This window comes from Bradyrhizobium australiense (assembly GCF_013114825.1).
GTDB classification, from domain to species: domain Bacteria; phylum Pseudomonadota; class Alphaproteobacteria; order Rhizobiales; family Xanthobacteraceae; genus Bradyrhizobium; species Bradyrhizobium australiense.
The window spans coordinates 225,372-280,057 of record NZ_JAAVLX010000008.1 but is presented as its reverse complement, the minus strand read 5'-3'; the positions used below and the strand labels follow the sequence as shown (position 1 = coordinate 280,057).

60 protein-coding genes and 1 tRNA gene (2 of these 61 cut by a window edge) are annotated in these 54,686 nt (G+C 62.8%); 39 read left to right on the top strand and 22 right to left on the bottom strand.

Translation table 11 applies throughout. The features are described from left to right. Together HCN58_RS25455 and HCN58_RS25450 are read right to left on the bottom strand one after the other, a co-directional pair. On the bottom strand, positions 1–1,497 hold the 5' portion of the coding sequence (locus HCN58_RS25455; RefSeq protein ID WP_171582116.1) for a PAS domain-containing hybrid sensor histidine kinase/response regulator family protein. The gene continues 27 nt to the left of window position 1, outside the view; 1,497 of the gene's 1,524 nt are visible here — the first part of the coding sequence; the start codon lies at positions 1,495–1,497; its stop codon lies off the left edge, out of view. A gap of 81 nt (positions 1,498–1,578) precedes the next feature. After that, entirely contained in the window at positions 1,579–2,433 is an 855-nt protein-coding gene (locus HCN58_RS25450) for a LysR family transcriptional regulator (RefSeq protein ID WP_171582115.1), read from the bottom strand. A gap of 112 nt (positions 2,434–2,545) precedes the next feature. Between HCN58_RS25450 and HCN58_RS25445 the strand changes: the two genes are divergently transcribed. Continuing rightward, entirely contained in the window at positions 2,546–2,974 is a 429-nt protein-coding gene (locus HCN58_RS25445; protein ID WP_171582114.1) for a tautomerase family protein, read from the top strand. A 50-nt stretch (positions 2,975–3,024) separates the two neighbouring features. Here HCN58_RS25445 and HCN58_RS25440 read toward each other — a convergent pair whose 3' ends face one another. Next, on the bottom strand, positions 3,025–3,441 hold the full coding sequence (locus tag HCN58_RS25440; RefSeq protein WP_171582113.1) for a tautomerase family protein: 417 nt from the start codon (positions 3,439–3,441) through the stop codon (positions 3,025–3,027). Positions 3,442–3,547: 106 nt separating this feature from the next. On the opposite strand from HCN58_RS25440, the gene HCN58_RS25435 reads away from it, so the two are divergent. Next, positions 3,548–4,429, top strand: a complete 882-nt coding sequence (locus HCN58_RS25435; protein ID WP_171582112.1) for a LysR family transcriptional regulator — start codon at positions 3,548–3,550, stop codon at positions 4,427–4,429. Between the two features lie 115 nt (positions 4,430–4,544). Here the strand turns inward: HCN58_RS25435 and HCN58_RS25430 are convergent, their stop codons facing one another. Together HCN58_RS25430 and lipB are read right to left on the bottom strand one after the other, a co-directional pair. Beyond that, positions 4,545–4,841, bottom strand: a complete 297-nt coding sequence (locus HCN58_RS25430) for a hypothetical protein (RefSeq protein ID WP_210266136.1) — start codon at positions 4,839–4,841, stop codon at positions 4,545–4,547. Positions 4,842–4,951: 110 nt separating this feature from the next. Next, positions 4,952–5,680, bottom strand: coding sequence for a lipoyl(octanoyl) transferase LipB (gene lipB / locus HCN58_RS25425; protein WP_171582111.1), 729 nt, complete (start codon positions 5,678–5,680; stop codon positions 4,952–4,954). 63 nt (positions 5,681–5,743) lie between these two features. Here lipB and HCN58_RS36070 point away from each other — a divergent pair, with 63 nt between their 5' ends. Together HCN58_RS36070 and HCN58_RS25415 are read left to right on the top strand one after the other, a co-directional pair. Beyond that, positions 5,744–5,986, top strand: coding sequence for a FliM/FliN family flagellar motor switch protein (locus HCN58_RS36070; RefSeq protein ID WP_027583831.1), 243 nt, complete (start codon positions 5,744–5,746; stop codon positions 5,984–5,986). 97 nt (positions 5,987–6,083) lie between these two features. Continuing rightward, positions 6,084–6,168 (top strand) — tRNA-Leu (locus tag HCN58_RS25415). Positions 6,169–6,527: 359 nt separating this feature from the next. On the opposite strand, the gene HCN58_RS25410 is transcribed toward HCN58_RS25415, so the two are convergent. After that, a complete protein-coding gene (locus tag HCN58_RS25410) occupies positions 6,528–6,941 on the bottom strand; it encodes a YybH family protein (protein WP_171582110.1) in 414 nt (137 codons plus the stop codon). Positions 6,942–7,580: 639 nt separating this feature from the next. Between HCN58_RS25410 and HCN58_RS25405 the strand changes: the two genes are divergently transcribed. After that, a complete protein-coding gene (locus HCN58_RS25405; protein ID WP_171581865.1) occupies positions 7,581–7,790 on the top strand; it encodes a hypothetical protein in 210 nt (69 codons plus the stop codon). Between the two features lie 240 nt (positions 7,791–8,030). Here HCN58_RS25405 and HCN58_RS36065 read toward each other — a convergent pair whose 3' ends face one another. Then, positions 8,031–8,819 (bottom strand): hypothetical protein, encoded by a 789-nt coding sequence (locus HCN58_RS36065; RefSeq protein WP_235983859.1) that lies wholly within the window; start codon positions 8,817–8,819, stop codon positions 8,031–8,033. A gap of 311 nt (positions 8,820–9,130) precedes the next feature. Between HCN58_RS36065 and HCN58_RS25395 the strand changes: the two genes are divergently transcribed. Both HCN58_RS25395 and HCN58_RS25390 read left to right on the top strand, forming a co-directional pair. After that, entirely contained in the window at positions 9,131–9,556 is a 426-nt protein-coding gene (locus HCN58_RS25395) for a hypothetical protein (protein WP_171582109.1), read from the top strand. Positions 9,557–10,028: 472 nt separating this feature from the next. Then, positions 10,029–10,403, top strand: a complete 375-nt coding sequence (locus tag HCN58_RS25390; protein ID WP_171582108.1) for a hypothetical protein — start codon at positions 10,029–10,031, stop codon at positions 10,401–10,403. A gap of 167 nt (positions 10,404–10,570) precedes the next feature. On the opposite strand, the gene HCN58_RS25385 is transcribed toward HCN58_RS25390, so the two are convergent. Next, the gene (locus tag HCN58_RS25385; RefSeq protein ID WP_171582107.1) at positions 10,571–11,917 is read right to left on the bottom strand and encodes a polysaccharide deacetylase family protein; all 1,347 of its coding nucleotides are present in this window, start codon (positions 11,915–11,917) and stop codon (positions 10,571–10,573) included. Between the two features lie 134 nt (positions 11,918–12,051). Continuing rightward, complete coding sequence (locus HCN58_RS25380; protein ID WP_235983883.1) at positions 12,052–12,798, bottom strand: polysaccharide deacetylase family protein; 747 nt, start codon at positions 12,796–12,798, stop codon at positions 12,052–12,054. 154 nt (positions 12,799–12,952) lie between these two features. Between HCN58_RS25380 and mgtE the strand changes: the two genes are divergently transcribed. The 4 genes from mgtE to tolA all read left to right on the top strand — a co-directional run bounded on the left by mgtE (position 12,953) and on the right by tolA (position 16,638). Further along, entirely contained in the window at positions 12,953–14,389 is a 1,437-nt protein-coding gene (gene mgtE / locus HCN58_RS25375; protein WP_171582105.1) for a magnesium transporter, read from the top strand. 64 nt (positions 14,390–14,453) lie between these two features. Next, positions 14,454–14,813 carry a helix-turn-helix domain-containing protein gene (locus tag HCN58_RS25370; protein ID WP_171582194.1) on the top strand — a complete coding sequence of 120 codons (360 nt, stop codon included), beginning with the start codon at positions 14,454–14,456 and terminating at the stop codon, positions 14,811–14,813. A gap of 110 nt (positions 14,814–14,923) precedes the next feature. Then, complete coding sequence (locus tag HCN58_RS25365; RefSeq protein WP_171582104.1) at positions 14,924–15,742, top strand: aldo/keto reductase; 819 nt, start codon at positions 14,924–14,926, stop codon at positions 15,740–15,742. Between the two features lie 59 nt (positions 15,743–15,801). Further along, the gene (gene tolA, locus HCN58_RS25360; protein WP_171582193.1) at positions 15,802–16,638 is read left to right on the top strand and encodes a cell envelope integrity protein TolA; all 837 of its coding nucleotides are present in this window, start codon (positions 15,802–15,804) and stop codon (positions 16,636–16,638) included. 450 nt (positions 16,639–17,088) lie between these two features. Here tolA and HCN58_RS25355 read toward each other — a convergent pair whose 3' ends face one another. Continuing rightward, positions 17,089–17,766 (bottom strand): DUF599 domain-containing protein, encoded by a 678-nt coding sequence (locus HCN58_RS25355; protein WP_171582103.1) that lies wholly within the window; start codon positions 17,764–17,766, stop codon positions 17,089–17,091. A gap of 101 nt (positions 17,767–17,867) precedes the next feature. On the opposite strand from HCN58_RS25355, the gene HCN58_RS25350 reads away from it, so the two are divergent. The 4 genes from HCN58_RS25350 (at position 17,868) to HCN58_RS25335 (ending at position 20,621) form a co-directional block, all read left to right on the top strand. Continuing rightward, complete coding sequence (locus tag HCN58_RS25350; RefSeq protein ID WP_171582102.1) at positions 17,868–18,524, top strand: glutathione S-transferase family protein; 657 nt, start codon at positions 17,868–17,870, stop codon at positions 18,522–18,524. Positions 18,525–18,810: 286 nt separating this feature from the next. After that, on the top strand, positions 18,811–19,014 hold the full coding sequence (locus HCN58_RS25345) for a hypothetical protein (RefSeq protein WP_108517906.1): 204 nt from the start codon (positions 18,811–18,813) through the stop codon (positions 19,012–19,014). Between the two features lie 151 nt (positions 19,015–19,165). Next, a complete protein-coding gene (locus tag HCN58_RS25340; protein ID WP_171582101.1) occupies positions 19,166–20,140 on the top strand; it encodes a hypothetical protein in 975 nt (324 codons plus the stop codon). 40 nt (positions 20,141–20,180) lie between these two features. Further along, positions 20,181–20,621 (top strand): DUF1489 family protein, encoded by a 441-nt coding sequence (locus HCN58_RS25335; protein ID WP_171582100.1) that lies wholly within the window; start codon positions 20,181–20,183, stop codon positions 20,619–20,621. A 19-nt stretch (positions 20,622–20,640) separates the two neighbouring features. Here the strand turns inward: HCN58_RS25335 and panC are convergent, their stop codons facing one another. Beyond that, positions 20,641–21,492 (bottom strand): pantoate--beta-alanine ligase, encoded by an 852-nt coding sequence (panC, locus tag HCN58_RS25330; RefSeq protein WP_171582099.1) that lies wholly within the window; start codon positions 21,490–21,492, stop codon positions 20,641–20,643. Between the two features lie 338 nt (positions 21,493–21,830). On the opposite strand from panC, the gene HCN58_RS25325 reads away from it, so the two are divergent. After that, positions 21,831–22,766 carry a division plane positioning ATPase MipZ gene (locus tag HCN58_RS25325; protein ID WP_171582098.1) on the top strand — a complete coding sequence of 312 codons (936 nt, stop codon included), beginning with the start codon at positions 21,831–21,833 and terminating at the stop codon, positions 22,764–22,766. Positions 22,767–22,809: 43 nt separating this feature from the next. Here HCN58_RS25325 and HCN58_RS25320 read toward each other — a convergent pair whose 3' ends face one another. Continuing rightward, entirely contained in the window at positions 22,810–23,892 is a 1,083-nt protein-coding gene (locus HCN58_RS25320) for a zinc-binding dehydrogenase (RefSeq protein WP_171582097.1), read from the bottom strand. 109 nt (positions 23,893–24,001) lie between these two features. Here HCN58_RS25320 and HCN58_RS25315 point away from each other — a divergent pair, with 109 nt between their 5' ends. The 4 genes from HCN58_RS25315 to HCN58_RS25300 all read left to right on the top strand — a co-directional run bounded on the left by HCN58_RS25315 (position 24,002) and on the right by HCN58_RS25300 (position 27,658). Then, positions 24,002–24,787 carry a helix-turn-helix transcriptional regulator gene (locus tag HCN58_RS25315; protein WP_171582096.1) on the top strand — a complete coding sequence of 262 codons (786 nt, stop codon included), beginning with the start codon at positions 24,002–24,004 and terminating at the stop codon, positions 24,785–24,787. 319 nt (positions 24,788–25,106) lie between these two features. Then, on the top strand, positions 25,107–26,006 hold the full coding sequence (locus tag HCN58_RS25310) for an alpha/beta fold hydrolase (protein WP_171582095.1): 900 nt from the start codon (positions 25,107–25,109) through the stop codon (positions 26,004–26,006). 97 nt (positions 26,007–26,103) lie between these two features. Beyond that, the gene (locus HCN58_RS25305; RefSeq protein WP_171582094.1) at positions 26,104–26,868 is read left to right on the top strand and encodes a vWA domain-containing protein; all 765 of its coding nucleotides are present in this window, start codon (positions 26,104–26,106) and stop codon (positions 26,866–26,868) included. A 67-nt stretch (positions 26,869–26,935) separates the two neighbouring features. Beyond that, the gene (locus HCN58_RS25300) at positions 26,936–27,658 is read left to right on the top strand and encodes a DnaJ domain-containing protein (protein ID WP_171582093.1); all 723 of its coding nucleotides are present in this window, start codon (positions 26,936–26,938) and stop codon (positions 27,656–27,658) included. A gap of 259 nt (positions 27,659–27,917) precedes the next feature. Here HCN58_RS25300 and HCN58_RS25295 read toward each other — a convergent pair whose 3' ends face one another. Beyond that, on the bottom strand, positions 27,918–29,774 hold the full coding sequence (locus HCN58_RS25295) for a serine hydrolase (protein ID WP_171582092.1): 1,857 nt from the start codon (positions 29,772–29,774) through the stop codon (positions 27,918–27,920). Positions 29,775–30,172: 398 nt separating this feature from the next. Here HCN58_RS25295 and HCN58_RS25290 point away from each other — a divergent pair, with 398 nt between their 5' ends. The 3 genes from HCN58_RS25290 (at position 30,173) to clpA (ending at position 34,674) form a co-directional block, all read left to right on the top strand. Continuing rightward, entirely contained in the window at positions 30,173–30,511 is a 339-nt protein-coding gene (locus HCN58_RS25290) for a phasin family protein (RefSeq protein WP_171582091.1), read from the top strand. A 1,154-nt stretch (positions 30,512–31,665) separates the two neighbouring features. Continuing rightward, positions 31,666–31,998 carry an ATP-dependent Clp protease adapter ClpS gene (gene clpS, locus HCN58_RS25280; protein WP_028345585.1) on the top strand — a complete coding sequence of 111 codons (333 nt, stop codon included), beginning with the start codon at positions 31,666–31,668 and terminating at the stop codon, positions 31,996–31,998. A 264-nt stretch (positions 31,999–32,262) separates the two neighbouring features. Then, positions 32,263–34,674: an ATP-dependent Clp protease ATP-binding subunit ClpA gene (gene clpA / locus HCN58_RS25275; RefSeq protein WP_171582089.1), complete on the top strand. Its 2,412-nt coding sequence runs from the start codon at positions 32,263–32,265 to the stop codon at positions 34,672–34,674. Positions 34,675–34,734: 60 nt separating this feature from the next. Here clpA and HCN58_RS25270 read toward each other — a convergent pair whose 3' ends face one another. Next, positions 34,735–34,920 carry a DUF1737 domain-containing protein gene (locus tag HCN58_RS25270; RefSeq protein ID WP_171582088.1) on the bottom strand — a complete coding sequence of 62 codons (186 nt, stop codon included), beginning with the start codon at positions 34,918–34,920 and terminating at the stop codon, positions 34,735–34,737. A gap of 84 nt (positions 34,921–35,004) precedes the next feature. Continuing rightward, positions 35,005–35,361, bottom strand: coding sequence for a PilZ domain-containing protein (locus HCN58_RS25265; RefSeq protein ID WP_171582087.1), 357 nt, complete (start codon positions 35,359–35,361; stop codon positions 35,005–35,007). Between the two features lie 394 nt (positions 35,362–35,755). Between HCN58_RS25265 and HCN58_RS25260 the strand changes: the two genes are divergently transcribed. The 6 genes from HCN58_RS25260 (at position 35,756) to tsaA (ending at position 39,681) form a co-directional block, all read left to right on the top strand. Then, a complete protein-coding gene (locus tag HCN58_RS25260; RefSeq protein WP_235983881.1) occupies positions 35,756–36,538 on the top strand; it encodes a lytic transglycosylase domain-containing protein in 783 nt (260 codons plus the stop codon). Next, the gene (locus HCN58_RS25255; RefSeq protein ID WP_171582085.1) at positions 36,538–36,801 is read left to right on the top strand and encodes a hypothetical protein; all 264 of its coding nucleotides are present in this window, start codon (positions 36,538–36,540) and stop codon (positions 36,799–36,801) included. Before HCN58_RS25260 ends, HCN58_RS25255 begins: the two co-directional genes overlap by 1 nt. A gap of 271 nt (positions 36,802–37,072) precedes the next feature. Next, positions 37,073–37,816 carry an AzlC family ABC transporter permease gene (locus tag HCN58_RS25250; RefSeq protein ID WP_171582084.1) on the top strand — a complete coding sequence of 248 codons (744 nt, stop codon included), beginning with the start codon at positions 37,073–37,075 and terminating at the stop codon, positions 37,814–37,816. Continuing rightward, positions 37,813–38,157, top strand: coding sequence for a branched-chain amino acid transport AzlD family protein (locus HCN58_RS25245; protein WP_171582083.1), 345 nt, complete (start codon positions 37,813–37,815; stop codon positions 38,155–38,157). Before HCN58_RS25250 ends, HCN58_RS25245 begins: the two co-directional genes overlap by 4 nt. A gap of 57 nt (positions 38,158–38,214) precedes the next feature. Next, positions 38,215–39,186 (top strand): Bug family tripartite tricarboxylate transporter substrate binding protein, encoded by a 972-nt coding sequence (locus HCN58_RS25240; protein WP_171582082.1) that lies wholly within the window; start codon positions 38,215–38,217, stop codon positions 39,184–39,186. Positions 39,187–39,189: 3 nt separating this feature from the next. Continuing rightward, a complete protein-coding gene (gene tsaA, locus HCN58_RS25235) occupies positions 39,190–39,681 on the top strand; it encodes a tRNA (N6-threonylcarbamoyladenosine(37)-N6)-methyltransferase TrmO (RefSeq protein ID WP_171582081.1) in 492 nt (163 codons plus the stop codon). A 142-nt stretch (positions 39,682–39,823) separates the two neighbouring features. On the opposite strand, the gene HCN58_RS25230 is transcribed toward tsaA, so the two are convergent. The 4 genes from HCN58_RS25230 to HCN58_RS25215 all read right to left on the bottom strand — a co-directional run bounded on the left by HCN58_RS25230 (position 39,824) and on the right by HCN58_RS25215 (position 42,878). Further along, positions 39,824–40,246 (bottom strand): HIT domain-containing protein, encoded by a 423-nt coding sequence (locus HCN58_RS25230; RefSeq protein WP_171582080.1) that lies wholly within the window; start codon positions 40,244–40,246, stop codon positions 39,824–39,826. 53 nt (positions 40,247–40,299) lie between these two features. Next, positions 40,300–41,538 carry a GNAT family N-acetyltransferase gene (locus HCN58_RS25225; protein ID WP_171582079.1) on the bottom strand — a complete coding sequence of 413 codons (1,239 nt, stop codon included), beginning with the start codon at positions 41,536–41,538 and terminating at the stop codon, positions 40,300–40,302. Between the two features lie 107 nt (positions 41,539–41,645). Then, positions 41,646–42,398 carry a glycerophosphodiester phosphodiesterase family protein gene (locus HCN58_RS25220; protein WP_171582078.1) on the bottom strand — a complete coding sequence of 251 codons (753 nt, stop codon included), beginning with the start codon at positions 42,396–42,398 and terminating at the stop codon, positions 41,646–41,648. 12 nt (positions 42,399–42,410) lie between these two features. Beyond that, complete coding sequence (locus HCN58_RS25215; protein ID WP_171582077.1) at positions 42,411–42,878, bottom strand: RidA family protein; 468 nt, start codon at positions 42,876–42,878, stop codon at positions 42,411–42,413. A 253-nt stretch (positions 42,879–43,131) separates the two neighbouring features. On the opposite strand from HCN58_RS25215, the gene HCN58_RS25210 reads away from it, so the two are divergent. From HCN58_RS25210 to HCN58_RS25175, 7 genes are all read left to right on the top strand, one after another. Then, positions 43,132–43,998 (top strand): cell envelope integrity EipB family protein, encoded by an 867-nt coding sequence (locus HCN58_RS25210; RefSeq protein ID WP_171582076.1) that lies wholly within the window; start codon positions 43,132–43,134, stop codon positions 43,996–43,998. Positions 43,999–44,462: 464 nt separating this feature from the next. Beyond that, on the top strand, positions 44,463–45,548 hold the full coding sequence (gene pdhA, locus HCN58_RS25200; RefSeq protein ID WP_171582192.1) for a pyruvate dehydrogenase (acetyl-transferring) E1 component subunit alpha: 1,086 nt from the start codon (positions 44,463–44,465) through the stop codon (positions 45,546–45,548). Next, positions 45,541–46,521: an alpha-ketoacid dehydrogenase subunit beta gene (locus tag HCN58_RS25195; RefSeq protein ID WP_171582074.1), complete on the top strand. Its 981-nt coding sequence runs from the start codon at positions 45,541–45,543 to the stop codon at positions 46,519–46,521. Before pdhA ends, HCN58_RS25195 begins: the two co-directional genes overlap by 8 nt. A 19-nt stretch (positions 46,522–46,540) precedes the next feature. Further along, the gene (locus tag HCN58_RS25190; protein ID WP_171582073.1) at positions 46,541–47,641 is read left to right on the top strand and encodes a dihydrolipoamide acetyltransferase family protein; all 1,101 of its coding nucleotides are present in this window, start codon (positions 46,541–46,543) and stop codon (positions 47,639–47,641) included. Between the two features lie 85 nt (positions 47,642–47,726). Further along, the gene (locus tag HCN58_RS25185; protein ID WP_171582072.1) at positions 47,727–49,130 is read left to right on the top strand and encodes an NfeD family protein; all 1,404 of its coding nucleotides are present in this window, start codon (positions 47,727–47,729) and stop codon (positions 49,128–49,130) included. Further along, on the top strand, positions 49,130–49,894 hold the full coding sequence (locus HCN58_RS25180) for a slipin family protein (protein WP_171582071.1): 765 nt from the start codon (positions 49,130–49,132) through the stop codon (positions 49,892–49,894). Before HCN58_RS25185 ends, HCN58_RS25180 begins: the two co-directional genes overlap by 1 nt. A gap of 125 nt (positions 49,895–50,019) precedes the next feature. Then, positions 50,020–50,313, top strand: coding sequence for a GYD domain-containing protein (locus HCN58_RS25175; RefSeq protein ID WP_171582070.1), 294 nt, complete (start codon positions 50,020–50,022; stop codon positions 50,311–50,313). A gap of 77 nt (positions 50,314–50,390) precedes the next feature. Here HCN58_RS25175 and HCN58_RS25170 read toward each other — a convergent pair whose 3' ends face one another. Beyond that, entirely contained in the window at positions 50,391–50,738 is a 348-nt protein-coding gene (locus HCN58_RS25170; protein ID WP_171582069.1) for a hypothetical protein, read from the bottom strand. Positions 50,739–51,060: 322 nt separating this feature from the next. Here HCN58_RS25170 and HCN58_RS25165 point away from each other — a divergent pair, with 322 nt between their 5' ends. Then, entirely contained in the window at positions 51,061–51,462 is a 402-nt protein-coding gene (locus HCN58_RS25165) for a RidA family protein (RefSeq protein WP_171582068.1), read from the top strand. A 150-nt stretch (positions 51,463–51,612) separates the two neighbouring features. On the opposite strand, the gene HCN58_RS25160 is transcribed toward HCN58_RS25165, so the two are convergent. Together HCN58_RS25160 and HCN58_RS25155 are read right to left on the bottom strand one after the other, a co-directional pair. Beyond that, entirely contained in the window at positions 51,613–52,911 is a 1,299-nt protein-coding gene (locus tag HCN58_RS25160; RefSeq protein ID WP_171582067.1) for a DNA polymerase IV, read from the bottom strand. After that, positions 52,908–53,207, bottom strand: coding sequence for a DUF3572 domain-containing protein (locus HCN58_RS25155; protein WP_171582066.1), 300 nt, complete (start codon positions 53,205–53,207; stop codon positions 52,908–52,910). Before HCN58_RS25155 ends, HCN58_RS25160 begins: the two co-directional genes overlap by 4 nt. Before the next feature lie 229 nt (positions 53,208–53,436). Here HCN58_RS25155 and HCN58_RS25150 point away from each other — a divergent pair, with 229 nt between their 5' ends. Beyond that, on the top strand, positions 53,437–53,802 hold the full coding sequence (locus HCN58_RS25150) for a response regulator (protein WP_027538546.1): 366 nt from the start codon (positions 53,437–53,439) through the stop codon (positions 53,800–53,802). Positions 53,803–53,813: 11 nt separating this feature from the next. Then, on the top strand, positions 53,814–54,686 hold the 5' portion of the coding sequence (locus HCN58_RS25145) for a PleD family two-component system response regulator (protein WP_171582065.1). It continues 501 nt past the right edge of the window; only the first 873 of its 1,374 coding nucleotides appear in the window; it begins with the start codon at positions 53,814–53,816; its stop codon lies beyond the right edge, outside the window.

The following is a 54,686-nucleotide window of genomic DNA, read 5'->3' as shown; positions in this document are numbered from 1 at the left end:
GCTGAGTTCGTGGATTTCGTAGGGCTTGCGCAGAATCGGAAAGTCGCCGCGCACGCTCAGCGCCGCATCGCTGTAGCCGCTGGTCAGGAGGATCGGCAATCCTGGCCTGACGGTCTTCAGGTGGCGCGCCAGACCGAGGCCGTCCATTTTGCCGGGCTTCACGATGTCGGAGAATACGAGGTCTATTCCGTCGAGTTCGATTTCGCGCAACGCGGCTTCGGCATTTGCCACCCTGCGCACGGTGTAGCCGAGCTGTTCGAGCAGGCTGGTGCTGACGGCTGCAACATCAGGATTGTCCTCCACCAGCAGCACGGTGCCACTTCCGCCGGTTTCGATCGCGTCGATATCCTCGGCAGCGTCAGCGGCCTCCTGTCGCGGCAGCAGGATCGCGATTTTCGTGCCCTTGCCGAGCTCGCTCGCCACCTTGACCGTTCCGCCGGCCTGGTGGGCGAAGCCATGAACCTGCGATAGTCCGAGACCAGTGCCCTTGCCGATCGGCTTGGTGGTGAAGAAGGGATCGAAGATCTTGCCGAGGATATCGGGCGCGATACCCGTGCCCGTGTCAGCCACCGAGATCGCGACGAACTCGCCGTCTCCGGTCTCGCCGCCGGACGTATCGTTGTGCGCCGAGATCGTGATAACGCCGCCGGCGGTCATGGCATCGCGCGCGTTGATGACGAGATTGACCAGCGCCGTTTCGAACTCCGCAACGTCCACCATGACCGGCCAAATACCGGAGGCGACGTCGAATTGCAGTCTCACCGCGCTGCCTACGCCGCTGTCGAGCACCTCACGCATCGCATCGATCCGTTCAGCGACGTTGACGGCCTGCGGATTGACGCTCTGCCGCCGCGCGAACGTCAGCAATTGGCTGGTGAGGGAGGCGCCGCGTTTGGCCGCCCCTTCGATCGCCGATAGCGCCCGCTGGCATTTGGGATCGTTGCCGACGGTCTTCTTCAGCGTGTGAAGACTGCCGCTGATGATCATCAGGAGATTGTTGAAATCGTGTGCGACGCCGCCGGTGAGTTGGCCGAGCGCATCGAGCTTCTGCGATTCGGCGAGCTGCCGGTGCATCTGTTCCAGCTTGAGCTGAGCTTCGCGGCGCTCGGTTATGTCGCGGGTGATCTTGGCGAAGCCGACGAGCTTGCCGTTCTCGTAAATGGGATCGATAACGACGCTGGCCCAGAAGAAGGTGCCGTCCTTGCGGACGCGCCAGCCTTCCTCCTCGTAGCGGCCCTGTTCCCGGGCCGTACGCAAGGCGCGCAGCGGCTTGCCGTTCGCTCGGTCGACGTCGGTGTAAAAGCGGGAGAAATGCTGCCCGATGATTTCGTCGGGCGAGTAGCCCTTGATCCGCTGGCCGCCAATATTCCAGCTCGTGACCACGCCGGTCGGATCCAGCATGTAAAGCGCGTAATCGGCAACGCCTTCGACCAGGAGTCGGAAATTGCGTTCGCTTTCGAATAGATCCCTTTGCGGTTGCTGATCTTTTTTGAACATTCGACCTGCCCATTTGACGGCGCAAACGCTTGTCCTGCGAATTGGTTCCACGGGTGTTGGACTTTTTAACGAAATGGTGGGTTACCGCGCTGCGGCGACACTTCTGAACGTCGCCGCCAGTATCCGCAGCGCTGTCAGCTTGGCGGGGTCGCTGACCTTCGAATGCAGTATTACTCGGGACGGAGGAAGCCGCGGCAGCTTTTGTGCCGGTCCGATGTCGACCAGACCGGCTGGCGCAATCCGCCGGGCCAGTGGCGCTACCGCGAGGCCAGCCAATGCCGCGGCGGCCACGGCGGTGACGCCGCCGCCGACAAACCTCTCGCTCCATGCGATGCCGGCCTTGTCGAGGGCACGGACAGCGAGCGCGCGTACGCCGCAGGGCGGGGCCAGCGTCGCCAATGGCAGCGTCTCGCCGCGGCGCCAGACCAGACCTTTGGCGGCAAACCAGCCGAAGCCGTCTTCAGTCAGATTCTCGCCGCCGCGGCGGCTGCCTTCCTGGCGGACCATCACGGCATCGAATTCACCGGCATCGTAGCCGTCGAGCATCTGGCGCGAAAAGCCGATGGTTACGGAAAGCGTCAGTTGCGACGACACTGCATGCAACCGTTCGAGCAGCGGCACCAGTTCGGGTCCCGCGGCGTGATCAGAAATCCCGAGCGATAATTGCGGGCGCACGGGCTTGTCGCCCGATAGCGCTCGGCCATGCGCCTCGATCAGCGCGCGGGCGTGGGGCAGGAACGCGATGCCCTCTGCGGTCAGTGCGACCGCCCGCGGCGAGCGCTCGACCAGCCGCCGGCCGACCACGCTCTCCAGCCGCTGCAGCTTCATGCTGACGGCGGCCTGCGTCGTGCCGAGCGCTTCGGCGGCGCGGGTAAAACCTTGCAGTTCAGCGACCAGCAGGAACGCCTGCACCGTATCGATATCGAGCGTACTCATGGTATCATCAATGATCGTTATCATTGCTATGAATAAAGATAAGGTACCAAAATGGTGGTCGTGGGTCTAGATAAAGGAAGCGCAACGCCAGCGCCCCTCAAGGAGAACGACCATGCCTCTCATCACCGTCACCTATTCCAGCGTCCGCAAGGCGCCATCGCTGAAGGCCGAGATTGCGTCCGCTGTCAGCGATCTCACTGCGCGAATCCTGCGCAAGGATCCGAAGGTTACTGCCGTCATCGTGAAGTCGGTCGATGCCGCCGACTGGTTCGCCGGCGGCAAATCGCTCGCTGAGCAGAGTCTCGCCAGCTTCTGGCTCGACGTTCACGTCAGCGAGGGCACCAACACCAAGGACGAGAAGGCGGCCTATCTCGCCGCGCTATTCCAGCGCATGGGCGAATTGCTCGGGCCGCTGCATGAAGAGAGCTACGCCCATGTCGACGAAGTGAAGGGCGATGCTTACGGCTTCGGCGGCCTCACCCAGGAGCGCCGCTATATCGCCGGCCAGCTCGACGTCGCGCCGCGGAAGGCTACGGCGTGAAGATCGCCTGACGCGCGGACGGCGCGGCGGTGCCGTCCGCTCGGCTGCGGCTAGCCCGCGGGCCCAGGGCTGGTTGCCATCGGCGCATGGTGGTCGCCATATGCGAGCCCGCGTCCGAGCGACCAGTCCACCGGCGTATTCTCGGAGAGCGCGATCATGATGTCGTCTGCGGAAAATCCGGCGCCGGCGGCCCGATCCACAATCCGCCGAAACAGCCTTTTCTTCTGATCGACGGTGCGCCCCGCGAGAAACAAAATCTCGATGATCGACGCATCTACCGTGCGCGCGACATCCGGGAAGGTCGGATCGATGAACATCATTTCGTGCGCGTAGGTCGAAACGAGCTGAAACCGGTCCTTGGGGGGCACGCCGCAGGTCTCGACGAGACCCTCGTGCACGGCGTCGGCGAGGGCGCGAATTCTGGCCGGCGCAAGATGGGCGGGAACGGAGATGCGGGCGAGGGGCATGGGAAGACCTCCAAATTTCCGAGGGACTCCGTCCTATTCGTGCTAAGAGTGGAGATAAATTCTCTCTTTTGAGAAACACTCATACTGAAATCTCACGAATATGCTGATGCACCCGATGTCAGACCTCGCGGTTTTCGCCCGAACGGTCGATCTGGGGAGTTTCGCGGCTGTTGGCGCCGAACTCGAGCTGACCGCCTCGGGCGTCTCCCGGATCGTGACGAGACTGGAGCGCCGCATCGGCGCCAAGCTGCTGCATCGGACGACGCGGCGGCTGGTGCTGACGCAGGAGGGCGAGACGTTCCTCCTTCATGCAAGGAGCATCCTGGCTGCAGTGGAGGCTGCCGAAGCCGATGTCGCCTCCGTTCATGGACGTCCGCGCGGCAATCTGCGGATCAACAGCGGCACGGCGTTCGCAAGACACCGGCTTGCGCGACTGCTGCCGCAGTTTATGGATCAGTTTCCGGAAATTGCGGTCGAGCTTTCGGTGAGCGATCACCGCATCGATCCGATCGCCGACCAGGTCGATGTCACGATCCGGGTCGGGCCGCTTGGCGACAGCGAGCTGATCGCGGTTCGCCTCGGTGAAGTCAGGCGCATCATCGCCGGAAGCCCGCGATATCTGGAGCGTCATGGCATCCCCGAACAGGCCGCCGATCTCGCCCGACACAATTGCCTGCAGCTCAGCGGCTTCTCGCGCCTCGCGCAATGGCCGATGTTCGAGCACGGCAAGCGGATGATGGTGCCGGTGAAAGGATCGATCCGCTCGGACAGCGCCGATTTCCTTCTCGACCTCGCGCTGGCCGGCGCCGGTCTCGTGCGGTTCGGCGATTTTCTGGGGGAGGCGGCGGTGAAAGATGGCAGGCTGGTGCCGGTGCTGGCGCACTGCCACGATCCCGATCCGCAACCGATCACGGCCCTGATCCTGCCAGGCCGGCAGACCATGCCGCGGGTTCGGGCTTTCGTCGATTTCCTCAAGGCGAGCGTTTGATGGCGGTCAGAAGGTCGTTTCAGCGTGCACTCGCGCTCGTGGCGCTGAACACATCTTCGAACGCGGCGGAGCGCGACGTTGGCATCGCGGCTCGTCCGCCGAGCGGCTCTCCTCTTCACACGATCAGCACATCCAGCACGGCCGCGGTCGCAGCGACAAGCGAGGCCACAATCACGGCGGTTCGCCAACGCAGTTGCTGCCGCGCCGCGCGGCGATCGTGGAATGCCAGCCAGTCGCGAACGAATCCGGCGGGAATGTTTATCGTGCCGCTAAGCCGGTTCGGATGATGAAGTTCGTGATCTGCGAACATGGCGCGCACGTTCGCCACGCCCAGTCGGTCAAGTGCGCAATTCCATTCCCAGGCGTGCGTGCCGTTGGTCCATCGGTTTTCGAAGGGAAGCCTGTGCGACATTATCGCGACCTCCACTGTTCACCGCATGCCTCTGGATATGTGGCCCCGCTCGTCGTGGCGGAAGACCTCAAGGAAGAGCCGCGATAGTCACCGGCATCCGATCGAGAATTTCAGGCCGTCGCCGCAGGCAAGTGCGCTATGGTCGCTCCGAACACCTCCTGGAATGCCCGCCGGAGTGCGATGTCGACGTCCTCTACCGTCACGGGCAGGCCGAGGTCCACGAGTGAAGTCACTCCGTAACGCGGATCGGCGACGCCACAGGGGACGATGGCGGAAAAATGCGAAAGCTCCGGCTCGACATTGATGGCGATGCCGTGGAACGATACCCAACGCCGTAACCGCACGCCGATCGCGGCGATCTTGTCTTCGTGGCCGACACCCTTGTCCGGCCGCCTGACCCAGACGCCGACACGATCCTCGCGGCGTTCGCCGCGCACATTGAAGGCATCCAGCGTACGGATGATCCATTCTTCGAGGCCGGCAACATAGGCACGCACGTCCGGCCGCCGCCGCTTGAGGTCGAGCATCACATATGCCACCCGCTGGCCGGGACCGTGATAGGTGAGCTGTCCGCCGCGGCCGCTGGTGAACAACGGGAAGCGCGGGTCGAGCAGGTCGCCTTCCTTGCCGCTAGTACCCGACGTGTAGAGCGGGGGGTGCTCCAGGAGCCAGACCAGTTCGGTAGCCTTCCGCTCGGCGATCTCCGCCGCGCGGGCCTCCATTGCAGCCACGGCCTCGGGATAGGGTACCGGTTCCGCCGAAATCCGCCATTCAACCCCGCCGCCGCCTTGGGCTTGCGCGAAGGTCGTCAAATCGAGGCTTTGGCGGTCATTAACCATTGGCTAACCATAACGTGGTCAGGTGGGAACCACACCAATTTAGTCCCCTTTGGCGGTTCAGAAGTGGCCACCCTCGATAAAGTCAGCGTCGATCTCATGGTGGTGCTCGGCACCACGACCATGCCCATCCACCAGGTAATGCGGCTTTCCCGCGGCGCCATTATCGAACTGGACGCTACCGAGGCGGACGAGGTCAAGATCCTCGCCAATAACTTGCCCATTGCCTCCGGGGTGGTGCTGGTCGATCGCAACCGCATCGCGGTCGAAGTCAAGCAAATGCTGCCGAAATCGCCTGATGTCAGGTAGTTATCGGAGCGCAAAACTGCCTTGTCCCTGCATCCCTGATTTGTTACATCGCAGCCGTTGATCCGGCGGGCTGCAATCCTTCCAGCCGGCATCCCAAGCGCTCGTGGCGGAATTGGTAGACGCGCTGCCTTGAGGTGGCAGTGAGTAACATCGTGGGGGTTCGAGTCCCTCCGAGCGCACCAAAAGCATAAGTCATTGATGCGAAATTATTTTCGCTATTTTTATTCCCACATTGTTACTCGCAGCGAATGTTAGTGCTTTGTTTCGTCCAAATCGTCCCTGTTTGATCTTGCGCCGTCTTGATCCAGCGCCTGCTCTTGTGGTCGTTGCATCTTTATTTGAACCAAAGCCCCGCGACGGAAAGCCACCACCTGCTCACGAGGGGGCAGTGGTGTAGCCCAGCATAGAAATCGGCGGGCTCGTACTCTCTCATCCGTGAGCGCTACGCAGTCTCCCCAGTAGCGTTCCATCCGACGATATGCCGGCATGGCGCCGTCGGGCCCGACTGCGTGCTATCACACCGAAAGCATGTCCGATTTGACTAGTCGTTCGCGGGTACCGAGTGATGCTCGTGGGCGATGCGCCAGTCGCCGTCGACCTTGCGCAGGCCCACGGTCAACCGAAATAGGAAACCCTCCTTGTCCGCTGGGTTGCTGGACGAATTGGGACCGCAGCGCATGATCGCGACCGCGAAGGCGACGTCCTGGCCCGCGGTCACGGCGAGCTCTTGAATATCGAAGGCCGTTCCGCGCTTGTGATAGGGGAAGAACAGGTCCCAGGTCTGTTCGTACGCCTCGATCCCCTTGCATTGCAGGGGCGGCGGCAAGTCGAACATCACCATGTCCGGCTCGTGATGAGCGAGAATGGCGGGAACATCGTGCTGGCGGACCGCGTCCGCCCAGGTCTCGAGGAGAGCCTTGATCCGGGTCTCTTCGGGGTCGGCGTGTTCAGACATGGCTTTGGCTCCTTTGTATACTCAGAGGACGAACGGCGGGCCATCAATCCGACATGGGTGCGCGGTCGTGCGACTTGAACGTGGGAGCGAAGAAGGACGGCCTGATGGACCGCTTCTATCGGCGAGGCGCGGCGTCTTTGAATTTCCTAGATCCGCTGAGGAAAAGCCTTCTAGGGAGGATATCAGCATCGAAGTGCATCGTTGGGCCTGGTGTGCAGCTTATGGTTTAGTGCACTCGGATAAGCCATTGAAACCGCAACAAATGCGACCGCCCTCCGAGCGCGCCAGCCTTAAAATCAGCTTTTTTCCTTCGGCTCTGCGGTCCAGGGCAGATCTTCGGGCCGAAGAGGCTTCTTTGAACCAGATGTCATGTCCTCCCCCAGCTCTGCGCTAAATGATGGCAGCTCTGGCCTAGGCTCCGCGCGCGGAATCGTTCCCCCAGCGTCCTCGGCGTCCTTTGGGCGCATTTGGCGCAGCAAGAATAGGAACGAAGGCGTCGCCCGAAGATTTCCGGTGCTTCCACAAGTACAGCGGAGGACGACATGAAAGTATCAGCGATCGCGTTGGCATTGTTCTTTGCGCTCGGCTCGACGTTGGCCGTCGCGCAAGGTGGCGGTGCTGGGGGCAGCGGAGGGGGTGGTGCCGGAGGTGCTGGCGCTGGCGCAGGTGCGGGTGCAGGCGCGGGTGGCACGGGTAGCGGGGGCGCCGCTGCCGGCGGTACCGGCGGTACTGGCGATGGGTCTGGCGCGGGCGGAGCTTCCGCAAGCGGAACGGGTACGGGCGGAGCGGCAGGCACATCCGGTAGCGCCGCTGGCGGAGGCGGGCCAAACACGCCAGACGACGAAATGAAGCGAAAGATGAGAAGGTAGGCTCGCCACCAAAAAACGTCTGATATATCGAGGACGGCATGGTGGCTGTCTCGGACGCCAGATCCGTGAGGATCTCACCAGACATTCTCCGGCTTCGCGACCTCAGCGATTCGCCCCGCTGAGGCCGTTTCTCGCTTTGAGCGGCAACATCAGGTTGGGTTTTGGCTGGGCGGCCCGCATCCCGTCATGGGGTAGCGGAATTCTTCGAAGGAGAAACCCATCACGGCTTGGCCGGGCTCGATCGAGATTTGAGCGGAATTTGGAAGATCTTGTATCGCGCGAGTTCAGGAAAGCTATCCGCGGCGCTGGCAGAGACTAACCCAACGACCGCGGCCGAAACCTCTTTGCTCACCAGCCGATTGATCGCCGTGGTTTGACCTTTGCTCAGTTGAACTTCGAGCGCGCCCGCCGCCATCATCGCGGTCCTGACGCGGCCGATCGACAACTCGGAATATCTGTCGTCAATCGCAATTATCTTGCCGGTCAGCTCGGAGATCGACTTGACGTCGGGACCTGCCACGAGGACGGCCACCAGAGCGTCCAGCGACGCATCCAACGTCGGAACCGACATTCGCTCCGCGACGGCAGAGGCGGCCGCCACCTGCTCTTCTGTCGTTCGAATCGGCGCAGCGTCGGTCGTTGGATGCGGATCGGTGACGTCTGCTCGTGGCGCCCGGGAAGCAACGGCATTGCCTGTCGTCTGCCGGTTCGCCTGCGGAGAAGGAGCCGGTATGGGAATGGCAGGTTTCGCCGCGACCTTGATTGGCTTGGGTGTTCGACGGACCGCGTGGTGCGCGTGAGATCGGGGTGGCCCGTCGCCGCGCAAGGCGACGGCGGACACTGGTTTCGTTGTCGCAGGATCGTTCTCATACGAGTCAGGTTCAATCGGCACATGAACCGCGGTCAGGCAAGCTAACGGGTTCAGGCCAACGCATGATGGCTGCGTTGATTGTTGGCTACTGCAACCGATCAAGGTCGTAGCCAGCGCGCAAACAAGAAGCGTCCTCAATCGATCCTCCTGAAGAGGTTGAGTGCGACCCGCAATTCTTGCGGCTTGAAGGATGTTGCGCTGGATCGTCAATCAATGATGCAAAACTGTTAAATGCTCATTAAGCGTAGGCCGCGCGCAACCAGATGCGCCGGCATGGTTAATGCGAGAACCTGTGCCGGTTCGAGAGCGGATAGAAGCGCCTCGGGCGCGATCCCACGGCGTTGTCATACGCTCGCCTTTTCGTTGCTTTCTTCCATGCAGGATTCCGCCACGAATCGGTCGCCATGCTCACGCGCTGGGGCTGTTCATCGGGTGATGGAGAATGACCGATGGCGAGTATCGAACGACTTCACAAGACTGCACCGCTGGATTTAGCCAAGCTTGAAGAAGATGTCGTAGGAAGCCTTCCTGCGATCAGGGCGGCCCCATCGGGGCCGATGCCTGATTACGTCGAGCATGAAGAGGGCGTCACGCGCGTCGGCGCGCTCACGGCCGAGGCCGTGGTACGTGACTATGAAGCCGCTGCCAAGGAAATCGAAGCCATGGGAGCAGAGCTGATCAACGCGGCGAGGAAATGCGAGGCAATGACCGCCGAAGTGCATAACGCTATTGCCTTCATGCGCGATACCGCAGCGTCCTATCGTGAGGAAGCCAAAAAGATCTTCAAGCGCATCGAAGAATGCGCAATCTTTACCGAGCACGTTCGGAAGACCTGCGAGGCCGTCAAACTCAAGATGATCGAAGGCAAGCCATAAGCTGCCTTTAGATATCCGGAACATCGACCAGGTTTGTCGTCCCGACGGGAAGACTTGTTTTTTGAACAGCGTGTGTGAATTGCGGTACACGGCTGGTGCCACGAATCAGCTTATTTTGAAGTCTCCTCCCTAAACTGTACCCGTCGCAAATGGCGGGTCCCCTTTGTGGGTATCGGGCAGTCGGGGTCGCCCGACATCGGCGCTGCGATGGCCGCACGCCTGATCAGGCAGGTCTGCGCTCGCACTACAAGTTGCGGTTTGGCTTGCGCAATCGGCTGGTCAGGCGGGTGCGTGTCCGCAATGACACGCCGCCGCAATCCTTTGGGGGTGGGGTGCGGGTTGATTCCCTGTCGTCCCATCGTTCGCGTAAACTGCGCAAGCCCGGCGGCCGGTGATTCCGGTTCCGCGCGCTTCGCCGCGGTTCGGCGCTTCCAAGAAGCTCGACGCTACCAAGACCACCCGGAGCATCTTCATGCTGTTTCTTAGCTACGCCTATCGATTCCTCTCCAACTTCGTGTTCCTGGCGCTGGTCTATTTTGCTCTGAATTTCCTCGAAAAGTACCAGCATCGCGTGGTCGTCGCGGTTCTCGTGCTGGTCTATGCCGGCATGCATGCGGCATCCGCGCTGCGATCGTTTCACTTCTTCCAGCGCATCGAGCGGCTGGAACTGGAGGCACGCCGCTTGGTGGCGGCGCTGGGCGAGGGGCCGAATTCGACGTCCACACGCAAGCAGGTGATCACTGAAGTCAGCGGGCTTCGCCAAGCCGGCGAGATCAAGGCCTATATCGACCTGCTGTTTCTCGCCATCGTCATCCTGCTCTGCATCGCCAAGATAGTTGCCAGTTGAGCCTTTGTCGCAATTGCGGGTGAGCGGCGCCCGCCTCGGGAAAACGAATTCAAAACAAATGATTAGAGCGTTTTCCAGCGAAGTAGATACCGGTTCGCGTTACGGAAACGCGTCAAGACAAGAATCTAGCGCGCGGTCCTGATCCAATCGGGCAGGACCGCGGCCGATCAGCGCTTTTTCAAGCCAGCAACACGAACTGATCGCGCATTCCGCTTGGCTTGCGCCGCCGGCTTCGGCGCCGTCCCGCTGGCGTGCTCCGGCGCCTCGGCGGTCTGTCCGGCTGACGCTGGTAGCTCGGCGGTCGCCGCGCGGTGGTGGCGACGGGATTTCCCGGCGAGCCTTGCCGAGGAGACTTCCGTTGACCGAATTTGCGCAATCGGCGTCGCGCGGCGCGCGGCGGAGGCCAGCATGGTGACGCGCATCGATTCCGGGATCTTGAAAATACTCTGCGCCGGAATCGGCAGCGCGGCCAGCGTGCCGACCGGCGGCAAACTGGTCTGGCGCGGCCACAGCGTTGCCGGAGGCAGGGGTACGCCGCGCCCGCGCCGCGAAGCGCGCGCGCCAAGATCGGCCGTGTGCCAGTCGAGATCGGACAAAGCCGGGACGGGGAGCGCGGCGGGGCCGGCAACAGCGAATTTCGAGACCTTCGGCCAGCGCGAAATCGCCATCATTTCCGATGCCGGACGCAACTGCCATTGCTGCGGCTCGGTCGGCGTCGCCGGTCGCTCCGGTGTCGCCGGCACCACATGGACGATGCGATAGCCGCGCGCCTTCAGTTCGCTCAGGATTCTCGGCAGCGCCGCGACCGTGCGTGGCTGAATGTCGTGCAGCAGCAGGATGCCTTTTCCCTTCGCCTCCAGCCGCTGGATCGCGAGGTCGTAGACGCGGCCGGCGGAGACGTTGCGCCAGTCATCGGCCGGGAAATCGGCGCTCCAGAGCTGGAGTCCCTTGGACGCGGCGAATTCCTCTATCCCATCATTCCGGCGAAGGCCAGGAATGCGGAGGAACGGCGCGGGCGCGGTGCCGTCGGCCAGCGCCGCGGTCACCGATGCGATGCCCTGTTCGATTTCCTGCCTGGCGCGGTCGAGCGGCAGGCGATCCATGCCGCCCGGATGGTTCTGGGTGTGGGTGGCGACCGTGTGGCCGGCATCGCGCACCTTGCGCACGCCTTCCGGATTGGCGTTGGCCTGGCTCCCGACCAGGAAGAAGGTCGCCTTCGCGCAATGGGCGGCGAGAATGTCGAGAATCTGGTTGCTGTATTTCGGCAGTGGACCGTCGTCGAAGGTCAGCACCACCTCATGATCTTCGAGCGCCAGCGTCTTGCCATACTGCATCGTGCCGATAATGGGATAGGCGCGCGGGTCGACCACAAGCGTCCGTGACGTGCCGATGGCGTCGGGATGACCTTGGCATTCGGCGGCAGAAGCTGTCTGTACGGTGAGGCAGGCCAGCGCTCCCATGCACAAAGCGGCCCATGGCCGCTTTCGGCTACCTTCGAATACGCTAGCAATCATTGAACACCGGCTTCATTCCAGTCCTTGGTCCTGATGACCAGCACCAAGGTTCAATCTTTCTTCAAGCAGACCATGCTTACACGAGACGCGATGAATGGTGCTTTGATCGACTGAACTTCATGCCGATTTTGGCTTTAATGTGCCTTGCCGGACACGGTTTTGGCATCTGCCGGAATGACGTGAACCACGCGGTAGTGATTGTCGCGCAGGTAGCGCAGGAAGGCCGGCAGCATCGCGGCGGTCTGCGCCTTCGGATCGTGCAGCAGGATGATGCCCTTGCGGGCAATTTGCAGCCGGTCGGTCAGCAGTTTCAGTTGCTGTGCCGCCGTCATCGGATTCCAGTCGCTGGCCCAGAGATCGGCCCCGAACACAGCGATGCCGCGCTTTTGCAGGATCTCCAGCGTGGAGGGCTGCGCTTCAAAGTAGGGGAAGCGGAAGAATGGCATGCTTGGGGTCGTCGTGGCCGCACCGTGCAGTGCCATTTCGACGGCCGCGATGCCCTTGTCGATCTCGTCGATGGCCGCATCAGCCTTCTTGTATTTCAGATTGGGATGGCTCCATGTGTGATGGGCAACGGTATGACCCTGAGCTGCCATTCTTCTCACAAGTTCGGGGTGCTCGGAGGCGTGCCTTCCGATCACGAAAAAAGTCGCGCGCACGCATTCCTGCGCCAGGGCCGCCAGTATCTTCTGGTCCGTCGGCGGCCACGGTCCGTCGTCGAAGGTCAGCACCACCTCGCGATCTTCCAGCGGAAGCGTCTGTGGAAAGCTCTTGAGGCCCACGCGCGGATAGGTAGCCGCGTCCACCGCGAGAACGCGTGAGGTGCCGAGCGCGTCCTTGCGAGGACATTCGGCAGCGGTCGCCGCCGCAGCCAAGGTCATCAATATCGCGCCCGCCGGGCACAGCCCCGCGCCGAATTTCCGGGTCATTGGCCGCTGCTGATATTTGGCATTGCGCATGGCGCAGCCGATTGGGTAATGCGTGCAGCGTAGCTCAGACGAGTTCGCTCATTCTGTCAAACCGGCGAGGCGCGGCATGGCCGAGAATATCGACGTTGCCCAAGCCGCCGAAGCGCGACCGGCCGAAGGATCGGTGCTCGACCCTCTCCTGATGCGGGACGAGGAGGGGCAGCTCCGACACGAGTTTGTCGAAGAGATCACACGCGCGATCCATGCTGCCGACCGGCCGCTATTGTGCGAGGTGGTGGCGGAACTGCACGAGGCCGATCTCGGCGATTTGATCGCGGCGCTCGAGCCCGAGGACCGCGTCACCCTGGTCGAGATCACCGGCACCGATTTCGACTTCTCGGCGCTCAACGAGGTCGACGACGCCGTCCGCGAGGAGATCCTCGAGGAGCTCGAGCCGGAGACAGTTGCCGAGGGCGTTCGCGAACTGGAATCCGACGACGCCGTCCAGTTGCTCCAGGGCCTCAACGAGGAGGACCAGGAAGAGATCCTCGAAAAGCTGCCGCCGCCCGAACGCGTCGCAATCGAGCGCGTGCTGCTCTACCCGGAAAATTCCGCCGGCCGCCGGATGCAGACCGCGTTTATCGCGGTGCCGCCGGACTGGACCGTTGGGCAGGCGATCGACTACATGCGCGACACGCCCGATCTGCCTGACCGCTTCTACGAGATCTACGCGGTCGATTCCGAACAGCACTGGCAGGGCGCGGTTTCGCTCGACACGTTATTGCGGGCGCGCCGGCCGGTGCCGCTCGCCGACCTGATCGAGGAAGACCGCCGCCGCGTCTCGGTGCTGGACGACCAGGAAGAGGTCGCGCGGATGTTCGGCAAGTATAATCTGGTCGCGGCTCCGGTCGTCGACACCACCAACCGGCTGGTCGGCGTCATCACCATCGACGACGTCGTCGATGTCATCGAGGAAGAGGCCGACGAAGACCTGAAGGCGCTCGGCGGCGTCACCAGCGACGAAGAATTGTCCGACAATGTATGGACCATCGCGCGCGGCCGCTTCAACTGGCTCCTGGTCAATCTGGCGACCGCGTTTCTGGCATCCTCCGTGCTCGGCCTGTTTGAGGGGCAGCTCGAGAAGATGGTGGCGCTTGCCGTGCTCGCGCCGATCGTGGCGAGCCAGGGCGGCAATGCCGCGACCCAGACCATGACGGTGGCGGTGCGGGCGCTGGCGACCCGCGAACTCGGTTCCAACAACGCGTTCCGCGTTGTGATCCGCGAGGCGATGGTCGGCCTCGTCAACGGGCTCGCCTTTGCCATTATCACCGGCGTTGCCGCGGTGGCGTGGTTCAAAATCCCTGGCCTGGGCGTCGTGATCGGGCTTGCCATCATCTGCAACCTGGTCGCCGGTGCGCTTGGCGGCATCTTGATCCCGATGGTACTGGAACGGGTGCGCGCCGATCCGGCGGTGGCGTCGGGAACTTTCGTCACCACGATCACCGACGTGGTCGGCTTCTTCTCGTTTCTTGGCATCGCCACGCTGTGGTTCGGGCTGAAATAGCGCCTCATTTATCGTTAATCGGACCTTAAGGCGCTTGGCTGATGATGTTGGCCACGAGGTCAACATGCAGCGCTTGCGGCTGAAAGCGGACGGACGGATCGTCGAACTGCGGGACGGGCAGGAGTTTCCGCTCGCGCCCACGATCTCCGGACTCGCGCCGGCGCTGTCTTCAACTGCGACCGTCGTGCCTGACGCAATAACTGGCGAAACCGCCGCGCTGCCCGCCGTGCGTGACCTTCGTCGTCGCGCTTGCCTGACCCAGATCGAATTCGCGGCTCGGCTCGGCGTGCCCGTCGAAACCATTCGGAATTGGGAGCAGGGCAAGCGTGTGCCGCGCGGGCCGGCGCGGGCGCTTCTAGCCGTGATCGCCCATTCGCCGGAAACGGTTTTCGCGGCGCTGGCCACGGAACCCTCGCCAGCCTAGCTCTTGGTTTGGCGCGTTCACGCGAAACTGAATTCGCTTCGCTCGAAGCGCAACTGTTGGCACGGGTGTTTGCGCAGCCCATAATGGGGGCTGGTCCGCGGATACAACCAATGCTGTTTGTCGAAGCCAATGGTGCAAAAATTCCGGCGATCGGGCTGGGCACCTGGGAATTGCGCGGGCGCACCTGCGCGCGCATCGTCGAGCAGGCGCTGCGGCTCGGCTATCGCCACATCGACACCGCTCAGATGTACGACAACGAACGTGAGGTCGGCGAGGGGCTGCGGGCTGCGGGCGTGAAGCGCGATCAAGTTTTCCTCACCACCAAGGTGTGGCCCTCGCATTTCGCGCCCCACGATTTGGAACGTTCTGCCAAGGAAAGCTTGGTGCGGCTGCGCCTGACCGAGGTCGATCTGTTGCTGCTGCACTGGCCGAACCCGCAGGTGCCGCTCGTGGAGACGCTGGGCGCACTATCACGGGTCAGGCAGCAGGGGCTCGCGCGGCATATCGGCGTATCCAATTTCACCGTGGCTTTGATCGAGGAGGCGGTGGCGGCGTGCCCGGAGCCGCTGGTGTGCGACCAGGTCGAGTACCATCCCTATCTCGACCAGACCAAAGTGAAGGAGGCTTGCGCCCGGCACGGCATGGCACTGGTGGCTTACAGTCCGGTCGTCAGGGGGCGCATCAAAAGTGACCGCGCGTTGCAGCGGATCGGCGACCGCTATCGCAAGACGGCGGCGCAAATCTGCCTGCGCTGGCTGGTGCAGCAGGGCGTGGCAGCGATCCCGCGAACCTCCAGACTCGAGCGGCTCTCAGAGAACATCGAGATCTTCGATTTCGAGCTGTCGGACGAGGACATGCAGGAGATTTCCGCCATGGGCAGCGCCGCCGGCCGGCTCACGGATTTCGGTTTCGCGCCGAAATGGGATTGAGAAGCCACGCCGCCGAACGCTATGGTGGCGGCAGGGAATACGAACATCGTTGCGATGCGATGGAGCTGCGGCGGATCATACCCTCTGAAATCACGGCGTCGGCGATCGCGCATGTGTCGCTGCTGACGCTCGTGCTGCTGTTTTCGGAGGTGCATCCGTTCGGCATAGTGACCGCCGAGCAGGTCCCGGTCGAGATCGTCACGCCGCAGCAAGTTCCCGAACAGCTAAAGCCGGCCGAACAGCAAGCCGCCGAGACCAGGCCGGAACCGGCGCCAACGCCGCACCCTGATTTTTCCCTTCTGAATAAGCCTGCCGCTGCCAGTCCACCTCCGCCGTCAGCGCAGCTAGAGCCGCCACCGCGGGAGCAGGCTGCGCTCGCGACGCCACGCGCGGCCGAGCCGCAGCCCCCACTACCGCCGCCATCACAACCGGCGGCGCCGGCCTATACTCCGCCCGAGCCGGATATCTCGATCAAATATCAGGTGTTGCTCGGGTTGCCGCCCGACCTCTCGCCGCTGCCGTCGGCTGCCGCGTCAGGCCCTAACAAGAGCGACGACAATTTTGACGCCCCCGCGACCGAAGCCGCCGAGATCTCGAGCACCGTGATCGCGGAATTCCGGCGGCACCTCAAGACCTGCTCGAAATTGCCGGCATCGCTGTCGGGCGCCGATGATGTCAAGGTCAAGCTGCGCGTCTTGATGACGCCGGACGGCCGGCTCGCCGCGGAACCGATCCTGATCGAGGCCAGCGCCTCCATGAAGGGACCATTGCTGATGCAGGGCGCCATCCGCGCACTCTCGGCCTGCCAGCCCTATGCCATGTTGCCGGTAGACCGCTACGGCGAATGGAAGGTGCTCGACCTCAGCTTTACGCCGCATGATTTTTCCGCGTCCTAGCGCGTGAGCTCACGGTGCGACAGGGAAGGGCTGAAGGTCGCGCTCCTGAGGCCAAATGGAACTTCGGCCGGACGAAACGGATGATAAGGACGTGATGGCCCGAGAGCACTGGCCCGACTTTGAGAAACAATCGACCTAAAGGAGAAGTCGGGTCCGCAACGTTGGCCAGTCTCGCGGCCCATTCATTGGCGGGAGACGCGCATGATACTCATATGGCTTGGTGTGCTCCTTGTTCTCGGCGGGGTGTTGCAGATGGCGTATCAGCCAATCTGGCATGGCCGCCTAAGCGGTAGAAAGCGACTTCGCGCCGGGCGATCCAGCGACACTTTGGAACCAGAAAGACCAGCTGGCGGCTTTGGCTTCAAATCGAATTGGCCCGGCCTTGCGCTGCTCGCGCTTGGTGCTGCTTTCTTGCTTGCCGGGTCCACCATCTGAATTTTGAAACCGCTCCTAGCCTCCCATCGCCCGCCAGGCGTTCGACGCAAACTGCCGCCGCCAAGTTACGACGACGACGAGCGCGGTCGTGATCAGCAATACCCAGGGGCTGACGAACCATCCGAGATAGCCGAGCGCGAAGAAGAATGCGCGCTGGCCGCGGTTGAAATGCCGCCCCGCCGCCTCGAACAAGCGCGTCGTGCGCATCACATGGGCTTCTGCTTCCGCCGTGTCGCGCTGCGACGAGGGCGGCATCGCGCCGAGCAGGATCGCGACATAGTTGAACAGGCGATACGACCAGGCGAACTTGAAGAAGGCGTAGATGAAGATCAGGATCAGCCCGACGCATTTGACTTCCCATAGGGCAGGCGAGGGGGTGAGGTCGACCGGCAGTTCACGAAGCACGGCCAGCGCATCATTGGTTGCGCGCAGCAGCGCCAGCGCGCCGCCGATCGCGATCAGGCTGGTGGAGGCGAAGAAGGCGGTGCCGTTTTGCAGCGAGGCCATGATCTGCATGTCGACCATGCGCGCCTCGCGATCGAGCATGTTGCGCACCCAGACCTCGCGATAGGCATTCATGCGCGCCGACAGGCTGTCACGGCCGTAAGCCGTGTGCTCGAGCGTGAAGCCATAGGCCAGCCATTCGACGACGAAGAACGCGACGGCGGCGATATCGACCCAATAGGCGCCCATGTGGCGGCATCCCCGATGTGGCTTGCGGCTTCTGATCTACAGGTTGGACGTGTGCGGTGCACTATGGCAAGATGCCGGTCCCAACAGGATTTCCCCCGCAAATGTTGAAACTGGTCATCGGCAACAAGAACTATTCGTCATGGTCGATGCGGCCATGGCTGGCGCTGCGCGCCAATGAAATACCCTTTGAGGAAGTGTTCATCCCGCTCTACACCAACGACAAAGCGGACAAGGACCGGATCCTGAGCTTTTCGGATTCGGGCAAGGTGCCGGCGCTGATCGACGGTGGCGTCACGGTGTGGGATTCGCTTGCGATCATCGAGTATCTCGCCGAGAAATACCCGCAAGTGAGGCTATGGCCGGAGGACCGCGCCCGCCGGGCCCATGCGCGTTCGATTTCGGCGGAAATGCATTCGGGCTTCATGCCGCTGCGCAATGAATGCGGCATGAACCTGCACCGTCCGGTCGGCGCGGTCGATCTGTCGGACGATGCGCGCGCCAACGTGGCGCGCATTCAGGAGATATGGTCCGATTGCCATCGCAACTACGGCCAGGACGGGCCGTTCCTGTTCGGCGCGTTCAGCGGCGCGGACGCCATGTTTGCGCCGGTGGTGCATCGTTTTCGCACCTATGCGATCGAGGTGAAAGGTGAGGCGCGGCATTATTTCGATGCGATGATGTCGTTGCCGGCATTCCAGGAGTGGACCCGTGCCGGCCTTGCCGAAACGCTCGTCATTGAACGGTTCGAGACGGTCTGACGAGGGCGCGAGGCGGGGCGATGAGACCTGACCGCGGGCCCGCGGCGCTCGATCAATCTTCCCTAGCTGTCCGATATTGGGAAGCCGGCCCCGACGGCCGGAATGAGGATTCCCCGAGGGAACCCTGGGATTGCCACTTATCGCCCTGAAAAACATGCAGAATTTGCGTATTTGCCATGTCTCGATGCCGCTGGCTTTTGGGGCATCGGGTGTGCTAGGTTGCCACAGGGTTCTCAAGTCGGCCGAAAGCTAGCGGGACCGTGAGCGCGGCCGGCGTTCTTGCGTAATGGAGAGGGCGTTGAAGCATAAGTACTCCGTTGGAGAGACTGTCTATTTTACTGCCAGCAACGTGGCCCGTCCGGCCGCCAGCGGCACCTACGAGGTGATCCGGCTGCTGCCGACCGACGGCGACGACTGTCAGTATCGCATCAAAAGCTCGACCGAAGCTTTCGAACGGGTCGCCAAGGAAAGCCAGCTCGCGATTTCCTGAAACAGTTGTGCGCAAGTAGCCGGCTGACGGAGTTCCATTCAAAGCGCCGTCAAAAGGCCCCGTTCGCAGAACCATTCTGCCGAAAAGCGAATGCGACAAAGACGCATTTGTGTTTCGATCGCGTTTGATGCTGCGTTGAGGGACACTGCGCATGAACTGGGACTGGGCTGCTTCGCTGGATCAGATCTGGCGCTCGCCGAACCTTCCACTGTACCTGATGCTGGCCACGGCCGGCTTTGTCGGAATCGTCGTTCTGATCACGCTGCTGCGCTCGGAGAGATCCTTGGCTAACGGCGTGCTGGCGCTCATCACGCTGCTTGCGATCGGCGTCGCGGGAGCCGTGACCTTCCGCGGTTTCGGCACGGCGAACGCGGTTCAGTCTACGGAGGCTTCTCGTCCGGTTCCGACGGCCACCGCCGCATTGCCGCAGCTTTCCTGTATCGACGAGCTCGCCGGTGATGCCGTCCTGGCCGCGTGCGAGAAGGCGCTGTTCGGTTCGGCCGAGTCGGTGGCGGCAGCGGTCGCCTACGCCGCCTCGCAGATCACGCTGTTGACCTCCCTGGGCGATGTCGCCATCGCGAACAAGGGTGCAGGCTCCGACTTGCTGGCGCTGCGTCGCGCCGTCGAGCGCGATCGTTACGGGTTGATGGCCTATGTGCTGACGGTGCGTGACCGTTGTACGCCAGCGGCTTGCCGCGCGTTCCGCTCGCTGACCGACACGCGCCAGGTCGCGGCCAACATGGAAGACCGCGTCTACGAAAGCCTGGTCATGCGCTACGCGGCGTCATGGAACGCACCGGCGCAGGCCGCGACGGGCCTGGTGGCGGCGCTGCCGCCGTCGCTGCCCTCGGGCAAGCCCACCAACGCAGAATTCCCGACCTCGGCGTCGACCCCGCCGGTCAACATCATGACGCCCGAGCCGCCGCTCGGGGCCGCGCCGAAGCCGCAAGCTCCCGCCGCCGCTGCGCCGGCATCGCCAGCCGCGCCGCGATCGGCCGCGGCGACACCGCCGGCGCCTTCGCCCGCACTTGGCGTCGCCAAGAAGCCGCCACCGGCGCCGAAGCGGCCGTCTGCGGCACCTGTCCAGCTTGCGCCGTCGGCGCCTGCGACCTCCGAGAACGAGTGATCTTTTCAAAGCGCGCTTGGGCCGCTACATCGGCGGGATCATGCCGCTTCATCTCATCAAGCTCGCCGTTGGCTGCGAGTCGGTCAAAGAACTCAAAGAGTGGGTTGCCGAACGCATGGCAACCGCCAAGAAAAAGGGCCTGCCGCTTCGTCACATCCACATCACGCGGATGACGCCGAAGCGCGACGGCGAGATCCTCGCCGGCGGCTCGCTCTACTGGGTCATCAAAGGTGAAATCGCCGCCCGCGAAAAGATCATCGCGATCGAGCCGTTCCGCGACAAGGACGGTATCGGGCGGTGCCGCCTGGTGATGCAGCCCAAGGTGTTTGCGGTCTCGCCGCGGCCGATGCGGCCGTTCCAGGGCTGGCGCTATTTGACCGAGGACGCAGCACCCCCGGACCTCACCAAAGCCTCTGCCGCCAGCGTCGCCGCGATGCCGGAACCGATGCGGCGCGAATTACGCGATCTGGGGCTGCTCTGACCGGGGCTTGGGCTTCGTCCTAGACGCCGATGTTATCGATCAGGCGGGTCGTGCCGAGCTTCGCGGCGACGAGGATCCGCACCGGACCTTCCTTGATCGAGGCGATCGGCGCCAGCGTCCCGGCGTGACGGGCCTCGAAATAATCCAGCGCGAAGCCGGCGGCGGTGATCAGTTCGCGACCGGCCTCCATTGCGGCCTCGAAATCCTCGCCGGCCTTCAGCCGCTTTGCGCTCTCCTTCATGGCGCGATAGAGCGCCGGCGCCGTCTGCCGTTCCTCGACCGAGAGGTAGGCGTTGCGCGAGGACATCGCCAGCCCGTCGCGTTCCCGCACGGTGCGCGAGCCAATCACCTTGACGCCGAGGTCGAGATCGGCGGCCATCTGCGTCACCACCCGCAATTGCTGAAAGTCCTTCTCACCGAAGATCGCGACGTCCGGCCGGACCTGCGTGAACAGCTTGCCGACCACGGTGGCGACGCCGCCGAAGAAATGCGGCCGGAAACGATCCTCCAGCCCCGCCGTGGCCGGACCTTCGGGCACGATCCTAGTCGCGAAGCCGTCCGGGTACATTGCCTTGACGTCCGGATTCCAGACCAAGTCGACCTTCTCGGCGGTGAGTTTGGCGAGGTCGGCTTTCCAGGTGCGCGGGTATGAACCGAAATCCTCGGTCGGCGCGAACTGCGTCGGGTTGACGAAGATCGAGACGACGACTTTCTGTGCGCGACGCTTGGCGAGCCGGACCAGCGACACATGTCCCTCATGAAGCGCACCCATGGTCGGCACCAGCGCGACGGCGGCCTTGCGGGCGCGCAAAGCCTCGACGGCGCGGCGCAATGCGGGAACGGTACGGACGACCATGGGACTTCGCGACATCTTGCCTCGATCTGCTGGCAGCATCTGACGGAGTGACGGGGCCGTGGCCCCGATACGTTCGGCGGGTGCGCCGACCTTATAAGGCCAGAGCTTTGCCGCCAAGGTTACGCGGGAATGGCAAGCCTGCGGCAGCTCAACGTGAAAGCTAGATGTGCGCGCTTGTTCGTTGAAAAGTCCGTTGGTCGAAAAAGGCTGCGGGCTGATCGCTGCAACGGAACGAAATCCGCACCATCGGGATTCATGATTAAGACACGCCGCGAGCGAATTGAATGCATCGTCACGCATTTCACTTGACCGCAGCCGCGCGTGATTTGAAGATATCGTGCGGGGGTTGAATCATGTTGCTTCAGGCGAGTCAGGGTCAATTCGGTTCGGCGCATGTCGTCGTGCTCGGCAACGAGAAGGGCGGTTCCGGAAAATCCACCACCGCCCTGCACATTGCTGTTGCCCTGATGAAGGCCGGACAGCGCGTCGCCACTATCGATCTCGACTGCCGCCAGCAGAGTTTCACCCGCTACATTGCCAACCGGAGCGCGTGGGCGCACCGCACCGGTCTCGATCTCGAAATCCCCGTGCACTATTGCGTCAAGCTCGGCGAGACGATGCAGATCGCCGACAATGAAAATTCCGAGTTCCAGCAGTTCGCCGAAGCAGTCGGCACGGTGGAGCGCGCCTTCGATTTCATAGTCATCGATACGCCCGGTTCGGACTCCTATCTGATGCGGCTGGCGCATTCGATGGCCGATACGCTGGTGACCCCGATCAACGACAGTTTCCTCGATTTCGACGTGCTCGGCACCGTCGATCCCGCGACCTATTCCGTGACCGGCGAGAGCCACTATGCGGAGATGGTGCGCGACACCAGGCGCAAGCGCCGCCAGCTCGACGGCGCCACCACCGACTGGATCGTGGTGCGCAACCGCCTGTCGATGATCGGCTCGCGCAACAAGCAGCTCGTCGCCGACAGCCTGAAGGATCTTTCGCTGCGGCTCGGATTCCGTTCCATCGACGGGTTTGCCGAGCGGGTGGTCTATCGCGAATTCTTCCCCCGCGGCCTGACGGCACTGGACGACATCGACGAGGCTACCCTCGGCATGCGGCCCAGCATGGGCCACGTCACGGCACGGGAAGAAGTGACCAGTCTGTTGCGCCAGCTCAAGCTACCGCTCGACGAGCGCGGCCGCCGCCGCGCCGCCAACCGCGCCGAATGGTTCACCCAGGTCGACAAGCCGCTCGAAGTCCACGACATCATTGGCGACATCCTCAGCGCCTGACCGCCATCCGTGGCCGGCCTCTATCCGCAGCCGACTTGCCGGCCTATCGCGGCTGGATGATCGTCATCCTGAACGGACCGCTGTGGGCGGCGGCATGCGTGACCGCCTCGTTGGCGCGGTCCAGATCGAACGCAGCGATCTCGAAGTGATCGAGGTTTACGAGGCCTGAGCGGATCAGCCCGGCCATCAGGGTGGCCGCATGCGGCGGGTACATCCACTGACCGCGCACGGTGATGCAGTTTCGCATCATCCAGGGGTAGGGCAGGTCGAGGCCAGCGCCGCCGGGCATGCCGACCCCGCCCATCAGCACCACCCGCCCGTAAGGCCGAACCGCCATGATCGCGGTACGGACCTGAACGGCGCTCGCTGCCGGCGGAAGAATGTCGAGCACGCAGTCGATCGGGCCAGGCGCCGCCTGTAGGATGCGGGTGCGATCGTCGGCCTCGTGGCCGCGCATCGCCACGGTTTGGACGCGTGGGCCGAACCGCCGCGTCAGCTCAGCCAGCGCCTGCTCGTTCCGTCCGGTCGCGACCACGCACTGCGCGCCCATCCCCAATGCCACGGCGACGGCGGTGCTGCCGAAGCTGCCGGTGCCGCCATTGACCAGCGCGATCTCTCCGGCTTGAAGTTGAGCGGCAAGGAAGCCGCCAAAGGGTACGAGCAGGGTGCCGAGCGCACACCAGCGGCCTGCGTCCTTCTCGTCGATGTCGCCGATCGGAACCGCGTTTTCCGTCGGCACGCGCATTTGTTCGGCCCAGGCTCCGTCATGGAAATAACGCTGCAGATGCAGCCCGCCCTCGCTGCCGGCGGTGAGGCCCTGCAGGGCGATGTCGGGCGATAGCGTATTGTCGCGCGAGCGCACGGTCGGATCGCAATAGACCCAGTCACCAGGGCGAAGGCGGGTCGCGTCGGGGCCGGTGGCACGGATGCGGCCGATTGCGCCGGGGCCGGGCACCACGGGGACTTCCAGCAGGTATTTTCGCTGACCGCTGAGGACTTCGTTCGCGTAGGCCAGCACGCGGCTCGCCATAACGTCGACAATAACCTCGCCGGTGCCAAGCAGCGGGTCGGGAAGGGTTTCGATCGCGAGCGGCGATCCGAACGCATGCAAGACGGCAGCCTTCATGGGAGCCTCCTCGTTTCGATGAAACCGCATTCTCGCAGGCTTCATTGCCCCAACAAGACCTGGTATTATCCTAGGACTGCAAGGCCTCCTTCCAGCCGGCGCGGCGCACATGTCGGAACCAGGCACGAATTCAAGGCAAAATGAACTAGGCGATTTCCTGCGCTCGCGTCGGCAGAAGCTGGCGCCGAAGGCCGTCGGCCTGCCGGCCGGACGGAGGCGGCGCACGCCCGGCCTGCGGCGGGAGGAAGTGGCCGACCTCGCAGGTATCGGCGTCGACTGGTACATCCGTCTCGAGCAGGGACGATCCGTCAGGCCCTCGGCAGCAACGATCGATGCGCTGGCGCGCGCGCTGCGGCTGACCAGGGCCGAACACCGGCATCTGAGGGAGCTGACTGAAAACTCCGACCGGCGCGCCTTTGTCCGCGAGACCGTTCCGCCCGCGGTCCGCCGCGCGGTCGAGCAGCTCAACCTGCCGGCCTATGTCACCGGCCGGCGCTGGGACATTCTCGCCTGGAACGCGGCCGCCGACGAAATCTTCGCGTTTAGTCGGCTCGCGGATGCCGATCGCAACAGCCTGCTCTCGGTGCTGACCAATCCCGCGACGAGGCGGCTGTTCGGTGCGTCATGGGCGGATGAGGCCCGGCGCATGGTTGCCCAGTTCAGGGCGACGCATGACCTGTGGGCCGGCGATCCAGCCTTTCACGACCTGCTGGCGCGCCTGCGCGAAGGCTGTCCTGAGTTTACAGGATGGTGGGAGGCCCATGACGTCAGCGGCGTCGCGGCAGGACGGAAATCCTTGATCCATCCCAAAAAGGGTCGGCTCAAACTGGAGTATGCGAGTTTCCAGGCCAATGACGACCCGGCCTTGAAGCTCGTTATCTACACGACAGTTTAAGACCCTTCGGACCCGTGGTTGGTATTTTCGGCCCCGTGGATCTTCGCAGGTTCCCGGGAACCGGCCGTGCAGTACGCCGTTTTCATTAGACTTTTATCGAATGCTCGAACCGAAGCTTGAAAGGAGACGTCATAGGCAAAAAGGGGCCGAATTTGTGGGAACTGAGCGGCTGCACAATGGATGGGTGCATCGCACAATGATCAGGCGATCAATACACAACATTTGGCCTTTATGTCACGCCATCGTGACATATATCATCAACAAGGGACCGAAAGAGTCTCAAACAGGGTTGGGCCCCTAGCGGGGCGCGAGGACGAATATGAAACGTGGAATTCTCGTTCTGCTTTCACTCTCCGTGCTGATCACTCTCGCGTATTTCACCGCGAGCAAGTGGGCGATCCGGCACGAGACCATCGCGTTCCATGATCCCGACCGCGACAATCGTCTGGTGGCAGTCAGCATCGCCGTTCGCCGCGACAAGGAAACGCAGGCCAACGTGGGCTTGATCAAGCTGCCGGTTGCGATCCTCAATCACGGCAATACCGTCAAGAACACCGAGTATTCGTTCCTGTCGAACGTGTTCGCCTGGCGCGGCTATCTTGCGATCAGCCCGCAGCACGATCTGCCGACCGATCCGCCGATGGTGACCAAGGTCGGTGAACCCTATGCCGGCCGCCTGCCGCAGATTCAGCGTGGCGTTGCCAACATCCATTTCGCCATCCACGAAATGAAGAAGATCCAGCCCAACGCCGATTATGAAAAGGTGACCATGGTCGGCCATTCGATGGGCGGCGACATATCGATGTATTTCGCCAAGCAGTATCCCGACGAGATCAAGAAGGTCGTGACACTGGACAATCTGCGCGTGCCGTTCCTGACGGAGGGCAAGTTCAAGATCCTGTCATTCCGCTCCAAGGATACCCATTTCAAGCCGGATCCCGGCGTCGTGCCCGACGACGAGCAGTGCGAGCAGGCCGGCATTACGGTCGTGAACACCGGCTTCCAGCATAACGACATGCGCGACACGGGGCCTGACGCAGCCAAATCCTCGATCCAGTCCATGCTCGACAAGTTCCTTGACGAGTCCGACAAGAGCGGCGCGCTGAAGCCTGTTCCCACGAAGGTGCCTGACGTCCTTTCCAGTAGCCCTGGACCTGTGCCGCTGTCCGTCCCCTTGGCCAGCAACCCGGCGCAGGCCAACAAGTCGGTCACGAACTAGGCGGTCGCGCGCTCGCGGCTGCTGCGCTAAGATCCGGCGCATTGACCGGCGCTCGGCGGCGTCCCACATAGAGCTTGCTGCTTATCCGCGAGCGCTCATGGCCGGCGAACCCACCAAACCCAAATCGGCAGGCGATGTTGCTTCGGCAAGAGCCGAGGCCCGTGAAGGCGGCCCGTTGCCTGAAACAAGGCGGTCGGCGTCGGAGGACATCGCTGCCTTCGTGGCGAAAGCGCGCGCGATGTCGCCTCACGCTGCGGGCGCCAAGGGAAGACTGGTGTTCGCGCTCGACGCCACCATGAGCCGGCAGCCGACCTGGGATATGGCCTGCGCGCTGCAGGCGGACATGTTTCGCGAGGCGGCCTCTCTCGGCAGCCTCGATATCAGGCTGGTCTATTACCGAGGCTTCAACGAATGCCGGGCCACGGGCTGGATCTCCGATTCCGCGCAACTCGCGCGGCTGATGGGCAAGATCGATTGCCAGGGCGGCAATACCCAGATCGGCAAAGTGCTGTCGGAGGCGCGCCGCGAGGCGGTGGCATCCGGGGTGCGTGCCGTGGTGTTCGTCGGCGACGCCATGGAGGAGTCCGTCGACGATCTCTGTGCCAAAGCCGGCGAGCTCGGCCTGCTGAAGGTGCCCTTGTTCATGTTCCAGGAAGGGCAAGATGCGACGGCCGAGCAGGCGTTCCGGGAGATTGCGCGGCTCACCGGCGGCGCTTGGTGCAGGTTCGATCCCGGCGCCGCGGCGCAGTTGCGCGAGCTACTGCGCGCCGCTGCAGCCTACGCCGCCGGCGGACGCGAAGCGCTGCTGCGGCTGTCGAAAACCACAAGCGGCGCGGCCGCACTGATCGGCCAGATGAAGTGATTACGACTTTGGTTGCCGTCGGGCCGAGCGTCATGCTTTTCGGCGCCGGTGCCGCTATATTAGCGCCATGCCAACCCTGATTGCCGGCGTCGTCGCCGTTGTCGTTCTGTACTTGCTGCTGCAGATGTTTCGCGCAGCCAACCCGGTCGTGCTCGCGCGCGCGATCAAGATCGTGGGCGGCGTGGTGGCGCTGGCGGTTGCAGCCTTCACTGGACTGCGCGGCGAGCTTGCGGTTGCAATTCCGCTCGGCATCTTCGGCGCCGGCCTGCTCGGCTGGTCGCCGTTCGGTCCGGGCGGCTTCAGCAATATCGGCGGGATCTTCGGCGGCGCGCAACGTTCGTCGGGGCAGGCCTCGCGCGTCCGCTCGCAGTTTCTCGATATGAGTCTCGATCACGACAGCGGCGAACTGTCCGGACGGATCGTGGACGGGCCGAATGCCGGGCGTTCGCTCGGCGAGTTCGACCTGCCGCAATTGAGCGCGATGATACCGACCTTTGACGCCGAGAGCGTCGCGTTACTTGAAAGCTATCTTGACCGCCGGTTTCCCGCTTGGCGTCAGAACGCGCAAGGCGACGCGGCAGGGGGGCAGCGCCGCACGGCGGCGAGCGGAAAAATGACGGACGAGGAAGCCTATCAGATCCTTGGCTTGCAGCCGGGGGCGGGGCGTGACGACATCACCCGGGCGCACCGCGCCCTGATGAAGAAACTGCATCCCGATCAGGGGGGCTCGACGTACCTCGCTGCCCGCGTAAACGAGGCCAAGGATACTCTTCTTCGGACGCATCTCTAGCTAACTCCGGGCTCACGCCACCGACGCTACAAACCGCGAGTTGATTCTATGCCGTTCTCTGACTGACGCCCCACATCGCCCGCCGTTGTCCGGCATGGTCGATCGTTCATTGCCGGAAACCTAACCGCAAATTCTTGACGAGAAGTTTTCGCTGGCCGCTTTTGGCGTCATCTCGCGAGAGCCGTCGTGACTGTGTTTGGAAAACAACAAAGCCGGCGCTTGCGGCGCCGGCTTTGCCAAATTCAATGAAACGACCGGATCAGTTCCGAACGGTCATGCAGGAAATGTCGGCGCGCTTGAGGGTCTTGCATACCGCTTCGGCCTGATCGCGATCGAGACCGGCGAAGCGGGCCCGGTAGAGCGTGCGGCTGTCCTTGGCAACCACGGGCTCAGTGAAGGGATCGGCCTTGCTGAGCAAGGCGCTGGCCTTGGTGCGGGCGAGATCGATCCGCTGCTTGGCTTCACTTTCGCTTTCGAGTGCGCCGACCTGGACGATCCAGCCGGTGCGAACAACCGCCGGCGCGGCCGGCTTGGTCGCGCTGTTCTGCTGCGCGACCGGCGGCTGGGTGTGGGACGCCGGATCGGCATAGGCCAGCGCCTGCGAGTGCACGGCTTGCGAAGGGGCCTGTGTCAGGCTGGAAGCGGGCAACACGCCGAGCACGCCGTTTCCGGTACCGTGATTGGCGGGCTGCGGCGGCATCGCGACCCTGGCGGCTTCGGCCTTGCTCTCCGCGGCCTTTGCGACGACGGCGCTGGAGGTCTCGGCGATTTCAGGGCGGGCAGGGATGGCGTTGGTAATCGGCGGAGCTGCCGGCTGCGAGGGGCCGGCGGACGCCAGCTTCATCGGTCCGGCCTTGACCTGCACCGTCTTGACCTTGACCGGCTTCATCGGCTCAGCCGAGCCCGGGATCACTGAGATCGGCTGGGTCTGGATGACGCCGCTGGTCAAAGGTGCGGGTTCGGGCTTGGCTTGCTGCTCAAACTTGTTCTGTTCGACCTTGGCGGCCGGCGGGGGAAGGGCAGCGGCGGCCGCCGCCATCAGCGACGGCTTGGCAGGCGCGATCGAGCGGGTTGCCGGCATGGCGGCGAGCCCCGGTTCGGCGGCGGCAGCGAAGGCGCCGCCGGACGGAGCCGTTTCGGCCGGACGCGCGGTGGTTTCGGCTTCGGCCACATCGACGTTGCCGTCGGCGGGATTGCGCTCGCTGATCGCGGCGACGGTACGCTTGGTCGCGCCCTTCTCGAGGTTTTCGGCCAGCAGGTTGCGCATGATAGCGTCGCGCGAGCCGCCGCTGCGGCCGCCCAGCACCACGCCGATCAGGTGGCGGTTGCCGCGGCGCATCGAGCTTACGAGGTTGAAACCGGACGCTCGGGTATAGCCGGTCTTGATGCCATCGACGCCCTCGACATTGCCGAGCAGGCGATTGTGATTGCGGATCGACTGGCCGCGATAATTGAACACCGAGGTCGCGAAGTAGCGATAGTAGCGCGGGAAGCGATCCTGAATGGCGCGGCCGAGAGTAGCCTGATCGCGCGCGGTGGTCAGTTGCTCGTCGTTGGGCAGGCCGGACGCGTTGCGATAGGTAGTCTTGCTCATGCCGAGCGCGCGCGCCTTGCGCGTCATCAGCCTGGCGAATTCGGCCTCATCGCCGGCAATGGCTTCGGCGATCACGACCGCGGCATCGTTGGCGGAACGCGTGACCAGGCCCTTGATGGCGTCCTCGACTTTGAGCGTCTGGCCCGGGCGCAGCCCGAGCTTGGTCGGCGCCTGCTCGGACGCGTACTCGGAGACTTGCATCTCGGTGTCCAGCTTCATCTTGCCGGCGTCGAGGCGCTCGAACAGCAGATAGAGCGTCATGATCTTGGTCAGCGAAGCCGGGCGCCGGATGCCGTCGGGATTGTTGGAGGCGAGCACCGCGCCTGAATTGCCGTCGACGATGATGGAGGAGAATTGCGGGCTGTAGCTTTCGCGCGCGACGTGGTGACGGACGGGGTGGCGATGCCGGTAGCGGCGCGCTTCGGCGCTCTCGCTCGAGATCAATATCGCCGTGGTGAAGGTAATGAGCCCGAGGGCGCACACTCGCAACGCGCGCGAGGAAGCCAAGGTTGTACGAAGCATTTACTTCCCCGTCCCAATTTCTGTCTTGATCACCGGCTCGTGAGGCGAAATTGTGCCCACCAACCGCTGATGGTTCCCCGTTCGAAGTGCCGGTCCGGCCATGGCGCACGGCTGGAGTGGCCGATCAGGTCGCTGCTCTAGCCAAGATGCTGTTCACAAACAGCTTTCAGGCTGCCTGTCGGAAGACGAACAAGTCCAGGAATCAGGTTAGGCGGAGCGAGTTTCCAAAAGATTAATTAACCGTTGCCCAAGACCCCGGGATTTTTCGTTAATTGGCCGTATTTGTGCGTCGCACAAAATTTGTTGACTTTCATTGTGCGGTGCACATATAAGAGGCGGGTCAGGGAGCCGGGACCTCCCGGCAATTGGAACGCTCAGTCTGGGAAAGGACTCCATTGATGGTCAAGATTGAAGACATTCAGAACTACGGCAAAGAGCATCTCGAATCGGTTGCCGCTTCCGCAACCAACCTGCAGAGCGGCGTTCAGGCGATCGCCACCGCCTACGGCGATTATGCCAAGAAGTCGTTCGAAGACACCAAGTCGTTTGTTGAGAAGCTCTCCGGCGTGAAGTCGCTGGACAAGGCGCTCGAGGCGCAGACCGAATTCGCGCGCTCTTCCTACGAGGCTTTCGTCGCTGAAACCCAGAAGATCGCCGGCCTCTACACCGATCTCGCCAAGCAGACCTTCAAGCCGTACGAAGGCCTGGTGGCGAAGTTCACCCCGGCCGCGCACTAATTCCGACTCCATATTTCGAAAACAAAAGCCCGGCCGTAACGGCCGGGCTTTTTCTTGCCGCCTCGATCGAGGCGCTTACTTCGCAACGCGCAGCTTGCCAGCGACTGCCCGATCGAATTGAACACCGATAAGGTCTGTTTGGGGTCGGTGATGTGGTAGAATTTGTCCGCACCGCTGGCGCATCCGTTGAGCACGCCAGACTACCATCCCCGCCGTATCGACTTGGACGGTGTAGATCGTGATGTTGTACGGTCCGCCTCGGCGTTTGCGCACAGGATCTTGGTAGCACTCTGAGTGTCCCCACAACGACCAGTCAATCCAGCTCTCGTTGACATAGCTGGTGCCGAGGTTGACGTCCTTGGCGAAGGGAACCATGGAGATGTAGATGTCGCCGGGATTCTTTTCGAGCTTGCCTGACTGAGTGACCAGGGCTCGTGGCGGCCTCCTGCATCTTCGCCATCTTGCCATCGTCCTTCATCGATCCCGGCCTGCAGAGGAGCGGGCGCTGTGGGCGCGGGTGTGATCAACCGTCGCGCCGACGAAAGCGATGATTGGGAGTACCGCGATCCCAAACAGGATCCCGATGTTGTCCCTCATTGGCGCCGGCGAACCGGCTGGCAGCCGTGCGAATGCGATACGACCGTATCGAGCCTGGCCTCACCGCAAATGTGATTTGTACGGGCATTCCGCCCGGGCCGCTAAACAGGCGGTAAGCCGGTTCCGCTAAAAAACGGGTCAAAGCCCGTACACCGCCAGACCGATCGCCAAAAGACCCCGGTATGCTCAACGGCGGCTAAATGGCAGTCGCGATCCTTTGTCAAATCCGGCAGAAACGATTAACCTTGGTCTGGATAGCCGAGCCGGGAATCGGGCCGGTCGCGGGTCGCCCCAAGGCAGCATCAATGCGCTTGCAGCGGTCCGACGGCGGACCCATATTCCAGGTGCCGATCCGGCCAACGGGTCGGACCGGGAGCGGCGATCTGGAAAAAAAGCATTGCTGGGTACTTGGCGGTGGCTCACGCCAGAGCCGATCGCAAGTGGGCCAGGATGCGGTGTCCGGTCACCCCTTTTGGAATTCGAACGCCCGAGCCATGTTGCAGTTAACCTTCAAAGCTTCGTCCGTGCCGGCAAAGTCATCCGCTTCTGCTCCCCGAATGAGCAATGACGAGAACCGCAACGCCGGAACCGGCGGGCCGTCGACCTCGGTCATCACCAAGGTCAAGCCGAAGACCAAGCGTCCGAACCTCTATCGCGTTCTCATTCTGAACGACGACTACACGCCGATGGAGTTCGTCGTTCACGTGCTGGAGAAATTCTTTCAGAAGGACGCCGAAGCGGCCACCAAGATCATGCTCCACGTCCATCACCACGGGATCGGTGAGTGCGGCGTGTTCACCTACGAGATTGCCGAGACCAAGGTCACGCAGGTGATGGATTTTGCGCGCAAGCACCAGCATCCACTGCAATGTGTGATGGAAAAGAAATAGCCGCGCACGGCTTTCGGCCCGGCCGGAGATAAGGAACGGGTTGCATTGATCGGTGTTGACGGAAGCCGATCGTATTCCCGATAGTTTTTCGGGAGAGAGGCTGCGTGCCGCAGCCGTGGTGCCGCGAATTTAGAGGAAAACCACGTTTGCGGAACCGGTCTTTCGCCACGATCGTGTGTAACTATATGACAGGGGATGACGAAGGTTGTTGTTGCCTGACCGGGTAATGGCGATCATGATGACCGGGGGCCATAGAGGACGCGAATGCCAACTTTTTCCCAAAGCCTTGAACAATCCCTGCATCGTGCATTGGCGATTGCAAACGAGCGCCATCACCAATATGCGACGCTCGAACATCTTCTGCTGTCGCTGATCGATGACTCGGATGCGGCTGCGGTGATGCGCGCCTGCAGCGTCGATCTCGACAAGCTGCGCACGAGCCTCGTCAATTATCTCGAGACCGAATTCGAGAATCTCGTGACCGATGGTGCCGACGACGCCAAGCCGACCGCCGGCTTCCAGCGCGTGATCCAGCGCGCAGTGATTCACGTCCAGTCCTCCGGTCGCGAGGAAGTGACCGGCGCCAACGTGCTGATCGCGATTTTCGCGGAGCGCGAAAGTCACGCCGCCTATTTCCTGCAGGAGCAGGACATGACGCGGTACGATGCGGTCAACTATATCAGCCACGGCATCGCCAAGCGGCCGGGCGTCTCCGAGGCACGCCCAGTGCGCGGCGTCGACGAGGAGACCGAGACCAAGGGCAACGAGGACGCCAAGAAGAAGGGCGAAGCGCTCGAAACCTATTGCGTCAACCTCAACAAGAAGGCGCGGGACGGCAAGATCGATCCGGTGATCGGACGCAATGCCGAGATCAACCGCGCGATCCAGGTGCTGTGCCGCCGCCAGAAGAACAATCCGCTGTTCGTCGGCGAGGCCGGTGTCGGCAAGACCGCGATCGCGGAGGGGCTTGCTAAGCGGATCGTCGATTCCGAAGTGCCGGAAGTGCTGGCGGCCGCCACCGTGTTCTCGCTCGACATGGGCACGCTGCTCGCCGGCACGCGCTACCGCGGCGATTTCGAGGAACGGTTAAAGCAGGTGCTCAAGGAACTGGAGGCCCATCCGAACGCCATCCTCTTCATCGATGAAATTCACACCGTGATCGGCGCCGGCGCCACTTCCGGCGGCGCGATGGATGCGTCCAACCTGCTGAAGCCGGCGCTGGCTTCCGGCACGATCCGCTGCATGGGTTCGACGACCTACAAGGAGTACCGTCAGCATTTCGAGAAGGACCGCGCGCTGGTGCGCCGGTTCCAGAAGATCGACGTCAACGAGCCGACGGTGGAAGATGCGATCGCAATCCTGAAGGGGTTGAAGCCTTATTTCGAGGATTATCACCGGCTGAAATACACCAATGAGGCGATCGAGGCGGCGGTGCAATTGTCGTCGCGCTACATCCACGACCGCAAACTGCCGGACAAGGCGATCGACGTGATCGACGAGTCGGGCGCGGCGCAGATGCTGGTCGCCGAGAACCGGCGCAAGAAGACGATCGGCATCAAGGAAATCGAGACCACAATCGCGACCATGGCGCGGATTCCGCCCAAGAGCGTGTCGAAGAACGATGCCGAGGTGCTGAAGCATCTCGAGCAGACCTTGAAGCGCGTGGTGTTCGGGCAGGACAAGGCGATCGAGTCGCTGTCGGCCTCGATCAAGCTGGCGCGCGCTGGCCTGCGCGAGCCGGAAAAGCCGATCGGCTCATACCTGTTCTCCGGCCCGACCGGCGTCGGCAAGACCGAAGTGGCAAAGCAGCTTGCGGCCTCGCTCGGTGTCGAGCTGCTGCGCTTCGACATGTCCGAATACATGGAGCGGCACACGGTGTCGCGACTGATCGGCGCGCCTCCCGGCTATGTCGGTTTCGACCAAGGCGGCCTCCTGACCGACGGCGTCGACCAGCATCCACATTGCGTGGTGCTGCTCGACGAAATCGAGAAGGCGCATCCGGATCTCTACAACGTGCTGCTGCAGATCATGGACCACGGCCGGCTCACCGACCACAATGGCAAGCAGGTCAATTTCCGCAACGTGATCCTGATCATGACCACGAATGCGGGCGCGGCCGATCTTGCGCGCCAGGCCTTTGGCTTCACGCGCAACAAACGGGAAGGCGACGATCATGAGGCGATCAACCGCCAGTTCGCGCCGGAATTCCGCAACCGGCTGGACGCGATCGTCTCGTTCGCCCATCTCAACGCCGATGTCATCGGCATGGTGGTCGAGAAATTCGTGCTGCAACTCGAGGCGCAGCTCGCCGACCGCGACGTCACCATCGAGCTGTCGGAGCCCGCCAAGGCTTGGCTGATCGAGCATGGCTATGACGAGCAGATGGGTGCGCGGCCGATGGCGCGCGTGATCCAGGAGCACATCAAGAAGCCGCTCGCCGACGAGGTGCTGTTTGGTCAGCTCAAGGGCGGCGGCCATGTCCGCGTCGTGCTGGTCAAGGACGAGGCGAGTGCGGAAACCAAGGACAAGATCGGCTTCGAGTTCATCGAGGGGCCGGTCACGCCGAAGCCGGAAAAGCTGCCGGTGGCGCGCAAGCGCAAGCCGAAGTCGGGCGGCCCCAACGGGGGCGGCGGCTCCAAGGGGCCGGCCTCGAAGGGTCCGCTGGTCAAGGTTTAGGCGGCCTCAAATCTCTAACGAAGAGCCGGCGTGTCGCAAGACCCGCCGGCTTTTTGATGCCTAGCTGCCCGGCCAGACCACCGCCTGGGCGGCCACGACGTGTTCACCGTTGAATATTAGGGAAGGCGAGCCGTACAGCACGTATCCGAGCTCAATGGCCTCTGAAACACGTCGGCAGAACGAAGCATCGTCCTTGCCGGTCAGGAGGCGATATACGGGCAGATCATTTGGCGGTTTTGGAGACATGGTTTTCAACCATACGGGTGGCCGAATGAAGGGCGGCTGCGGCGCCGTGGGATGTTGCGTTACTTGTGGGGCTCCAGCGGGCGCTCAGCGCTCGCTGAGCAGTTCGTCGATCCGGCGCTGGAGCTGCCGCTTTTTGATCTCGCTTCTGCGCAGCCGCTCCCCGAGATCGGAGACGGATTCGGCCGGGCTTTCCGCCCTGAATGCGACGCCGACGAAATTGTCGCGCCACCAGATCACCTTGGCGAGGAAGGAGCGGCCCTTGCGCACGATGCGCAGCGAGAGCTGCTCCTTCGGCAACTGGACGTCATTGCTGAATTCGATGGTCGCGCCGCGATCGGAGATGTTGCGGACGATGCATTCGCGCGTTGCGCCGCGATCGCCAATCTCGGCGACGCCGCCATATATCACCTTGTCGCGCACGCTCTCGCGCCGTTCCTGCATTGACAGTCTCCCAACAAAGTGAGGTGACTTTTACCGCGCTTTGTTGCCCGTAAAAGTCCGTACGTCGCAAAATGCGGCGTTAACGTAAATTAACGCAGCTCCAATGACGCGGATTTCGGAGCAATTGCAGCGCAAATACGGCAGCGTGCCGCAGCCAGCGGCGGATCCACCTGCAAGCCATAATCGTTAACTGACGTTTTGATTGCCATGCGCTCTCGGAGTGCGAATAGCCATGCAACGAGATCGATTTCTTCGCGCGCTATGCTGCACGGTGTCGCTCTTGTCCTCTTTGACGACCGCCTTCGCGGAGGACGCCGGCGAGGCTACCCGCTCGAGCGCGGCAGCGATTCCAAAGGCGGGAGCATCTGCGCGCGAGAGTGACGCACGGGAAGCGATGTGCCTGATGATCGAATCCGCGGCGCGGGAGTCGAAGCTGCCGCTGGAATTTTTCGCGCGCGTGATCTGGCAGGAAAGCCGCTTCCGCTCCGACGCGGTCGGGCCGGTCACGCGAAGTGGCCAGCGCGCGCGGGGCATTGCGCAATTCATGCCGGGAACGGCGAACGAACGCGGCCTGCTCGATCCCTACAATCCCGTGCAGGCGCTGCCGAAATCAGCGGAGTTCCTGGCCGAGCTGCGCGAGCAGTTCGGCAATCTCGGGCTCGCGGCGGCGGCCTACAATGCCGGCCCGCGTCGGGTGCAGGAGTGGCTTGCCGGCACCGGTCCTATGCCGCAGGAGACGCGCAACTATGTGCTCGCCATCACCGGCTTCACGGTGGAGGATTGGGCGAAGGCGGGAAGGGGCGGTAAACAGCCCGAACGAATGCCGGCATCGAGCTGCCGCGAATTGATGGCGCTCTTGAAACAGGCGCCCAATCCCTTTATCGCCGGGCTGGAGCAGCGCGTGACGCTCGCCGCCGCCAAGCAATGGGGCGTGCAGCTCGCCGCCGGCTTTTCCCGCGACAAGGCGCTCGCGATGTATGGCCGCGCGGTCTCGCGCCTTTCGAGCGTGATCGGCAATCGCGATCCCTCTATCCTCACCTCGCGCCTGCGCAGCCGCGGCCCGGCGACGTTCTACCAGGTGCGCTTCGGCGCCGACACACGCGGCGAGGCCGACGACCTCTGCAACCGCATCCGCAAGGCCGGCGGGGCGTGCTTTGTCTTAAGAAACAGGGTGTAATGGTCGAACTGATCGCGAGCAGTGATTTGATCGATGAATTCCGGGACGCTTTGGCTAAGCACCCCGGCGTCGCGGAGGTCTTGGTTTATCGCCGTACGCTCCGAAACGCCCTTGCGGCCGTGCTGGAAGGAAGGATCCGGGCGGACGAACTGACCGCTTCGGCCAATCTCGTTGAACTTCAAAGCGACGAGGTTTTTGCGAAACCGGCTTCGAACAATTCATCGCCACGTTTCTCTTTGTCTGGCGACGCCCGAAATCAATGAGCCTGTGAGCCCGAAGGTTTGTCGAGCGATGATTGATGAACCAAGGATTGGCTACCTCGTAGCCCGGACAAGCGAAGCGATGTCCAAAAAACAATTGGCGATCGTCCTTTGTCAATCTGAGCTACTTGCGTAGTGGATTATCGCGTTTGGCGAAGTCTGCCGGGCATCGCCGCCGCCAATTGCATAGCCGCCCTGACCGGCGCTTGCTTGACGCGCCCCGCATTCGCCAGCCCTATGCCCCGCGACGACTCAAACTTCCAGCCGGTCATCCGTGGCGCTGCCTCCACTTGACTCTCCCCAATGGAAAAGCCCCATCCGCGCGTTCGCGTGGGGCATGAGTTCGGTCGCATCCACCGTGCTAACGCTGGTGCTGTTTGCGACCTATCTCGGCATCGGAGCGCTGGCCCATGACAGCCATTTCAGCCTGGGATGGGTGCTCGGCAGCACATTGCTGGTTTGGGCTGGTCCGGCGCAGATCATCCTGATTTCGACGCTCGGCTCCGGCGCGACCGCGGTGCAGGCGGCGATTGCGGTGACGGTAAGCGCGATCCGGCTGTTTCCAATGGTGGTGTCGGTGCTGCCGCTGATGAAGACGCCGAAGACCAGGCGCAGTCATCTCGTACTGGTAACGCATTTCATCGCCGTGACGCTGTGGGTGGAATGCTATCGGCTGTTGCCAAAAGTGCCGCGCGAGCGGCGCATTGCGTTCACGCACGGCCTCGGCTGCGGGCTTGTCACGGTCTGCATGGTCGCCACCACGCTCGGCTACGAGCTTGCCGCCAAGCTGCCGCCGCTGTTTGCGGCGGCGATCCTGCTATTGACGCCGCTGGCGTTTCTGCTTTCGACGGCGCGCAACTGCCGGCAGATATCCGACGTGCTGGCGCTGGTGCTTGGCCTCGGGCTGTTTCCGTTGGTGTCGATGCTGCATACCGGCGTCGATATCCTGATCAGTGGCGTCACGGCTGGCAGCATTGCCTACGGCGTCCACTGGTGGCGGGAGAGGGCGCGCGCATGAGCGAGTTTTTCGGCAGCCCGCACGCGCTGTTGGTCCTCGTTCTTGCGGGTTTCCTGCCCAACGAGATCTGGCGCATGGCGGGGCTGTGGTTCGGCGCCGGCGTCGACGAGGGGTCGGAAGTCCTGGTGTGGGTGAGGGCGGTGGCGACCGCGATCCTCGCCGGCGTCATCGCTCAAATCCTGGTGCAGCCGCCGGGCGCACTGGCCGGTGTTCCGGACGGGCTGCGTTACGGCGCTGTGGCTGCGGGCTTTGCAACGTTCATGCTGACGCGGCGCTCGATCTTTGCCGGCGTGGTCTGCGGCGAGGTCGTCTTGCTCACCGGAAAATGGTGGCTCGGTTGATTGCAGGCGGTCGATAATCCGCTACTGTCCGGCCATAAGAAACGTCGAGGAAACACAATGAACTGGCTGAAATTGTCGGCGCTGGCCTGCAGCCTCGTCTGCGCCGCGCCGCAGGCGCATGCGGCGGAATATCCGGTGCGGCCGATCAAACTGGTCGTACCGTATGCCGCGGGCGGCCCGACCGATGTGCTCGGCCGCATGGTCGGCGAATATCTTGCCCGCGACCTGAAGCAGACGGTGGTGGTCGAGAACAAAGCCGGCGCGCAGGGCGCGATCGGCGCCGAAGCCGCGGCGCGCTCCGAGCCTGACGGTTATACGCTGTTCTTCACGGCGGCGTCGATCTTCGTGCTCAATCCGATGCTCTACAAGAAACTGCCTTATGATCCGGTGAAGGATTTCCGCCTGCTCGCACTGGTCACAGACCTGCCTGTGGTGATGGAGGTGCATCCTTCGGTGCCCGCCAAGACCGTTGCGGAGTTCGTCGCCTATGCCAAGCAACATCCGGGCAAGCTGAATTTCGGATCGGCCGGCACCGGTGGCACCATTCATCTCGCAGGCGAGATGTTCAAGCAGATGGCCGGCGTCGACATGGTTCATGTTGCCTACAAGGGCGCGGGGCCGGCCTTGACCGATCTCTTGTCCGGCAACATCCAGTTGATGTTCGATACGCTCGGCACCGCATTGCCACCGGTCAAAGGCGGATTGCTGCGGCCGCTGGCCGTCAGCTCGGCGCAGCGCATCCCTGACTTGCCTGATGTGCCGACCATGACCGAAAGCGGCTATCCGGATTATGGCGTCAGTGTCTGGTATGGCGTCTCCGCGCCGGCCAAACTGCCCGACGATATTGCGCAGAAACTCACCACCAGTCTGAACAAGGCGCTGAACGATGATGCATTCCGCGCTTCGCTCGACAAGGTCGGTTTCCCGCCGCTGCGGCCCAAAGGCCAGGCCGAGATCGACAGTTTCGTTGCAACCGATCGCGCGCGGTGGGCGGGCGTGATAAAGGCCCTCAATATCTCACTGGATTAGGCCATGACTCAGAAAACCAAACTCCGCGAGGGCGAAGTTACCGTCGATATGCCGCCGGCTCGCGATGCGGGCCTCGTGTTCATCGGCCGTATCCGCACGCCTTGGAAGTCGCGGCTGGAGACGCCGCGGCAGGGCCGCCACGACGGCCCGGTCTGCCGGCTCGAGATTTTCGAGCCTTGGGTGCCCGCGATCAAGGGCGTCGATTTCTATGAAAATCTCGAAGTGGTCTACTGGCTGCACCAATCGCGCCGTGACCTGGTGCTGCAGAGCCCGAAGAACAACCAGAAAACCCGCGGCACATTCTCGCTGCGCTCGCCGGTGCGGCCCAATCCGATCGGCACCTCGATCGTGAAGTTCGTCGCCGTCGAGGGCAACACGATTCTGGTGCGCGGCCTCGACTGTCTCGACGAGACGCCGCTGCTCGATGTCAAGCCGGACCGCTGCGAGTTCTCGCCGCTGGCGCAGGAAAAGAGCGGTGATGTGGAGGGGGAGTAAGACCTGCGTAGCCCGGATGGAGCCAACGGGTCGCACGAATGCGCGCCCGATGAGTGGCTCCGCGAAATCCGGGGCCGGTGTTACAAGCATCGCGAATGTTCCCGGATTGCGCTTTGCTCCATCCGGGCTACATAGCGGAAATCTACCCCAGCGCCGCCATCAGCTTCGTCGCATTGTCTTCCAGCACCTTCACGTCTTCCTTGCGGCTTGCGGGCGGCAGTAGCGCCACGCCGTCATGGCGCGGCATCACGTGCATGTGCAGGTGGAACACGACCTGGCCCCCGGCGGGCTCGTTGAACTGCTGAACGGTGATGCCGTCGGCGTTGAAGGCCTTCATCGCGGCGGCGGCGATCTTGTGGGCGGCGCGCGCGACATGGGCGTAGTCATCGGGCGCGATGTCGAGGATGTTGCGGGCAGGAACCTTCGGGATCACCAGCGTATGGCCGGGCGAACGCGGCATGATGTCGAGGAACGCCAGCACGTGGTCGTCCTCGTAGACCTTGTGGCAGGGAAACTCGCCGCGCAGGATTTTTGCAAAGGGGTTGTTGGTGTCATAGGCGGGCATGGCTTCTTCCCTCAAGGTTTGATCTCAAATCTCATGTCGCTAGTTCAACCGGGTCAAGCCTCGTCAGCGGCCTTGCGGAACGGGCCGGCCTCGGTCAGCTCGCGTCCGACCTCGGCCACATAGGCGCGCTCGCGCTTCAGATAGTCGGCGATCGCGCGGCGCAGGTCGGGGTCGGCGATGAAGTGCGCGGAGTAGGTGGTTTGCGGCAGGTAGCCGCGCGCCAGTTTGTGTTCGCCTTGCGCGCCGGCCTCGACGACCTTCAAGCCGCGCTCGATCGCAAAATCGATCGCCTGATAGTAGCAGACCTCAAAATGCAGGAACGGGTGATGCTCGACCGCGCCCCAGTTGCGGCCGAACAGCGTGTCGGAGCCGATGAAATTGATGGCGCCCGCGACCCAGCGGCCGTTGCGTTTGGCCATCACCAGGAGCACGTCACGGCTCATGCTCTCGCCGATCAGCGAGAAGAATTTTCGCGTGAGATAGGGGCGGCCCCATTTGCGCGAGCCGGTCTCCATGTAGAATGCGAAGAATGCGTCCCAGGCGTCCTCGGTGATATCTGCTCCGGTCAGGCGGTGGATCGTGACGCCGGCGGCAACCGCCTCGCGCCGCTCGCGCCTGATCGCCTTGCGGTGACGCGAGTTCAGCGAGTTCAGAAAATCCTCAAAACTGCCGTAGGCCTCATTGTGCCAGTGAAACTGCTGGTCGTTCCGTAGCAGGAAGCCGTGCTGCCCTAAAAATTTCGCTTCCGCCTCGCGGGCAAAGGTCACGTGCACGGAGGAAGCATTGGTCGCGTTGCACAGCGCCATCAGTCCGCGTGCCAGCGCCGAGCCGATCTGCTCGCGGTTCACGCCCTCGCGGATCAACAGCCGCGGGCCCGTTGCGGGCGTGAACGGCACCGAGACCTGCAGTTTGGGGTAATATCGTCCGCCGGCGCGCTCATAGGCATCCGCCCAGCCACGGTCGAAGACATATTCGCCTTGCGAGTGCGTTTTCAGATAGCAGGGCACGATGCCGACAATTTCGCCATTGAGCCGTGCAAGCAGATGCCGCGCACCCCAGCCAGTGCGGGCGCAGGCCGAGCCGGAGGCTTCGGCGGCTGTGAAAAATCCGTGGGAAACGAAGGGGTTATAGGTGGGCTTTGAAACCGCGCAGGAGCCGTTCCGGGCAGCTAGTGTGTCCAGGTTTTCGAGGCCGTTCGGGTCGCCCGCCGGATTGGCGCAGGCGTTCCAATCCGCAGCCTTGATGTCGCTGACGGAGGGGACGGCTTCGAGGGTGATTTCGGATGACGCCATCTAGAAATTCAAACCGGTCCCATCTTGCGATCAGCCATCGCGCATGGTGACCAACGCACCCTCAAGATCGTGCATCAGGCTGACGAGTTCAAGGTGCGCGGCGCGTATCAGGTTCCCGGCAGGAACCCCTCGAAGATCATCTGGTCGGCGTGGCGCGCGGCGCGCACGCGCTGCTCCTGTGTGCGCACCGTCCAGGTCAGGAGCGGCAGGCCGAAGACATTGCGGGCGATCCAGGGGGCTGCCGCGGGCAACGCGTTCACCCAATAGGCAACGAAATGCGGCCGGGTGCGGAAGGCGTGGCGCAGATGCGTCATGCCGCGGCGCTGTTCCACTGATGCTTCCGGCCACTCCTCGGCGGTATAGTCGTGCTCGGCGACGATGCCGCGGGCGCGGCCGGGGATCAGGTCGCGCAACGCCACCACCTGATCCGGATCAAAGGACATGCCGACCGCCGGGCCATCATAGGAGGCGAGCACCTCCGCCATCCGTTTCACCAGCCGGCGATCGCCGTCAAAATGGCTTTTCACCTCGATCACCAGCGGCACGCGGCCGGCGACCAGCGCGCAGAGATCGCCGAGCGTCATCATCCGCTCCTGCGTATTCTTGAAATTCACCGCCTGGAGTTCGGCCGCGGTCTTGCCAAGCAACGCGCCCGAACCCTCGGTGAGGCGGCCGAGCGCGTTGTCGTGATGGACCATCGCCTCGCCATCCGACGAAAGCTGGATGTCGCATTCGATGGCGAAATTGCCGTCCACGGCGGCCCGCGCGGCTGCCGGCATATTTTCGACGATGCCGCGCGAAATATCATGCAGGCCGCGATGAGCGACCGGCCGTGCCGTCAGCCAGTCCGGCGCACGCACAGGCAAACTCGCTCAGGACACTTCGAAGATCGCGTCGACCTCGACGGCGGCATCCGAGGGTAGCGAAGCGACCCCGACGGTGGTGCGGGCGTGCCGGCCCTTATCGCCGAATGCGGTGACCATGAGGTCTGACGTGCCGTTGAGCACTTTGGGTCCGTCGAGGAAATCAGGCGCGGAATTGATGAAGCCGCCGAGCCTGACCACGCGGACCACTTTGTCGAGATCGCCGAGCGCGGCCTTGACCTGCGCCAGCAGGTTGACGCCGCATCCCTGCGCCGCGGCGTAGCCCTGTTCGATGGTGACGCCGGCCCCGAGCTTGCCCTTGGCGATCAGCTTGCCTTCCGCGTTGGCGCACACCTGGCCGGAGACGAACAGCAGGTTGCCCGAGCGCACGAAGCCGACATAGTTCGCCATGGGGGTGCGCGGCTCGTTCAGGACGATGCCTTGTGCCGCCAGCTTCTGTTCGACCGTACCCGCCATGTTCTCCGTCCCCGCTCGATGTGACCGTTCCTGACCCGCGGTCAGGCGCGCATTGTTTCGCGCATCGCGCTTTATCTTGCAAGCGACGGCGGAGCTGCGTCCAGCACGGCGATCGAGGCGGATCGTGCCCGAAAATGCCAAAAAAACAGGGTGCTTCAGCCTCGAATTCTTGCGTTTTCGTGGCGCTGCCCTAGTTGCGACGCAATGGGCCCGTCACTAATGTAGTCGAATCTCCTCGAGGAAAAAACAGGACATGGCTAGCTCGTTCCCGATTCCGGTTCGTGCTTTGGTGTTTTCGGCTGCGGCCATTTTGCTCTCAGGCATCGCAAAGGACCCGGCGTTGGCGGGTGCCAGCGGGCCATTTCTCGCCCATCAGGCCCTCTATGAGCTGAAGCTGGTCAAATCGCGTGGATCGAACGCGATCAATGGCGCACGTGGGCGCATACTCTACAATTTCTCGGGAAGCGCGTGTGAGGGCTACACCTCCGAATTTCGCCAGGTCTCGGAGCTCGACAGCGGCGAGGGCCGGATGACGCTGAGCGATCTGCGCTCGCATTCCTGGGAAGACGCTGACGGCAAGAGCTATCGTTTCAAGATCGACACGCGCATGAACGATACCGACTCCGCGCCGGTGGACGGTGTGGCGGAACGGGTCGGCGACCGCATCACGGTCAAGCTGAAACAACCGGTTACGAAGACATTCGAGCTCGACGGCAAGGTTGTGTTCCCGACCGAGCAGATCCAGCACATCATCGCCGCCGCGCGCGCGGGCAAATCGGTGCTGGAGCTGATGGTCTATGACGGCTCAGACAATGGCGAGAAAGTCTATAATACGCTCACGGTGATCGGGAAGCCGATTCCGGGCACCCTCAGCATCGCATCGCCCGATCCTTCCACCGACAACGACCAGATGAAGACGCTGACCCGCTGGCCCGTGACCGTGAGCTATTACGACCGCGACGCCAAGGCGAAGGAAGGCGAGCAGACGCCGGTTTACGCGATGTCGTTCGAATTGTTCGAGAACGGCGTCTCCCGCGCGCTGGTGCTCGACTACAACGATTTTGTGATTGCCGGCGCGATGGGCCGGTTCGACGTGAGGGATTCCAAGCCGTGTAAGTGACGGCACGCTCGAGACGGTCGCGCCCGGAGACCGCGCGTGGGCGTCCCAAGCTTTGCTTGACGTCATCCGCGCGTGAAGTCGCCGGGCTTCAATCCGAGCGCCTTGACTGCTGGTTCCGGAAGCGGTCCCCAGGCTTCGACTCTTTCGTTCGGGGCCATCATTGCGGCGATAATTGCCTCGGCCTTTGCCGGATCCTGTTCAGCCACATAGTAGACCGAGCGAACGGGTGAACCGCCTCCCAACGGTTCAGTCGTTACGAGGACAACCTGACCAATTGCCATGCCTTGCTATACCACTGATGGGGTGCCGTTTCCACGCGGGTGAACGTTGATCGCGCAAGCCCGCAGTGCAGCAACGACAATGCGCGAGTTGCTCGCCCACTCTTGTATTGTTTCGGCCCAACACCAATTACGAATTGTGGGATGCAGAATCGCTCTGGGAGCGAGGACGTGGCCAGCAAAAAAATGCCAGACGGCGGGCTTCCGGTTATCGCGCGCTTTGAGGTGCGCCACCGCAATTACCTCGCGCCAGACGGCTCGATTAACCGGCCGCTCCCTGCATTCGCCTCCGATGCCGACCTCCTCACCGCGCTGTATCGGGCGATGATGCTGCTGCGCAACTTTGACCGGAAGGCTGTCGCTTTGCAGCGCACCGGCCGGCTCGGGACCTACGCCGTTTCGCTCGGCCAGGAGGCGGTGTCGGTCGGGATAGCCAGTGCGATGCGCGCAGAGGACGTCCTGTTGCCCTCCTATCGCGACAATGGCGCGCTGATCTGGCGTGGCGTCAGGCTGGAGGAAATTCTGCTGTTCTGGGGAGGGGACGAGCGGGGCAATCGCTTCTCCGGACCGGTCGAAGATTTCCCGTTTTGCGTTCCCGTGGGATCGCAGGCGCCGCATGCCGCCGGCGTTGCCTATGCCTTCAAGCTGCGCAAGCAGCCGCGTGTAGCCGTATGCATGTTCGGCGATGGCGCCACTTCGAAGGGTGATGTCTACGAAGCGATGAATTTTGCCGGGGTGCACAAATTGCCCGTCGTGTTCGTCGCCACCAACAATCAATGGGCTATTTCCGTCCCATTACGCCTACAGACCGGTTGCGAAACACTGGCGCAGAAAGCCATCGCCGCCGGCTTCATCGGCGAGCAGGTGGACGGCAGCGATGTTGTGGCGATACGCGCCGCGGCCGAAGCGGCCATTGCCGCCGCCCGTGAGGGCCAGGGACCGCGCTTCATCGAGGCGGTCACCTACCGGCTCGGCGATCATACGACCTCCGATGATGCGTTACGCTATCGTTCGGCCGACGAAGTCCAGGCCCGCTGGAAGGAAGAGCCGATTGCGCGCCTGAGGAACTATCTCGTCGGCAATAAAATGTGGAGCAAGGCGCAGGAGGAACAGCTCGCCGCGGAATGCCATGAGCGCGTCGAGGCGGCGGTCGAGCGCTACCTGGCAACGGAGCCACGCCGACCCGAAACCATGTTCGATCATCTCTATGCCGATCTGCCCGGCGTCTATGCCGCGCAGCGCCGCGAACTCGAAGGTGAGGGCGATGGCTGAAATGACGTTGGTCGAAGCCGTCAATCTGGCGCTCGCCCGCGCGATGGAAGATGATCCTGATGTCGTCGTGCTAGGCGAAGATGTCGGCATCAATGGCGGCGTGTTCCGCGCGACCATCGGGCTGCAAACGCGTTTCGGCCCGGAGCGTGTCCTTGACACGCCGCTTGCCGAACTCCTGATCAGCGGACTCTGCGTCGGCATGGCGGCGCAGGGGTTGAAGCCCATAGGCGAGATCCAATTCATGGGATTTCTGTATCCCTGCATTGATCAACTGGTGAATCACGCCTCCCGAATCCGCAACCGCACCCAGGGGCGGCTCACCTGCCCAATGGTTCTGCGCACGCCGCATGGCGCCGGCATTCGCGCGCCCGAGCATCATTCCGAAAGCACCGAGGCGATGCTCGCCCATATCCCTGGCTTGCGCGTTGTCATTCCCTCGTCGCCGGAGCGCGCATACGGACTGCTGCTCGCAGCGATCCGCGATCCCGATCCGGTGGTGTTTCTGGAGCCCACCCGCATCTACCGCGCGGCGAAAGGCGAGGTGGAAGACAACGGTCAAGCCTTGCCGCTGGATGTCGCCTTTGTCCTGCGGGGAGGCCGCGACGTCACGCTGATCAGCTGGGGTGCGATGGTGAAGGAAACCATGGCCGCGGCCGACGCGCTGGCTGCTGACGGCATCGCCGCCGAGGTCGTCGATCTCGCCACGCTCAAGCCCTACGATGAAATCACGGTGCTCGGTTCAGTCGCAAAAACCGGGCGTTGCGTCATTGTGCACGAGGCGACACGCACGGGCGGTTTCGGAGCCGAGATCGCCGCGCTGATCGCCGAGCGCAGCCTGACCTCGCTGCTCGCGCCCGTGGCTCGCGTCACCGGCTACGACACGGTCATTCCGATGGCGCGGCTCGAGCAGCAGTTTATGCCATCGGTTGATCGTATCGTGACGGCCGCGCGCCAGGCGTGCCAGTTCAGTTGATTGCCAGCGGACTTATCCCATGCGCCAGTTCGTATTGCCGGATCTGGGAGAGGGCCTCGAAGAGGCGGAGATCGTCAACTGGTATGTCAACGAGGGCGACCACGTTGTTACCGATCAGCCACTGGTTTCGGTCGAGACCGACAAGGCCGTCGTCGAGGTGCCGTCGCCGTCGAGCGGACGCATCCTGCACCTGTTCGGTGCCAAGGGAGACGTGATCAAGGTTGGCGCGCCGCTCGTCGAGTTTGCCGAAGGCCCTGAGCAGGACACCGGTACGATTGTCGGCGAACTTGGCCCTAGCGAGCGACCGACCGCAGCAGCAACACTTTCCAGGCGAACGGCCGGAGAGAAAGGTCAGGTTTTTCCGGCGGTACGTGCGCTCGCACGCAAGCTCGACGTCGATCTCGATCTCGTCGAAGCCACAGGGCCCGGCGGCACCATCACGCGTGCGGATGTGGAACGGGCTGCCAAGAGTTTGTCCCAAAGCGGACCTGCCGAACCCTTGCGCGGTTTGCGGCGCACGATGGCTCAACGCATGACGGCGGCTCATGACGAAATCGTCCCTGCGGGTGTCACCGATGAAGCAGATATCGACGATTGGCGAACCGGTGAGGATGTGACAATCCGACTGGTGCGCGCGATCGCTGTCGCCTGCAAGGCCGAGCCTGCGCTCAATGCCTGGTACAATTCCGGCGCGGGTGAACGGCGTCTGATCGACCGCGTCGATCTCGGCATCGCGGTCGATACCGGGGGCGGCCTTATCGTTCCCGTGTTGCGCAACGTCGCAGAACGGGACGTATCAGATTTGCGAAGCGGGCTCGACCGGATGCGGGCAGACGCCGTCGCGCGCTCGATACCTCCGGGAGAATTGCGCGGAGCGACGATTACGCTGTCGAACTTCGGGATGATCGGAGGCCGCTTTGCCAGCCTGATCGTGGTACCGCCGCAAGTGGCGATCATAGGCGCCGGCCGTATTACCCAGGGAGTTGTCGCATATCGGGGTCAGCCGGCGGTGAGGCGCGTGCTGCCGTTGTCGCTCACCTTTGACCATCGCGTCGTAACCGGCGGTGAAGCCGCTCGCTTCTTGGTAGCGCTCAAAGCCGACCTTGAGCAGTTTTCGTGAGACAGCCGGTGCGCAGGGCCCCACATGGGCGTATTGAGATTCGACGAGGATACCTCCATATCATTTCGATAAGGGAGTCCTTGCTGTGCAGAACGTACAGGCGACTCTTGCTGCGGTCGCTGCCGCGGTAGCTCTGGCTACCTCTCCCCTTGTCGCCTCGGCAGGGGAGAACGACGGCAAGCTTGCGCTGACCATCTCGGTCGACGGAGCAATCGGGCCGGCGACGGCCCGTTACGTAAAAGACGCGCTGACCAAGGCGAGCGAACGACACGCCGAGGTTGTCGTTCTGCGCATGAATACGCCGGGCGGTCTCTCAACCAGCATGCGCGAAATCATCACAGACGTGCTGGCGTCGCGCGTTCCCGTCGTCGGTTACGTTGCACCCTCCGGAGCCCATGCGGCAAGTGCCGGAACCTATATCCTTTATGCTACGCATATCGCGGCCATGGCGCCGGGCACCAATCTCGGAGCGGCGACGCCGGTGCAGATCGGCGGCCCGCTGCCGGGTCTGCCGGACACTACCCCTGACAAGAACGATAAGGACAAAAAGGACGGCAGCGATCAGAAGCCGAAGACGAAGGATTCCATGACGGCGAAGGCGACCAACGACGCCGTCGCCTTGATCCGCAGTCTTGCCGAGTTGCGCGGCCGCAATGCCGATTGGGCGGAAAAGGCGGTGCGGGAGGCCGCCAGTCTTTCCGCCAATGCCGCATTGCAGGACAAAGTCATCGACCTCATCGCACGCGATCAGGCCGAACTGCTCAGGCAGATCGATGGTCGCGCGGTCGAGATTGCGGGTGGCGATACGCGGCATCTGGCGACCAGCAACGCGGCGCGTGAAGCGATCGATCCCGGATGGATCTCACGATTTCTCAGGGTGATCACCGATCCCAACATTGCCTTCATTCTGACGCTGGTCGGCATCTACGGGCTGATTTTTGAACTTTCCTCGCCCGGTGCGGTCGCGCCCGGGGTGATCGGCACGATCTGTCTGCTGTTGGGTCTTTATGCGCTCAATATGCTGCCCATCAACTATGCGGGCCTCGGCCTGATCCTGTTAGGGATCACGCTCCTGGTCATTGAAGCCTTCAACCCGACCGTGGTTCTCGGTCTCGGCGGCATCATCGCATTCGTACTCGGAGCAGTGATGCTGTTCGAGATCGAAGAGCCCGGATTCCGGCTGTCATGGCCGGTGATCGGCATCGCGGCCGCGATCTTCATCGGCCTGATTCTGGTTGTCCTCGGCTCGCTTCGACGTGCTCGAAAGGGCCCCGTACGGCTCGGCGCGCAAGCCATGCGCGGCCTGTCCGCCGAAATCCTCGACTGGTCCGAGAGCGAAGGTCACGTCTTCACCCAGGGTGAGCGCTGGCAGGCGCGCGGTACCGAAGCCTTCAAACCCGGAGAGGTGGTCGAGGTAGCCAATATCGTGGATTTGACGCTGGTGGTGCGGCGCCGTCCGGTGCTGACCGCCCGCGAAGGAGGTACGTGATGATGCTGGATTATTTGACTTATGGAACGCTCGCTTTGGTCGTGGTCCTGTTTCTGTCCTCGGCCATTCGCATCCTGCGGGAATACGAGCGAGGCGTCGTGTTCACACTCGGCCGCTTCACCGGTGTGAAAGGTCCGGGCTTCATCATCTTGATTCCGGTCGTGCAGCAGATGGTGAAGGTCGATCTCCGGGTGATGGTACAGGTCGTGCCGCCGCAGGATGTGATTTCGCGCGACAATGTTTCGGTCAAGGTCAATGCCGTTCTCTACTTCCGCATCATCGATCCCGAGCGCGCGATCATCAAGGTCGGCGATTACATGGCCGCGACCAGCCAATTGGCGCAGACCACGCTGCGCTCGGTGCTTGGCAAGCACGAGCTAGACGAGATGCTTGCCGAACGCGACCGACTTAATGCCGATGTCCAGGAAATCCTCGACCAGCAGACCGATGTCTGGGGTATCAAGGTCACCACCGTTGAGATCAAGGATGTCGATCTCAACGAAACCATGGTGCGCGCGATTGCCAAGCAGGCCGAAGCGGAGCGGTTGCGGCGCGCCAAAGTGATCAATGCGATGGGCGAGCAGCAAGCCGCCGAGAAGCTGGTCGAGGCCGGCCGAACGCTGGCGCGGGAGCCTCAGGCGATGCAACTGCGCTATTTCGCGGCGCTGCACGACATTGCCGGCGAGCGATCCTCGACCGTGGTGTTTCCGCTGCCGATGGATTTGCTCGGCCACGTGACCGGGCGGCGAAGCGAAGCGACGTGATTTTGATCGTTGCCGGCAACAAGCCCATCGCGTGCCGCCCGAATGGCCAAGAGCGCTGATCGAGCGATGCGGCCGAATATTCGGCGAGAAGGTCCGGCTGCATCCGGCAACCAGGGAGAGCAACGATGGTAACTTATGTAGTGCTTGCCAATTTCACCGACCAGGGAATCCGCACCGCGAAGGACTCACCGAAGCGGGCGGAGGCTTTCAAGAAAATGGCCGAGACCTTCGGAGTGACCGTAAGAGAGCTGTTCTGGACGCAGGGACGGTATGATGTTGTGACAATCCTCGATGCGCCGGATGAATCTTCCGCCATGACGCTCAACTTGAGTCTTGGCGCGTTGGGCAATGTTCGCACCGAATCGTTGCGGGCGTTCTCGGCGGCGGACATGGCCAGTATTGTCGGGAAGATGCTCTGACCGCCGCTGCGCAGCCGGACCATCCGTTCAAACCGAGGCGCCGGCGCAGGTGACGATTGCCTCTCGTTGCCATCTCGTCAAGGACGACTGGACGCGGTCTCGATTTCCTGAGCGGGGGCTTGTCCCGAAAGTGGTGGCCCGCGATCATCCTCCTCAGGTTCGAACTGTTCCTTGAAGATCACTCTCAGCAACCGCCAAAGTTCACGGTGGCCCGCGGTCTGACCGCCTTGCGTCAGATACTCCGCGATATCCATTGCGTCTGTTCGATAGTCCGCCGCCCCACGGATACGCGGGTCCATGTAGGTCCACTCATGTTCGACGTATAAGCGCTTGCTGTCAGTGTCGAAGACAAGGCTCCAAAAATCCAGTTCCGTGATTTCCGGGCCTTTGACCTGCCGATGTAGCTCCCGTTTCAAAAAGGCCATCTTCTGCTCCTTCCGCGTAAGGTTTCATGGAACGCATCCGGACTTATGGCCCCCATACAAGTTGGAGACTTGATAGAAATCTGATCGTTCCTGGCCGGTTCAAGGCCGCATGGTTGAGTATTTCCCTGAGGGATGGGCAAATTCCACGTCAGGGATTCCGAGCCTTGCAATCGAGGGGTGCGCGTCCTCGCGGCCATCCCTCAGGGCATGCGCGGTTGCAAGTCAGGCCCTGGGCGCTGAGCATCCTGCGACAACCAGTCTGGTCGAGAGCGCCGGACCCGGATACGCTTCAGCCCAACCACGCACGTCGGGGAGGCACAACATGAACAAGCTCGAACAACTTCGGCCAAGCGGCCTTCACCACAATCCGGCTTATTCCCACGTCGTCGTCGCTTCGGGCGCGCGCACGATCTATGTCGCGGGGCAGGTGTCCGTCGATGAGGAGGGACGGGTGGTCGGCGAGGGTGATCTGGCCGCGCAGACGACGCAAGTAATGCACAATATTGGCTTGGCGCTGAAAGCCGCCGGTGCGAGTTACGCTAACGTCGTGAAGATCACCACCTTCGTCGTCGGCTACAAGCCGGAGCTCCGTCCCATCATCGGCAAAGCGCGCTCGGTCTTCTTTGAAGGCATGGAGCCGCCGGCGAGCACGCTCGTTGGCGTAACGGCGCTAGCGGCCCCTGAATGGCTGATCGAGATTGAGGCAGTCGCCGTCGCCGATTGACCGTCTTCTCGTTCCGTCATGGCGAGGAGCGATAGCGACGAAGCAATCCATCTCTCCGCTCGTGGCGCTATGGATTGCTTCGCGGAGCCTATCATCGGGCGCGCATTCGCGCGACCCGTTGGCTCGCAATGACGTGGCGAGGCGCGCGGTCTACTCCTCCTCGTCTTCTTCCCTCGCCGGCCCCTTGTACGCAATGCCGCGGATCACCGCGGCATTGCCGAACTTCTTGCGCAAATCATCCATCGCGCGCTCGGCGTGGGCCGAGCGGCGGTCGAGCATGTCGCTGTCGTCTCCTCGCGATCCCTCGCGCAAAGCGCTGACGCCGGTGCCCATCAGGCGGAAGGCGGTGCCGTCGATCTCCTTCGCCAGCATTTCTCGCGACACCGCAAAAATCTTCGCGGCGAGCTGGGTCGGCGCCTGGATCGATTGCGAGCGGGTGCGCTGCCTGAAATCGGCGGTCTTCAGCTTCAGCGTGATGGTGCAACCGGCCAGGTTGCCGTTCTTCAGTCGGGACGACACTTTTTCCGACAGCCGCCAGAGCAGCCGCTCCAGCGTGGCGAAATCGCGGATGTCGTTTTCGAACGTGGTTTCGCTCGATATCGTCTTGGCGCCGCGATCCGGCACCACGCTGCGGTCGTCGATGCCGCGCGCCAGCCGCCATAGCCTGCGGCCTTCGCCGCCGAACTGCTTCATCAGCTCGACCTCGTCGGCGCGCTGCAGGTCCGCAATGGTGCGAAACCCCCGCTGCAGCAGCTTTTCCTGGGTCGCGGGGCCGACGCCGTAGATGAAGCCGACCGGCTTGTCCGCCAGCATCTCGCGCGCCTCGACCTGGTCGACGGCGGCAAAGCCGCGCGGCTTGTCCAGGTCGGACGCGATCTTGGCCAAAAACTTGTTGCTGGACAGGCCGACCGAAACCGTGATCCCGATGTCGCGCTCGACCTCACGGGCAAAGCGCGCCAGCACTTTTGCCGGGATCATGCCGTGAACGCGCTGTGTGCCGGCGAGATCCAGAAACGCCTCGTCGATCGAGAGCGGTTCCACCAGCGGCGTGAGCGTCTGCATGGCGTGCCGCACCTCGCGGCCGACGCGGACATATTTGGCCATGTTCGGCGGGATCACGGCTGCCTGGGGGCAGAGCGCCAGCGCCTTGAACATCGGCATCGCCGAGCGCACGCCATAGGTCCGCGAGACATAACAGGCGGCCGACACCACGCCGCGCTTGCCACCGCCGATGATCACGGGCCTGTCTGCCAGCTCCGGATTGTCGCGCTTCTCGACGGTGGCGTAGAACGCGTCACAATCGATGTGTGCCAGAGCCAGCGAGGGTAGGGCGTGGTGCCGGACCAGGCGCGGGGAACCGCATTCACTACATCGCCTTGCCGTGATATCGAGGTCGCCGAGGCAATCCCGGCAGAACGCGCGCGGACCGTCTGGCGCCTGCGCGCTCACGGCACGTCGCGCTCCCAGTGCGGGTCGCCGAGCACCTGACGGGCGGCGGCGATATTGGTCGGGTGAAGTTGCGAGACGCTCGCAAATGCCTTCACCGTCGCGTCGTCGCGCATCACAAAATCCAGCACCGAGGCCAGAAATTGCGGGTCCGCGGCGGCGGTGCGCAGCGTCTCCGGACCGATGCCGGTTTCAGCCAGGAACCGGCCAAGCCGCTCGGGATCGCCGGCAATGAAACTCAGGGCCTGAACCGCAACGATTTCAGCCACTTCGCGGGGGTTGTGAACAGGCTTTTTCAATAGATCATTTGCCTTTCCGTTAACTTATGGTCTCTAATTTGGGAACCATCATGCCCGAGTCTGCGAATGGTGTTCAACAATCGAAACCGCTTCGTAAAAGTTGGCGCATCGATTTAACGGCTTAGAGCGAATCTGGCGCTAGTTTGAATTCAGTTTTCGACAGGGGGCGGCGGCGGAGCAGGACGTGCCGAAAGGCCGGGCTTGTTTCCTGGGATGAGGGAGGGACGGGATGGCGAAAACCGTCCTGATCGTGGAGGACAACGAGCTCAACATGAAGCTCTTTCGCGATCTGTTGGAAGCGCATGGCTATCAAACCTCCGGCACCAGCAATGGTTTCGAGGCGCTCGATCTCGTCCGCAAGCTCCGCCCCGATCTGATCCTGATGGATATCCAGCTTCCGCAAGTCTCGGGCCTCGAAGTGACGCGCTGGATCAAGGACGATCCGGAGTTGCGTGCCATTCCGGTGGTTGCCGTCACCGCATTTGCGATGAAGGGCGATGAAGAGCGCATCCGCGAAGGCGGCTGCGAGGCGTATTTGTCCAAACCAATTTCCGTCGGCAAGTTTATTGAAACCGTGCGGCGTTTTATCGGGTAGGGTGAGTTTCGATGTCTGCGCGTATCCTTGTCGTCGATGACGTTCCTGCGAACGTCAAGCTTCTGGAAGCCCGGCTGTCGGCCGAATATTTCGACGTGCTGACCGCTTCCAACGGCGCCGAGGCGCTTGACCTCTGTTCGCGCTCCGAATGCGACATCATCCTGCTCGACGTCATGATGCCGGACATGGACGGTTTCGAGGTCTGTCGCCGGCTGAAATCCAACCCCGCCACCCATTTCATTCCCGTCGTGATCGTCACCGCGCTGGATAGCCCGGCTGATCGTGTCCGCGGACTGGAGGCCGGGGCCGACGATTTTCTTACCAAGCCGGTGTCCGACATCGTTCTGATCGCGCGCGTTCGGTCACTGACGCGGCTGAAGATGATGACCGATGAGCTGCGCATGCGCGCCATCACCTCGCTCGAGATCGGCATGGAAGCGCCCGAGCGCAGCGCGATCGCCGACAAGGGCGTCGGCGGGCGGATCCTTTTGGTCGACGACCGGCAATCGTCCTACGAGCGGCTGGCGCCGATCCTTGCCGCCGAGCACACCGTCGATGTCGAAGTTAATCCGGCGGAAGCGCTGTTTCACGCCGCTGACGGCAATTACGATTTGCTGATCGTCTCTCTCAGCCTGGAAAATTACGACGGCCTGCGGCTGTGCAGCCAGGCGCGCTCGCTGGAGCGCACCCGGCAGTTGCCGATCCTCGCCATCTCCGACGCCGACAACAATGCGCGGCTGCTGCGCGGGCTCGAGATCGGCGTCAACGATTATCTCCTGCGTCCCGTCGACAAGAATGAGCTGCTGGCGCGGGCGCGCACCCAGATCCGCAAGCGGCGATATACCGACCACCTGCGCGACAACGTGCAGAACTCCATTGAAATG

Coding starts and splice junctions, on each gene's coding strand:
- HCN58_RS25450 (WP_171582115.1), bottom strand. CDS start 2,433: ATGAGTACGCTCGATATCGATACGGTGCAGGCGTTCCTGCTGGTCGCT.
- HCN58_RS25445 (WP_171582114.1), top strand. CDS start 2,546: ATGCCTCTCATCACCGTCACCTATTCCAGCGTCCGCAAGGCGCCATCG.
- HCN58_RS25440 (WP_171582113.1), bottom strand. CDS start 3,441: ATGCCCCTCGCCCGCATCTCCGTTCCCGCCCATCTTGCGCCGGCCAGA.
- HCN58_RS25435 (WP_171582112.1), top strand. CDS start 3,548: ATGCACCCGATGTCAGACCTCGCGGTTTTCGCCCGAACGGTCGATCTG.
- HCN58_RS25430 (WP_210266136.1), bottom strand. CDS start 4,841: ATGTCGCACAGGCTTCCCTTCGAAAACCGATGGACCAACGGCACGCAC.
- lipB (WP_171582111.1), bottom strand. CDS start 5,680: ATGGTTAATGACCGCCAAAGCCTCGATTTGACGACCTTCGCGCAAGCC.
- HCN58_RS25410 (WP_171582110.1), bottom strand. CDS start 6,941: ATGTCTGAACACGCCGACCCCGAAGAGACCCGGATCAAGGCTCTCCTC.
- HCN58_RS25395 (WP_171582109.1), top strand. CDS start 9,131: ATGGCGAGTATCGAACGACTTCACAAGACTGCACCGCTGGATTTAGCC.
- HCN58_RS25390 (WP_171582108.1), top strand. CDS start 10,029: ATGCTGTTTCTTAGCTACGCCTATCGATTCCTCTCCAACTTCGTGTTC.
- HCN58_RS25385 (WP_171582107.1), bottom strand. CDS start 11,917: ATGATTGCTAGCGTATTCGAAGGTAGCCGAAAGCGGCCATGGGCCGCT.
- HCN58_RS25380 (WP_235983883.1), bottom strand. CDS start 12,798: ATGACCTTGGCTGCGGCGGCGACCGCTGCCGAATGTCCTCGCAAGGAC.
- mgtE (WP_171582105.1), top strand. CDS start 12,953: ATGGCCGAGAATATCGACGTTGCCCAAGCCGCCGAAGCGCGACCGGCC.
- HCN58_RS25370 (WP_171582194.1), top strand. CDS start 14,454: ATGCAGCGCTTGCGGCTGAAAGCGGACGGACGGATCGTCGAACTGCGG.
- HCN58_RS25365 (WP_171582104.1), top strand. CDS start 14,924: ATGCTGTTTGTCGAAGCCAATGGTGCAAAAATTCCGGCGATCGGGCTG.
- tolA (WP_171582193.1), top strand. CDS start 15,802: ATGGAGCTGCGGCGGATCATACCCTCTGAAATCACGGCGTCGGCGATC.
- HCN58_RS25355 (WP_171582103.1), bottom strand. CDS start 17,766: ATGGGCGCCTATTGGGTCGATATCGCCGCCGTCGCGTTCTTCGTCGTC.
- HCN58_RS25350 (WP_171582102.1), top strand. CDS start 17,868: ATGTTGAAACTGGTCATCGGCAACAAGAACTATTCGTCATGGTCGATG.
- HCN58_RS25345 (WP_108517906.1), top strand. CDS start 18,811: ATGGAGAGGGCGTTGAAGCATAAGTACTCCGTTGGAGAGACTGTCTAT.
- HCN58_RS25340 (WP_171582101.1), top strand. CDS start 19,166: ATGAACTGGGACTGGGCTGCTTCGCTGGATCAGATCTGGCGCTCGCCG.
- HCN58_RS25335 (WP_171582100.1), top strand. CDS start 20,181: ATGCCGCTTCATCTCATCAAGCTCGCCGTTGGCTGCGAGTCGGTCAAA.
- panC (WP_171582099.1), bottom strand. CDS start 21,492: ATGTCGCGAAGTCCCATGGTCGTCCGTACCGTTCCCGCATTGCGCCGC.
- HCN58_RS25325 (WP_171582098.1), top strand. CDS start 21,831: ATGTTGCTTCAGGCGAGTCAGGGTCAATTCGGTTCGGCGCATGTCGTC.
- HCN58_RS25320 (WP_171582097.1), bottom strand. CDS start 23,892: ATGAAGGCTGCCGTCTTGCATGCGTTCGGATCGCCGCTCGCGATCGAA.
- HCN58_RS25315 (WP_171582096.1), top strand. CDS start 24,002: ATGTCGGAACCAGGCACGAATTCAAGGCAAAATGAACTAGGCGATTTC.
- HCN58_RS25310 (WP_171582095.1), top strand. CDS start 25,107: ATGAAACGTGGAATTCTCGTTCTGCTTTCACTCTCCGTGCTGATCACT.
- HCN58_RS25305 (WP_171582094.1), top strand. CDS start 26,104: ATGGCCGGCGAACCCACCAAACCCAAATCGGCAGGCGATGTTGCTTCG.
- HCN58_RS25300 (WP_171582093.1), top strand. CDS start 26,936: ATGCCAACCCTGATTGCCGGCGTCGTCGCCGTTGTCGTTCTGTACTTG.
- HCN58_RS25295 (WP_171582092.1), bottom strand. CDS start 29,774: ATGCTTCGTACAACCTTGGCTTCCTCGCGCGCGTTGCGAGTGTGCGCC.
- HCN58_RS25290 (WP_171582091.1), top strand. CDS start 30,173: ATGGTCAAGATTGAAGACATTCAGAACTACGGCAAAGAGCATCTCGAA.
- clpS (WP_028345585.1), top strand. CDS start 31,666: ATGAGCAATGACGAGAACCGCAACGCCGGAACCGGCGGGCCGTCGACC.
- clpA (WP_171582089.1), top strand. CDS start 32,263: ATGCCAACTTTTTCCCAAAGCCTTGAACAATCCCTGCATCGTGCATTG.
- HCN58_RS25270 (WP_171582088.1), bottom strand. CDS start 34,920: ATGTCTCCAAAACCGCCAAATGATCTGCCCGTATATCGCCTCCTGACC.
- HCN58_RS25265 (WP_171582087.1), bottom strand. CDS start 35,361: ATGCAGGAACGGCGCGAGAGCGTGCGCGACAAGGTGATATATGGCGGC.
- HCN58_RS25260 (WP_235983881.1), top strand. CDS start 35,756: ATGTGCCTGATGATCGAATCCGCGGCGCGGGAGTCGAAGCTGCCGCTG.
- HCN58_RS25255 (WP_171582085.1), top strand. CDS start 36,538: ATGGTCGAACTGATCGCGAGCAGTGATTTGATCGATGAATTCCGGGAC.
- HCN58_RS25245 (WP_171582083.1), top strand. CDS start 37,813: ATGAGCGAGTTTTTCGGCAGCCCGCACGCGCTGTTGGTCCTCGTTCTT.
- HCN58_RS25240 (WP_171582082.1), top strand. CDS start 38,215: ATGAACTGGCTGAAATTGTCGGCGCTGGCCTGCAGCCTCGTCTGCGCC.
- tsaA (WP_171582081.1), top strand. CDS start 39,190: ATGACTCAGAAAACCAAACTCCGCGAGGGCGAAGTTACCGTCGATATG.
- HCN58_RS25230 (WP_171582080.1), bottom strand. CDS start 40,246: ATGCCCGCCTATGACACCAACAACCCCTTTGCAAAAATCCTGCGCGGC.
- HCN58_RS25225 (WP_171582079.1), bottom strand. CDS start 41,538: ATGGCGTCATCCGAAATCACCCTCGAAGCCGTCCCCTCCGTCAGCGAC.
- HCN58_RS25215 (WP_171582077.1), bottom strand. CDS start 42,878: ATGGCGGGTACGGTCGAACAGAAGCTGGCGGCACAAGGCATCGTCCTG.
- HCN58_RS25210 (WP_171582076.1), top strand. CDS start 43,132: ATGGCTAGCTCGTTCCCGATTCCGGTTCGTGCTTTGGTGTTTTCGGCT.
- pdhA (WP_171582192.1), top strand. CDS start 44,463: ATGCCAGACGGCGGGCTTCCGGTTATCGCGCGCTTTGAGGTGCGCCAC.
- HCN58_RS25195 (WP_171582074.1), top strand. CDS start 45,541: ATGGCTGAAATGACGTTGGTCGAAGCCGTCAATCTGGCGCTCGCCCGC.
- HCN58_RS25190 (WP_171582073.1), top strand. CDS start 46,541: ATGCGCCAGTTCGTATTGCCGGATCTGGGAGAGGGCCTCGAAGAGGCG.
- HCN58_RS25180 (WP_171582071.1), top strand. CDS start 49,130: ATGATGCTGGATTATTTGACTTATGGAACGCTCGCTTTGGTCGTGGTC.
- HCN58_RS25175 (WP_171582070.1), top strand. CDS start 50,020: ATGGTAACTTATGTAGTGCTTGCCAATTTCACCGACCAGGGAATCCGC.
- HCN58_RS25170 (WP_171582069.1), bottom strand. CDS start 50,738: ATGGCCTTTTTGAAACGGGAGCTACATCGGCAGGTCAAAGGCCCGGAA.
- HCN58_RS25165 (WP_171582068.1), top strand. CDS start 51,061: ATGAACAAGCTCGAACAACTTCGGCCAAGCGGCCTTCACCACAATCCG.
- HCN58_RS25150 (WP_027538546.1), top strand. CDS start 53,437: ATGGCGAAAACCGTCCTGATCGTGGAGGACAACGAGCTCAACATGAAG.